The 44,264-nt window shown below is 72.5% G+C and carries 39 protein-coding genes, 1 pseudogene and 1 riboswitch; of the genes and pseudogenes, 27 read left to right on the top strand and 13 right to left on the bottom strand.

Features of this window, described 5'->3' with window-relative positions:
* Positions 1–8 precede the first annotated feature (8 nt).
* Entirely contained in the window at positions 9–2,414 is a 2,406-nt protein-coding gene (locus ACFXPK_RS21300; protein WP_385077609.1) for a Tex family protein, read from the bottom strand.
* Between the two features lie 179 nt (positions 2,415–2,593).
* Here ACFXPK_RS21300 and ACFXPK_RS21295 point away from each other — a divergent pair, with 179 nt between their 5' ends.
* The gene (locus ACFXPK_RS21295) at positions 2,594–3,559 is read left to right on the top strand and encodes a GlxA family transcriptional regulator (RefSeq protein ID WP_385077606.1); all 966 of its coding nucleotides are present in this window, start codon (positions 2,594–2,596) and stop codon (positions 3,557–3,559) included.
* A gap of 226 nt (positions 3,560–3,785) precedes the next feature.
* On the top strand, positions 3,786–4,430 hold the full coding sequence (locus ACFXPK_RS21290; protein ID WP_385007004.1) for a DJ-1/PfpI family protein: 645 nt from the start codon (positions 3,786–3,788) through the stop codon (positions 4,428–4,430).
* Here ACFXPK_RS21290 and ACFXPK_RS21285 read toward each other — a convergent pair.
* Complete coding sequence (locus ACFXPK_RS21285; protein ID WP_385077602.1) at positions 4,408–5,184, bottom strand: enoyl-CoA hydratase/isomerase family protein; 777 nt, start codon at positions 5,182–5,184, stop codon at positions 4,408–4,410. The genes ACFXPK_RS21290 and ACFXPK_RS21285 overlap by 23 nt on opposite strands.
* A gap of 236 nt (positions 5,185–5,420) precedes the next feature.
* Between ACFXPK_RS21285 and ACFXPK_RS21280 the strand changes: the two are divergent.
* Positions 5,421–5,858: pseudogene (locus tag ACFXPK_RS21280) on the top strand (ATP-binding protein); the annotation flags it as partial.
* A gap of 208 nt (positions 5,859–6,066) precedes the next feature.
* On the opposite strand, the gene idi reads toward ACFXPK_RS21280, so the two are convergent.
* The 3 genes from idi to galE form a co-directional block, all read right to left on the bottom strand.
* Positions 6,067–6,660, bottom strand: coding sequence for an isopentenyl-diphosphate Delta-isomerase (idi, locus tag ACFXPK_RS21275; protein WP_385001126.1), 594 nt, complete (start codon positions 6,658–6,660; stop codon positions 6,067–6,069).
* 122 nt (positions 6,661–6,782) lie between these two features.
* Positions 6,783–7,721, bottom strand: coding sequence for a cation diffusion facilitator family transporter (locus ACFXPK_RS21270; RefSeq protein ID WP_385001129.1), 939 nt, complete (start codon positions 7,719–7,721; stop codon positions 6,783–6,785).
* 157 nt (positions 7,722–7,878) lie between these two features.
* Complete coding sequence (gene galE, locus ACFXPK_RS21265) at positions 7,879–8,862, bottom strand: UDP-glucose 4-epimerase GalE (protein WP_385077597.1); 984 nt, start codon at positions 8,860–8,862, stop codon at positions 7,879–7,881.
* A 290-nt stretch (positions 8,863–9,152) separates the two neighbouring features.
* Between galE and ACFXPK_RS21260 the strand changes: the two genes are divergently transcribed.
* From ACFXPK_RS21260 to ACFXPK_RS21175, 18 genes are all read left to right on the top strand, one after another.
* Positions 9,153–11,006, top strand: coding sequence for a DUF5941 domain-containing protein (locus ACFXPK_RS21260; protein ID WP_385077618.1), 1,854 nt, complete (start codon positions 9,153–9,155; stop codon positions 11,004–11,006).
* Complete coding sequence (locus tag ACFXPK_RS21255) at positions 11,003–11,752, top strand: sugar phosphate nucleotidyltransferase (protein ID WP_385001135.1); 750 nt, start codon at positions 11,003–11,005, stop codon at positions 11,750–11,752. The genes ACFXPK_RS21260 and ACFXPK_RS21255 overlap by 4 nt, the downstream gene beginning before the upstream one ends.
* The gene (locus tag ACFXPK_RS21250) at positions 11,740–12,801 is read left to right on the top strand and encodes an iron-containing alcohol dehydrogenase family protein (RefSeq protein WP_384917133.1); all 1,062 of its coding nucleotides are present in this window, start codon (positions 11,740–11,742) and stop codon (positions 12,799–12,801) included. Before ACFXPK_RS21255 ends, ACFXPK_RS21250 begins: the two co-directional genes overlap by 13 nt.
* Positions 12,779–13,564 carry a CDP-alcohol phosphatidyltransferase family protein gene (locus ACFXPK_RS21245; RefSeq protein WP_385001138.1) on the top strand — a complete coding sequence of 262 codons (786 nt, stop codon included), beginning with the start codon at positions 12,779–12,781 and terminating at the stop codon, positions 13,562–13,564. Before ACFXPK_RS21250 ends, ACFXPK_RS21245 begins: the two co-directional genes overlap by 23 nt.
* A gap of 5 nt (positions 13,565–13,569) precedes the next feature.
* A complete protein-coding gene (locus ACFXPK_RS21240) occupies positions 13,570–14,442 on the top strand; it encodes a glycosyltransferase family 2 protein (protein ID WP_385077615.1) in 873 nt (290 codons plus the stop codon).
* 98 nt (positions 14,443–14,540) lie between these two features.
* Positions 14,541–15,470 (top strand): ABC transporter permease, encoded by a 930-nt coding sequence (locus ACFXPK_RS21235; RefSeq protein ID WP_385001141.1) that lies wholly within the window; start codon positions 14,541–14,543, stop codon positions 15,468–15,470.
* Complete coding sequence (locus ACFXPK_RS21230; protein WP_385001144.1) at positions 15,463–16,248, top strand: ABC transporter ATP-binding protein; 786 nt, start codon at positions 15,463–15,465, stop codon at positions 16,246–16,248. The genes ACFXPK_RS21235 and ACFXPK_RS21230 overlap by 8 nt, the downstream gene beginning before the upstream one ends.
* A gap of 396 nt (positions 16,249–16,644) precedes the next feature.
* Positions 16,645–17,565 carry a squalene synthase HpnC gene (gene hpnC / locus ACFXPK_RS21225; protein WP_385001147.1) on the top strand — a complete coding sequence of 307 codons (921 nt, stop codon included), beginning with the start codon at positions 16,645–16,647 and terminating at the stop codon, positions 17,563–17,565.
* Complete coding sequence (hpnD, locus tag ACFXPK_RS21220; protein ID WP_385077589.1) at positions 17,562–18,512, top strand: presqualene diphosphate synthase HpnD; 951 nt, start codon at positions 17,562–17,564, stop codon at positions 18,510–18,512. Before hpnC ends, hpnD begins: the two co-directional genes overlap by 4 nt.
* A 148-nt stretch (positions 18,513–18,660) precedes the next feature.
* On the top strand, positions 18,661–20,046 hold the full coding sequence (hpnE, locus tag ACFXPK_RS21215; protein ID WP_385077586.1) for a hydroxysqualene dehydroxylase HpnE: 1,386 nt from the start codon (positions 18,661–18,663) through the stop codon (positions 20,044–20,046).
* Positions 20,043–21,158, top strand: coding sequence for a polyprenyl synthetase family protein (locus ACFXPK_RS21210; RefSeq protein ID WP_385001156.1), 1,116 nt, complete (start codon positions 20,043–20,045; stop codon positions 21,156–21,158). Before hpnE ends, ACFXPK_RS21210 begins: the two co-directional genes overlap by 4 nt.
* 102 nt (positions 21,159–21,260) lie before the next feature.
* Positions 21,261–23,276 carry a squalene--hopene cyclase gene (shc, locus tag ACFXPK_RS21205; protein ID WP_385077583.1) on the top strand — a complete coding sequence of 672 codons (2,016 nt, stop codon included), beginning with the start codon at positions 21,261–21,263 and terminating at the stop codon, positions 23,274–23,276.
* Positions 23,276–23,932 carry a 1-hydroxy-2-methyl-2-butenyl 4-diphosphate reductase gene (locus ACFXPK_RS21200; protein WP_385001162.1) on the top strand — a complete coding sequence of 219 codons (657 nt, stop codon included), beginning with the start codon at positions 23,276–23,278 and terminating at the stop codon, positions 23,930–23,932. The genes shc and ACFXPK_RS21200 overlap by 1 nt, the downstream gene beginning before the upstream one ends.
* 5 nt (positions 23,933–23,937) lie before the next feature.
* Positions 23,938–24,957: an adenosyl-hopene transferase HpnH gene (gene hpnH, locus ACFXPK_RS21195; RefSeq protein WP_385001165.1), complete on the top strand. Its 1,020-nt coding sequence runs from the start codon at positions 23,938–23,940 to the stop codon at positions 24,955–24,957.
* A gap of 90 nt (positions 24,958–25,047) precedes the next feature.
* Positions 25,048–26,934 carry a 1-deoxy-D-xylulose-5-phosphate synthase gene (dxs, locus tag ACFXPK_RS21190; RefSeq protein WP_385077579.1) on the top strand — a complete coding sequence of 629 codons (1,887 nt, stop codon included), beginning with the start codon at positions 25,048–25,050 and terminating at the stop codon, positions 26,932–26,934.
* Positions 26,931–28,346 carry an aspartate aminotransferase family protein gene (locus tag ACFXPK_RS21185; RefSeq protein WP_385000991.1) on the top strand — a complete coding sequence of 472 codons (1,416 nt, stop codon included), beginning with the start codon at positions 26,931–26,933 and terminating at the stop codon, positions 28,344–28,346. Before dxs ends, ACFXPK_RS21185 begins: the two co-directional genes overlap by 4 nt.
* Positions 28,347–28,405: 59 nt before the next feature.
* Complete coding sequence (locus ACFXPK_RS21180; protein ID WP_385000989.1) at positions 28,406–29,029, top strand: helix-turn-helix domain-containing protein; 624 nt, start codon at positions 28,406–28,408, stop codon at positions 29,027–29,029.
* Between the two features lie 22 nt (positions 29,030–29,051).
* Positions 29,052–29,225, top strand: a complete 174-nt coding sequence (locus tag ACFXPK_RS21175; RefSeq protein WP_385000986.1) for a DUF6126 family protein — start codon at positions 29,052–29,054, stop codon at positions 29,223–29,225.
* A 30-nt stretch (positions 29,226–29,255) separates the two neighbouring features.
* On the opposite strand, the gene ACFXPK_RS21170 is transcribed toward ACFXPK_RS21175, so the two are convergent.
* Entirely contained in the window at positions 29,256–30,068 is an 813-nt protein-coding gene (locus ACFXPK_RS21170; protein WP_385077574.1) for a tyrosine-protein phosphatase, read from the bottom strand.
* 447 nt (positions 30,069–30,515) lie between these two features.
* A riboswitch (cyclic di-AMP (ydaO/yuaA leader) is annotated at positions 30,516–30,681 on the top strand.
* A 4-nt stretch (positions 30,682–30,685) separates the two neighbouring features.
* Here ACFXPK_RS21170 and ACFXPK_RS21165 point away from each other — a divergent pair.
* Both ACFXPK_RS21165 and ACFXPK_RS21160 read left to right on the top strand, forming a co-directional pair.
* On the top strand, positions 30,686–31,669 hold the full coding sequence (locus tag ACFXPK_RS21165) for a peptidoglycan DD-metalloendopeptidase family protein (RefSeq protein ID WP_385077571.1): 984 nt from the start codon (positions 30,686–30,688) through the stop codon (positions 31,667–31,669).
* Positions 31,670–31,850: 181 nt separating this feature from the next.
* Positions 31,851–32,675 carry an SGNH/GDSL hydrolase family protein gene (locus ACFXPK_RS21160; protein WP_385000977.1) on the top strand — a complete coding sequence of 275 codons (825 nt, stop codon included), beginning with the start codon at positions 31,851–31,853 and terminating at the stop codon, positions 32,673–32,675.
* Between the two features lie 37 nt (positions 32,676–32,712).
* On the opposite strand, the gene ACFXPK_RS21155 is transcribed toward ACFXPK_RS21160, so the two are convergent.
* The 5 genes from ACFXPK_RS21155 to ACFXPK_RS21135 all read right to left on the bottom strand — a co-directional run bounded on the left by ACFXPK_RS21155 (position 32,713) and on the right by ACFXPK_RS21135 (position 37,966).
* Positions 32,713–33,558, bottom strand: coding sequence for an STM4011 family radical SAM protein (locus ACFXPK_RS21155; protein WP_385077568.1), 846 nt, complete (start codon positions 33,556–33,558; stop codon positions 32,713–32,715).
* 63 nt (positions 33,559–33,621) lie between these two features.
* Positions 33,622–34,995: an STM4012 family radical SAM protein gene (locus ACFXPK_RS21150; RefSeq protein WP_385077565.1), complete on the bottom strand. Its 1,374-nt coding sequence runs from the start codon at positions 34,993–34,995 to the stop codon at positions 33,622–33,624.
* Positions 34,992–35,804, bottom strand: coding sequence for an STM4013/SEN3800 family hydrolase (locus tag ACFXPK_RS21145; RefSeq protein ID WP_385077563.1), 813 nt, complete (start codon positions 35,802–35,804; stop codon positions 34,992–34,994). The genes ACFXPK_RS21150 and ACFXPK_RS21145 overlap by 4 nt, the downstream gene beginning before the upstream one ends.
* A gap of 44 nt (positions 35,805–35,848) precedes the next feature.
* Positions 35,849–37,012: an STM4014 family protein gene (locus tag ACFXPK_RS21140; protein ID WP_385077560.1), complete on the bottom strand. Its 1,164-nt coding sequence runs from the start codon at positions 37,010–37,012 to the stop codon at positions 35,849–35,851.
* 3 nt (positions 37,013–37,015) lie between these two features.
* A complete protein-coding gene (locus ACFXPK_RS21135) occupies positions 37,016–37,966 on the bottom strand; it encodes an STM4015 family protein (RefSeq protein WP_385077557.1) in 951 nt (316 codons plus the stop codon).
* Positions 37,967–38,162: 196 nt separating this feature from the next.
* Here ACFXPK_RS21135 and ACFXPK_RS21130 point away from each other — a divergent pair, with 196 nt between their 5' ends.
* Together ACFXPK_RS21130 and ACFXPK_RS21125 are read left to right on the top strand one after the other, a co-directional pair.
* Positions 38,163–38,501 (top strand): hypothetical protein, encoded by a 339-nt coding sequence (locus tag ACFXPK_RS21130; RefSeq protein WP_385000965.1) that lies wholly within the window; start codon positions 38,163–38,165, stop codon positions 38,499–38,501.
* Positions 38,502–38,604: 103 nt separating this feature from the next.
* Complete coding sequence (locus tag ACFXPK_RS21125) at positions 38,605–39,618, top strand: DUF6745 domain-containing protein (RefSeq protein WP_385077612.1); 1,014 nt, start codon at positions 38,605–38,607, stop codon at positions 39,616–39,618.
* Positions 39,619–39,642: 24 nt separating this feature from the next.
* Here ACFXPK_RS21125 and ACFXPK_RS21120 read toward each other — a convergent pair whose 3' ends face one another.
* Positions 39,643–40,521 carry a carbohydrate kinase family protein gene (locus tag ACFXPK_RS21120; RefSeq protein WP_385000997.1) on the bottom strand — a complete coding sequence of 293 codons (879 nt, stop codon included), beginning with the start codon at positions 40,519–40,521 and terminating at the stop codon, positions 39,643–39,645.
* 357 nt (positions 40,522–40,878) lie between these two features.
* On the opposite strand from ACFXPK_RS21120, the gene ACFXPK_RS21115 reads away from it, so the two are divergent.
* On the top strand, positions 40,879–42,129 hold the full coding sequence (locus ACFXPK_RS21115) for an MBL fold metallo-hydrolase (protein ID WP_385000962.1): 1,251 nt from the start codon (positions 40,879–40,881) through the stop codon (positions 42,127–42,129).
* Between the two features lie 168 nt (positions 42,130–42,297).
* Here the strand turns inward: ACFXPK_RS21115 and ACFXPK_RS21110 are convergent, their stop codons facing one another.
* Positions 42,298–43,080 (bottom strand): DeoR/GlpR family DNA-binding transcription regulator, encoded by a 783-nt coding sequence (locus tag ACFXPK_RS21110; protein ID WP_385077554.1) that lies wholly within the window; start codon positions 43,078–43,080, stop codon positions 42,298–42,300.
* 176 nt (positions 43,081–43,256) lie between these two features.
* Between ACFXPK_RS21110 and ACFXPK_RS21105 the strand changes: the two genes are divergently transcribed.
* Positions 43,257–44,156, top strand: a complete 900-nt coding sequence (locus ACFXPK_RS21105) for an SIS domain-containing protein (RefSeq protein WP_385000956.1) — start codon at positions 43,257–43,259, stop codon at positions 44,154–44,156.
* Positions 44,157–44,264 lie beyond the last annotated feature (108 nt).

Here is a 44,264-nt window from a genome sequence, read left to right as displayed (position 1 = left end):
GGGTGGTGTCAGCCGCGCCGGCCGCCCCCGCCGCCCTTGGGGTCGGTCAGCCCGGCCCGCCGCAGGGCGTCCGCCATCGCGCTGTTCGCCGGGGGCGGCGCCGCTGCCTGGCGCCCGCCACCGCTCCTGCCCCCACCGCCGCGGCCACCGCGCTCCCCGCGCTCCCCACGGCCGCCCTGCCGCTGCTGCGGGGGCCGCCCGCCGCCGCCCGAGCGGTCCCGCTCCGGCTTCGCGGCGCCCGCCTCGTCGTCCAGCCGCAGCGTCAGGGAGATCCGCTTGCGGGGGATGTCGACGTCCATCACCTTGACCCGGACCACGTCGCCCGGCTTCACCACCTCACGCGGGTCCTTGACGAAGTTCTTCGACATCGCGGACACATGGACCAGCCCGTCCTGATGCACCCCGATGTCCACGAACGCGCCGAACGCCGCGACATTCGTCACCACGCCCTCCAGCACCATCCCCGGAGCCAGATCGCCCAGCTTCTCGACGCCCTCCTTGAACGTGGCCGTCCGGAACGCGGGCCTCGGGTCCCGGCCCGGCTTCTCCAGCTCACGCAGGATGTCCGTCACCGTCGGCAGCCCGAAGGAGTCGTTCACGAAGTCCGCGGGACGCAGCGACCGCAGCACGGAGCCGTTCCCGATCAGGGCGGCGACATCACCGCCGGTCGACTTCACCATGGACCGCACCACGGGGTACGCCTCGGGGTGCACGCTCGACGCGTCCAGCGGGTCGTCGCCGCCGAGGATCCGCAGGAAGCCCGCGCACTGCTCGTACGCCTTCGGACCGAGCCTGGCCACGTCCTTGAGCGCGCGCCGCGACCGGAAGGGGCCGTTCGCGTCGCGGTGGGCGACGATGTTCTCGGCGAGCCCCGCGCCGATGCCCGAGACCCGTGAGAGCAGCGGCGCGGACGCGGTGTTGACGTCCACCCCCACCCCGTTCACACAGTCCTCCACGACCGCGTCGAGCGAGCGGGACAGCTTCACCTCGGACAGGTCGTGCTGGTACTGGCCGACCCCGATCGACTTGGGATCGATCTTCACCAGCTCGGCCAGGGGATCCTGGAGACGGCGCGCGATCGAGACCGCGCCGCGGATCGACACGTCGAGATCCGGCAGCTCCTGCGAGGCGAACGCGGACGCCGAGTACACCGAGGCGCCCGCCTCGGAGACCATCACCTTCGTGAGCTTCAGCTCCGGGTGCCTGGCGCACAGGTCGGCGGCGAGCTTGTCGGTCTCGCGGGACGCCGTGCCGTTGCCGATGGCGATCAGGTCCACCGCGTGCTGTTCCGCCAGCCGTGCCAGCTTCGCCAGGGACTCGTCCCACTTGTTCGCGGGGACATGCGGATAGATCGTGTCGATGGCGACGACCTTGCCCGTCGCGTCGACCACGGCGACCTTCACGCCCGTACGGAACCCGGGGTCGAGGCCGAGCGTGGCGCGCGTCCCGGCCGGCGCGGCCAGCAGCAGGTCGCGGAGGTTCGCCGCGAAGACCCGTACCGCCTCGTCCTCGGCGGCCGTCCGCAGCCGCAGCCGCAGATCGATGCCGAGATGCACCAGCACCCGGGTGCGCCACGCCCACCGGACCGTGTCCCCGAGCCACTTGTCGCCGGGCCTGCCCCGGTCCGCGACCCCGAACCGCCGCGCGATCGCGTTCTCGTAGTGGGTCGGACCCGGCAGCTCCGAGGGCTCCTCGGGCTCCAGGACCAGATCGAGGACGTCCTCCTTCTCGCCGCGGAGCATCGCCAGCACGCGGTGCGAGGGCAGCTCCGTGAAGGACTCGGCGAAGTCGAAGTAGTCCGCGAACTTGGCGCCCGCCTCCTCCTTGCCGTCCCGTACCTTCGCCGCGAGCCGGCCCCGTGTCCACATCCGCTCGCGCAGCTCACCGATGAGATCCGCGTCCTCGGAGAACCGCTCCGTGAGGATGGCGCGGGCGCCCTCCAGCGCGGCGGCCGGGTCCGCGACGCCCTTGTCCGCGTCCACGAACGCGGCGGCGGCGGCGAGCGGTTCCACCGAAGGGTCGCTCAGCAGCCCCTCGGCCAGCGGTTCCAGACCGGCCTCGCGGGCGATCTGCGCCTTCGTCCGCCGCTTGGGCTTGAACGGCAGATAGATGTCCTCCAGGCGAGCCTTGGTGTCGGCGGCCCTGATCCGCGCCTCCAGGGCGTCGTCCAGCTTGCCCTGTTCGCGTACGGACTCCAGGATCGCGGTCCGCCGCTCCTCCAGCTCCCGCAGATAGCGCAGCCGCTCCTCCAGGGTGCGCAGCTGCGCGTCGTCGAGCGATTCGGTGGCCTCCTTGCGGTAGCGCGCGATGAACGGCACCGTCGATCCGCCGTCGAGCAGCTCGACGGCCGCCCTCACCTGCCGCTCGCGTACGCCGATTTCCTCGGCGATCCTGCCTTCGATGGACGTCGTCACGATCACGCTCCGCTGTTCTGTGGTCCGGCGCCTGCATTGTGGCAGGTGGCACCGACATCGGCGGGCAGGACCGGGCAGCGGGTACGGCGCCGGGCACGGGACCGGCCGTGGCCGTCATGGCAGGAAAGGCGGGGTATTCGTCATTGCGGACATCCGCCCCCGGGCGAAGGATGAGAGCCATGACAGAGCGATCCGTCCTGGTCGTCCTCTTCGACCGGGTGCAGAGTCTCGATGTGACGGGCCCCGTGGAGGTCTTCGCCGCGGCGGCCGCGGCCGCCGGCGATCCGGCCGCGTACCGGATCCGTACGGCCACGCTCGACGGCGCGCCGGTGCGCACCACCAGCGGGCTCACCCTCGTCCCCGACACCTCGCTCGCCGCCGCCCCCGACCCGGACACGCTCCTCGTGCCCGGCGGCGCGGGCACCCGCGGCCCCGACCCGCGCCTGGTCGACTGGGTGCGCGAGCGGGGCCCCCGCGCGCGGCGGCTGGTCTCGGTCTGCACCGGCGCCCTGGTGCTCGCCGACGCGGGGCTGCTCGACGGGCGCCGAGCCACCACCCACTGGAGCGCCACCGGCCTCCTCGCCGGGAAACACCCGGCCGTACGGGTCGACCCCGACCCGATCTTCGTACGCGACGGCGCGGTCTCCACCTCGGCGGGGGTCACCTCCGGGATCGATCTGGCCCTCGCCCTCGTGGAGGAGGACCTCGGCCGCGATGTGGCGCTGACCGTCGCCCGCCATCTCGTGGTCTTCCTGCGCCGTCCCGGCAACCAGGCGCAGTTCAGCGCGCAGCTCGCCGCCCAGACCGCGCGGAGCGAGCCGCTGCGGGCGGTGCAGAGCTGGATCAGCGAGCACCCCGGGGACGATCTCTCGGTCGAGGCCCTGGCGGGACGCGCCCGCCTCTCACCGCGCCACTTCGCGCGCGCCTTCCGCTCCGAGACGGGCACGACGCCGGGCCGCTACGTGGAGCGCGTACGGCTCGAACACGCAAGGCGGCTGCTGGAGGAGAGCGCCGACGGGGTCGAGGAGATCTCCCGCTCCTGCGGCTACGGCACCCCGGAGGCCATGCGCCGCGCCTTCGTGAAGGCCCTGGGCACGGCCCCCGCCGAATACCGCCGCCGCTTCCGCCCGGCCTCCCTGTCCTGAACCCCTCTCCTGCCCGAGCCCGAGCCCGAGCCCGAGCCCGAGCCCGAGCCCATGCCCGAGCCCGAGCCCGAGCCCGAGCCCGAGCCCATGCCCGAGCCCATGCCCGAGCCCGAGCCCATGCCCGAGCCCATGCCCGAGCCCGTGGCCCTCTCCCGACCCGCTGTCCCTTCGACCCGCTGTCCGGAACCCCGGTAAGGCCCGTCCCCGACCCGAAAGCCAGGCCCTCATGCAGATCGCCATCCTCCTCTTCGACCGGTTCACCTCGCTGGACGCCGTCGGCCCGTACGAGATCCTGCACCGTGTCCCCGGCGCCGAGACCGTCTTCGTCGCCGAGCACGCCGGACCCGTCCACGACGAGTCGCGGGCGCTCTCGCTCGGCGCGGCGAGAACACTCTCCGAGGTCACCGCCCCGGATGTGCTCGTCGTGCCCGGCGGCCCCGGCCAGAGCGCGCAGATGACGAACGAGCCGCTGCTCGACTGGCTGCGCACGGTGGACGCCGCCACCACCTGGACCACCTCCGTCTGCACCGGCTCCCTGCTCCTCGCCGCCGCCGGGCTGCTCACGGGACGCCGGGCCACCTCCCACTGGCTCGCCCTCGACACGCTGCGCGGGTACGGCGCCGAGCCGGCCGGCGAACGCGTCGTCACCGACGGCAAGTACGTCACGGCGGCCGGTGTCTCCGCGGGGATCGACATGGGGCTCACGCTGGCCGGCTCACTGGTGGACGACCGGTTCGCGCAGTCGGTCCAGTTGATGACGGAGTACGACCCGCAGCCGCCCTACGACGCGGGCTCGCCCGCGAAGGCCCCCGCGGACCTGGTCGAGAAGGCGCGCGGGCGGAGCCGCTTCACCGCCCGGCAGGCCAGGTGAACTCCGGCGCGCGGCGCTCCAGGAAGGCGGCGACGCCCTCCGCGGCGTCGCCGCTGCCGCGTGCCTGCTCCGCCCAGTACGGGGCGCGGCCGGCCTGCCCCGAGGTGAACTCCTTCGCCGCCGCCTGCGTCAGCCGCGAACGCGAGAGCAGGACCCGGGTGAACTCCGCGACGCGCTTGGCCAACTGCCCTGCGGGCAGCACCTCGTCCACGAGCCCGGTGCGCAGCGCCCGCTCGGTGTCGATCAACTCGGCCGAGAACAGCAGGTACTTGGCCGTGGCGGGACCCACCAGCGCGGCCAGCCGCCGGGTGGAGGACTCCGGGTAGACGATCCCGAGCCGCGCCGGGGTCACCCCGAACGTGGCGCCCTCCTCCGCGAATCGCAGATCGCACGCGGCGGCGAGCTGACAGCCGCCGCCCACGCAGTGGCCGCGTACGGCGGCGAGCGTCGGCTTCGGGAACGCCGCCAGCGCCTCCTCGGCCCGTACCGACAGCGCCTGCGGGTCCTCCCCGGCCGGTCCGTGGCCGCCCGGCAGGCCGGCTCCGCGCAGGGAGGAGATGTCGGCGCCCGCGCAGAACGTGTCCCCCGCTCCGGTCAGCACCAGCGCCCCGACGGCCGGGTCGTCCGCCAGCCGGCCCAGCAGCGGGGGCAGTTCCCGCCACATCGGCGCGGTCATCGCGTTGCGTTTGGCGGGGTGGTGGATGACCACGGTCGCGATGCCGTCCTCGACCGTGTGCGCAAGCTGGGGCTTCATGAGCCGGATGCTATCCCCGCGATCACCGGCAGCGCCGCGAGCCGATCTTCGAACGACAGCGAGCGATCAGGAGCGAACAGGTATACGACTTCCTGGCTCTCAAGTGATCGCACTCCGTCAATTGGGGCTGACTTTTGTTCAGCAATCGACTGCGGCCCCTGTCCGTGGCCGAGACTCGTCCCCCGATGAGGCCATACGGAGAGCACACCGGTCGATCCGAAGGTGGGAGCCACGGAATGGAGAGCCGCGGAAGTGTTCCGGTCCGGCCCCGGTCGTACGAGGGGGTCTGGCGCTTCACCGTTCCCGCGCTCGACGTCTCCGTCCCCCGGGCCAGGCGTACCGTGCGCGAACTGCTGGCGCGGCAGCGGGTGCCCGTCAGGGCCGGGGTCGTGGACGGGGTGCTGCTCGTCCTCTCCGAGCTGGTCACCAACGCCGTCCTGCACGCGGCGCTGCTCTCACCCGAGATCGCCGTGGAGGTCGCCGTCGGCGCCGGGTGGATCAGAGTGTCGGTCGAGGACAACCACCCCTACCGGCCCACGGCGCTGGAGACCGACCACGCCAGCACGGGCGGGCGCGGACTGCTGCTGGTGCGGGAGATCACCCGGGAGGCGGGCGGTGGATGCGCCGTCGAGCACACCGCGAGCGGCGGGAAGATCGTCTGGGCGGTGCTCCCCTTCGACCAGGGGCGGCAGGTACCGGCGCACCGGGGTGACCTGGAGATGTCCGCTCCGCCCCACCGGGACGCCCCGGACCAGGGCCGCCCGGCGCACCGGGACGATCCGGACCGCGGCGATCCGGACGGGGACGGCCTGCCGGGCCGGAGCGACCCGCCGGGCCCGAGCGACCCGCAGGGCCGGACGGATCCGGCCGGCCCCGGCGGGGTCACCAGCCCCCGGCGGGCCCCGTGAGCTCCCGGAACGCCGGACGCGCCGCGTCCAGCACGGTCATGAACCAGGCGGAGAACGGCGCCGAGCCGTGCCGCTCCGTCAGCTCCGCAGGGGTGACGAACACGGTCTCCCCGACCTCCTCCGGGTCGGGCCGCGGCGCCTCCTGCGCCAGCCCGACGAAGAGGTGGTTGTACTCGTGCTCGACCAGCCCCGAAGCCGGGTCCGGGTGGTGGTAGACCACCGTGCCGGCCTCCGCGAGCAGGGAGGGCGAGATGCCCAGCTCCTCGTGGGTACGGCGGGCCGCCGCGGCGAAGGGCGCCTCCCCGGGGTACGGATGGCCGCAGCAGGTGTTCGACCAGACGCCGGGGGAGTGGTACTTGCCCAGCGCCCGGCGCTGGATCAGCAGCCGCCCCTGCTCGTCGAAGAGGAAGACCGAGAACGCCCGGTGCAGCCGGCCCGGCGCCTGGTGTGCCGAGAGCTTCTCGGCCGTGCCGATGGTGTTGCCGTCCTCGTCGACCAGCTCCAGCATGATCGTTTCTTGTGCAGCGGTCGACGAGCTGTTCGCCGCGGTGACTGGTGTGGTCGGCATAACCATCCTTCGCTTCGGGCCTCGACGGCCAAGTCTGCCGTACGCAAAAGCCCCGTGTCCGCACTTCGGGGGGTGGGCATGTCCGTTCCATACCGCGCCCCACGGTGTGAGCGCCCGGTGGTTCAGTGGCAGAGTCTGGCCTCGTGCTCGGCGTGGCCCCGGGGTTCGAGCTGGAAGGTGCAGTGCTCGACATCGAAGTGATGGCCGAGACATCCTTGCAGGTCATGGAGCATTCTCTCGTGCCCCACCGCGTCCAGCGCGTCCTGGTCCACGACCACGTGTGCGGAGAGCACCGGCATCCCGGACGTGATCGTCCAGGCATGGAGGTCATGGACGTCCGCCACCCCCGGCAGTGCGAGCATATGTGCGCGTACCTCACTCATGTCCACATCCTTGGGCGCCGCCTCCAGCAGGACGTTCAGCGTCTCCCGCAGCAGCTTCACCGTACGCGGAACGATCATGAGCCCGATGAGCAGCCCCGCGATCGGGTCCGCGAGCTGCCATCCGGTGGCCAGGATGATCCCGGCGGAGACCAGCACGGCGAACGAGCCGAGCGTGTCCGCGAGGACCTCCAGATACGCGCCGCGCACATTCAGGCTCTCGCTCTGCCCGCGCGTCAGCAGGGAGAGCGAGACGAGGTTGGCGGCCATGCCGATCAGCGCGAAGACGATCGTCAGCCCGCCCCGGGTCTCCGGCGGTGTGATGAAACGCTCGACGGCCTCGAAGAGCAGATAGCCGCCCACGCCGAGCAGCAGCAGACAGTTGGCGAGGGCGGCGAGGATCTCCGCCCTCGCGTAACCGAAGGTGCGGCTCTCGTCGGCGGGGCGGGCCGCGAAGTGGATCGCCAGCAGGGCCATGCCGAGCCCCACCGCGTCCGTCGCCATGTGGGCCGCGTCGGCGATCAGGGCGAGGGAGTCCGAGACGACACCGCCGATGATCTCCACCACCATCACGGACAGCGTGATGCCCAGGGCGATCCGCAGCCGGCCGCGGTAGGCGGCGGTCGCGGTGCCCGGCGGCGGCCCTCCGTGGGTGTGCCCGTGGTTGTGCCCTGCCCCCATGAGGACGCCTCCCGGTCGTACGGACGAGTGCTGACGCACGCCAGTCAACTACGGGTGGGGGGTATCGGGCAACACGACGGTGAACACCGTTGTCATATGCTCTGACCTGCGGAAATGATGCCAGGTCAGAGCGGTGCGCCACGGACCGGCGACAGGATCATCCGATCGGGGCCACCGGGTGGCGCAACCGCCACCCCTCCCACGCCGACTCGACCATCGCCCGTACGTCGCGGCTCGCCGTCCAGCCCAGCTCCCGGGTGGCCAGCTCGACCGAGGCGACCGCCCGCGCGGCGTCCCCGGCACGGCGCGGCTCGACCACCGGCTCCGTACGGTCCCCGGTGACCTCCGCCACCAGAGCGGCCAGCTCCCGCACCGAGACGCCCTCGCCGCGGCCGATGTTCACCGTCAGGTCCTGGCCGCCGGGGAGCCCGGCCAGATGGCGGGCGGCGGCGAGATGGGCCTCGGCGAGATCGGCGACATGGATGTAGTCCCGTACACAGGTGCCGTCCGGGGTCGGATAGTCCGCGCCGAAGATCCGCGGCGCCTCGCCCCGGGTGATCCGGTCGAAGAACATCGGGATGATGTTGAACACCCCGGTGTCCGAGAGTTCGGGCAGGGCTGTGCCCGCCACGTTGAAGTACCGCAGACACCCCGTGGAGATTCCGTGTGCCCGGCCGGTGGCCCGGACCAGCCACTCGCCGGCGAGCTTGGTCTCCCCGTACGGGTTGATGGGGACGGCGGGCGTCCGCTCCGTGATCAACCGCACATCGGGCACCCCGTACACGGCCGCGGAGGAGGAGAAGAGGAAGCGGCGCACCTTCGCCTCCACGACCGCGTCCAGCAGCACCGTCAGCCCGTGCAGATTCTCCCGGTAGTACCTCAGCGGCTGCTCGACGGACTGGCCGACCTGCTTCTTCGCCGCGAGATGGACCACACCGGTGACCTCGTGCGCGCCCAGGACCCGGTCGACGGCCTCCCGGTCCAGCAGCGACGCCCGGACCAGCGGGACCTCCGGCGGCAGCCGCTCGGCGAAGCCGCTCGACAGGTCGTCCAACACGACGACCCGTTCCCCCGCCGCCGTCAGGGCGCGCACCACATGGGCCCCGATATATCCCGCTCCGCCTGTGATCAGCCATGTCATGCCGTCACCCTAGTGCGCCCGCCGGTGCCCCCTGCGGCCCCTGCCCCGGCGCTCCCCGGCGGTCGCGGTTTGTGGGGCGGACCCCGGATCGACAATGATGATCTCCCACCTGGGCCGCTCCCGGCCCTGACGCGGGTGTCCGGGACCGCCGCCCTGTACGGAACAGGGCGTAAACGGGCGATGAACTCGCCCTTCTGTTCATCCGATAGCCTCTGCCGACGTGCCGCCACCCGGATCCCGGGGCCTGCCGCCGCGCACCCAGCCCTGTCAGTGTCAAGGAGTGAGTTCGTCTGCCGACCGCCATCCTCACCGGTGCTCCGGTACCCGGATCGCCGCTCGAAGGCGATCTGCGGTCCCTGGGCTTCGACGTACGGACCGCACCCGGCGCCGAGGAGGCCCGGAGCCTGCTGGCCGCGGCCCCCGCGTCGGAGCGCGTCGCACTCGTCGACGCCCGCTTCGTCGGCCATGTCCACGCCCTGCGCCTGGCCCTGACCGATCCCCGCTTCCCCGCCGCCGCGGTGCCCGGGGCGCTCACCGCCCAGCCCGCGGCCCGGGGCGCGCTGCTGAGCGCGCTCACGGCAGCGGACCCCTCCGGCGCGGCCGACGAGCCCCTGGCCGACCGGGCCGCCACCGCGCTCGACGCCGCGGGCACCACCGTCACCCGCCCCGAGCTGGGGTCGCTCGTCGCCGCCGTACCCGCCGACGCGTCCGCCCGCGAACAGGCGGGCAAGGACGTCGCCGCCGTCGACGACGAGGCCGTACGGCTGCGCTCCGCGGTGAAGGCCCGCGACGGCTTCTTCACCACGTTCTGCATCAGCCCCTACTCCCGCTACCTCGCGCGCTGGTGCGCCCGCCGGGGTCTCACCCCCAACCAGGTCACCACCGCCTCGCTGGTCACCGCCCTGATCGCGGCGGCCTGCGCGGCCACCGGCACCCGCGGCGGCTATGTCGCCGCCGGGGCGCTGCTGCTCTTCTCCTTCGTCCTGGACTGCACCGACGGGCAGCTCGCCCGCTACTCGCTCCAGTACTCCACGATGGGCGCCTGGCTCGACGCGACCTTCGACCGGGCCAAGGAGTACGCGTACTACGCGGGCCTCGCCCTCGGCGCGGCCCGGGGCGGCGACGACGTCTGGGCGCTCGCGCTCGGCGCGATGGTCCTCCAGACCTGCCGCCATGTCGTGGACTTCTCGTTCAACGAGGCGAACGTCGACAGTACGGCGGTGAACGGGGGCGGCAAGGCCGTCGTCGGCACCCCCACCGCCGCGCTCTCCAGCAGGCTCGACAGCGTCGGCTGGACCGTCTGGGTACGCCGCATGATCGTGCTGCCGATCGGTGAGCGCTGGGCGATGATCGCCGTGCTGACCGCCCTGACCACGCCCCGGATCGTCTTCTACGCGCTCCTCGTCGGCTGCGGCTTCGCCGCCTGCTACACCACCGCGGGACGCGTCCTGCGCTCGGTGACCCGCAAGGCGGTGCGGACCGACCGGGCCGCCGGCGCCCTCGCGGACCTCGCCGACTCGGGACCGCTCGCCGAACTCGTCGCCCGCGCGCTGCGGCGTCCGGCCCGCGCGCTCCCCGGGGCGCTGCCGTTCCTGATCGCCCTGGCCGGCGGCGTCACGGTCGTCGCCGCCGCGGCCTTCGGTCCGCTGGGGACCACGGGCTCCGGCGCACCGCGCTTCGACGCCGCCGTGCTCCTGGGCGGCGCCCTGGTGTACGTGCTGACCTCGGGGTTCGCCGTCGCCCGCCGGATGGGCGGCGCGCTCGACTGGCTCATACCGCCGGTCTTCCGGGCGGCCGAGTACGGCACCGTCCTGGTCCTCGCCGCCCGCGCCGACCTCCCCGGCGCCCTGCCCGCGGCGTTCGGGCTGGTGGCGGCCGTCGCCTACCATCACTACGACTCGGTGTACCGCATCCGCGGCGGCACCGGCGCCCCGCCCCGAGGGCTCGTCCGGGCGCTCGGCGGCCACGAGGGCCGCACGCTGCTGGTCGCCCTGTGCGCCGTCCTCTCCACCCGCGCCTTCGACTTCCCGCTGGAACTGACGGTGCTCGCCGTCGCCGTGGCGCTGATCGCGCTCGTGGAGTCCATCCGGTTCTGGGTGTCCTCCGGAGCCCCCGCCGTACACGACGAAGGAGAACCCGCATGATCGGCCTCGTACTCGCAGCCGGAGCAGGACGGCGTCTGCGCCCCTACACCGACACGCTGCCCAAGGCCCTCGTGCCGGTCGACCCGGCGGGCGAGGGCACCACCACCGTCCTCGACCTGACCCTGGGCAACTTCGCCGAGGTCGGACTGGACGAGGCCGCGATCGTCGTCGGCTACCGCAAGGAGGCCGTGTACGAGCGCAAGGCCGCCCTGGAGCAGAAGTACGGGCTCAAGATCACCCTCGTCGACAACGACAAGGCCGAGGAGTGGAACAACGCCTACTCCCTCTGGTGCGCCCGGGACATCCTGGCGCGCGGGGTGATCCTCGCCAACGGCGACACCGTCCACCCCGTCTCCGTCGAGAAGACGCTGCTCGCCGCGCGCGGCGAGGGCCGCAGGATCATCCTCGCCCTCGACACGGTCAAGTCCCTCGCGGACGAGGAGATGAAGGTCATCACCGACGGTGACCGGGGCGTACGCCGGATCACCAAGCTGATGGACCCGGCCACCGCCACCGGCGAGTACATCGGGGTCACCCTGATCGAGCCCGAGGCCGCCGCCGATCTCGCGGACGCCCTCAAGGCCACCTTCGAGAAGGACCCCGACCTCTACTACGAGGACGGCTACCAGGAGCTGGTGAACCGCGGCTTCACCCTCGACGTCGCGCCCATCGGGGACATCCCCTGGGTCGAGATCGACAACCACGCCGACCTCGCGAAGGGCCGTGAGATCGCGTGCCAGTACTGACCCGGCTCATCCCGTCGCCGGTCGTCGTGGACATCAGGCCCGGCGCCATGGACGATCTCGCCGGGCTCCTCGCCGACCAGCGGATCTCCAGCTCGGGCAAGCTCTCCATCGCCGTCAGCGGCGGCTCGGGCCAGGCGCTGCGCGAACGGCTCGCGCCGGTGCTGCCCGACGCCGACTGGTACGCGGTGGCCGACGGCACGATCGACTCGGCGGTCCGGCTCGCCGACGACATCAAGGGCAAGCGGTACGACGCCGTGGTGGGCCTCGGCGGCGGCAAGATCATCGACGTGGCGAAGTACGCGGCGGCCCGGGTCGGGCTGCCCATGGTGGCCGTCGCCACCAACCTCTCGCACGACGGCATCTGCTCGCCGGTCTCCATCCTCGACAACGACAACGGCCGCGGCTCGTACGGCGTCCCGACGCCCATCGCCATGGTCGTCGACCTCGACGTCATCCGGGACGCGCCGGTCCGCTTCGTCCGCTCCGGCATCGGGGACGCGGTCTCCAACATCTCGGCCATCGCGGACTGGGAGCTGTCCCACCGGGTCAACGGCGAGCCGGTCGACGGACTGGCCGCCGCCATGGCCCGTACCGCGGGCGAAGCCGTGCTGCGCCACCCCGGCGGGGTCGGCGACGACGAGTTCCTCACCGTGCTCGCCGAGGCGCTGGTCCTCTCCGGCATCGCCATGTCGATCAGCGGGGACACCCGCCCCTCGTCCGGCGCCTGCCACGAGATCAGCCACGCCTTCGACCTCCTCTACCCGGGGCGCTCCGCGCTCCACGGCGAACAGGTCGGCTTCGGTGCCGCCTTCGCCATGCGGCTGCGCGGCGCCGAGGAGGAGTCACTGCTGTTCACCGAGGTGCTGCGGCGCCACGGCCTGCCCGTGCTGCCCGAGGAGATCGGCTTCACCGTCGACGAGTTCGTACGGGCCGTCGCCTACGCGCCGCAGACCCGGCCGGGCCGTTTCACCATCCTTGAGCACCTCGACCTGTCCACCGACCAGATCAGGGACGCGTACGCCGACTATGCCTCGACCCTCAGTAGCTGAACTCCGCCCGGTCGTCCACCCGGAAGGAGTGAAGGACCGGCGCAGTGGTGAGCACTGGGCGGGACGTCTGTACATGCGGGAAATCTCGCTGCACATCGACCCGTACCTGGTGAACACCCGGATCACGCCCAACCAGCTCACCTACCTCATGGTGGTCGTGGGGATCATCGGCGGCGCCGCGCTGCTGCTGCCCGGACTGCCCGGGGCGATCCTCGCGGTCGTCCTCTTCCAGATCTACCTGCTGCTCGACTGCGTCGACGGCGAGGTGGCCCGCTGGCGCGGACAGACCTCCATCACCGGCGTCTACCTCGACCGGATCGGCCACTATCTCTGCGAGGCCGCGCTGCTGGTCGGCTTCGGGGTGCGCGGCGCCGACGTGTTCCACCAGAACGGCGCCTCCACCAACTGGCTGTGGGCCTTCCTCGGCACGCTCGCCGCGCTCGGCGCGATCCTGATCAAGGCCGAGACCGACCTGGTGGACGTGGCCAGGCAGCGCAGCGGACTGCCCGCCGTCAAGGACGAGGCGTCCGTGCCGCGCTCCTCCGGGCTCGCACTGGCCCGCCGCGCCGCCGCCATGCTCAAGTTCCACCGGCTCGTCGGCGGTATCGAGGCCAGCCTCTTCATCCTCGTGGTGGCGATCCTCGACCAGATCAACGGCGATCTGTTCTTCAGCCGGCTCGGCATCGCCGTCCTCGCCGGGATCGCCCTGCTCCAGACCCTGCTCCACCTGGTCTCCATCCTGGCGTCCAGCAGGCTGAGGTGACCGACGTGCGGCTCGGCGCGGTGATCATCACGATGGGTGACCGCCCCGGCGACCTGCGTGCGCTGCTCGACTCCGTCGTCCGTCAGGACGGCGACCCCGTCGAGATCGTCGTGGTCGGGAACGGTGCCCCGGTGGGCGCCGTTCCGCCCGGCGTACGGACCGTGGAGGTGCCGGAGAACCTGGGCATCCCCGGCGGCCGCAACATCGGCATCGAGGCGTTCGGCCCGGCCGGCTCCGACGTGGACGTCCTGCTCTTCCTGGACGACGACGGACTGCTGCCCAGGACCGACACGGCCACGCTGATCCGCGACGCCTTCGCCGCCGACCCCGTCCTCGGGATCGTGAGCTTCCGGATCACCGACCCGGAGACCGGGCTCACCCAGCGCAGACACGTGCCCCGGCTGCGCGCCTCCGACCCGCTGCGCTCCTCCCGCGTGACGACCTTCCTGGGCGGCGCCAGCGCCGTACGGACGAAGGTCCTCGCGGAGGTCGGCCCGCTGCCCGAGGACTTCTTCTACGCCCATGAGGAGACCGATCTCGCCTGGCGGGCCCTGGACGCCGGGTGGATGATCGACTACCGCTCCGACATGGTGCTGAACCACCCGACGATGCCGCCGTCCCGGCACGCCGTCTACCACCGCATGGTGGCCCGGAACCGGGTCTGGCTGGCCCGCCGTAACCTCCCCGCCCCCGTTGTCCCCCTCTATCTCGGCGTATGGCTGCTGCTCACCCTGGTACGACGTCCGTCCCGGCCCGCTCTCGCGGCGTGGTTCGGCGGGTTCCGGGAAGGCTGGGCGACGCCGTGCGGTCCGCGGCGTCCCATGAAGTGGCGTACGGTATGGCGGCTGACCCGGCTGGGCCGACCGCCTGTCATCTGACAAGCTCAGTTCTGAGAGCATCGGGTCAATCCCCGGGGCCTGGCCGCCCGCGCCTGTGCCCGACCGGCTGCGCATCTTGAACACGAAAGTTTCAACTTGTGAGTGACACAACCCATGAGGGTGCGATCGCTGTGAGCGCCCCCCCGTCGCCCGACGACGGTCTGTCTGCGGCGGAGCTCGCCGCCAAGTACGGCCTGTCGGTGAGCGGTGCCCGGCCAGGGCTGCGCGACTACGTCCGGCAGCTCTGGGGCCGTCGGCACTTCATCCTGGCGTTCTCCCAGGCGAAGCTCACGGCCCAGTACAGCCAGGCGAAGCTCGGGCAGCTCTGGCAGGTGGCGACCCCGCTGCTGAACGCGGCCGTCTACTACCTGATCTTCGGGCTGATCCTCCAGACCAAGCGGGGCATCCCGCAGGAGGTCTTCGTCCCGTTCCTGGTCACCGGCGTCTTCGTCTTCACCTTCACCCAGAGCTCGGTGATGGCCGGGGTCCGCGCCATCTCCGGGAATCTGGGGCTCGTCCGGGCCCTGCACTTCCCCCGGGCGTCGCTGCCGGTCTCCTTCTCCCTCCAGCAGCTCCAGCAACTCCTCTTCTCCATGGTCGTGCTGGTCACCGTGGCGGTCATCTTCGGGAGTTACCCGAGCCTGAGCTGGCTGCTGGTGCTGCCCGCCCTGGCGCTCCAGTTCCTCTTCAACACCGGTCTGGCGCTGATCATGGCGCGCCTGGGCAGCAAGACACCCGACCTGGCCCAGCTCATGCCCTTCGTGATGCGTACGTGGATGTACGCGTCGGGCGTGATGTTCTCCATCCCGATCATGCTCCAGGGCAAGCCGGGGTGGATCGCCGACGTGCTCCAGTACAACCCGGCCGCGATCTACATGGATCTGGTCCGGTTCGCGCTGATCGACGGCTACGGCTCGGAGAATCTGCCCGCGCACGTCTGGCTCGTCGCACTGGCCTGGTCCGTGCTGCTGGGCGCCGTCGGTTTCGTGTATTTCTGGAAGGCTGAGGAGCGGTACGGCCGTGGCTGAGGACAACAACCAAGGACGCATCCCCACGGTCATCGCCGACGACGTGCACATCGTGTACCGCGTCAACGGCGGCAGCGGTGGCAAGGGCAGCGCGACCGCGGCGCTGAGCCGCATACTCCGCCGCGACAAGGGGGAGTCGCGGGGCGTCCGCAAGGTCCACGCCGTCCGGGGCGTCACCTTCACCGCGTACCGCGGCGAGGCGATCGGCCTGATCGGCACCAACGGTTCCGGCAAGTCGACCCTGCTGCGCGCCATCGCGGGGCTGCTGCCCGCCGAGAGCGGCAAGGTCTACACCGACGGCCAGCCGTCCCTGCTCGGCGTCAACGCCGCGCTGATGAACGATCTGACCGGTGAACGCAACGTCATCCTGGGCGGTCTGGCCATGGGGATGTCGCGTGAGCAGATCCGTGAGCGCTACCAGTCGATCGTCGACTTCTCCGGCATCAACGAGAAGGGCGACTTCATCACGCTCCCGATGCGTACGTACTCCTCGGGCATGGCCGCCCGGCTGCGGTTCTCCATCGCCGCCGCCAAGGACCATGACGTACTGATGATCGACGAGGCCCTGGCCACCGGGGACCGCAAGTTCCAGATCCGCTCCGAGCAGCGGATCCGTGAGCTGCGCAAGGAGGCCGGCACGGTCTTCCTCGTCAGTCACAGCAACAAGTCGATCAGGGACACCTGCGACCGGGTGCTGTGGCTGGAGAAGGGCGAGCTGCTGATGGACGGCCCGACCGACGAGGTCATCAAGGCGTACGAGAAGGAGACCGGCAAGTAGGCCCGGCCGCCCGAGAGGTACGGCAACGCCCCCGCCACAGCGATCGGACGGGGGCGTTGTCATGGCACGAACCGATCACCCTGGGTCAAAGATCGGTCAAGTCCGGTGAGTCAGGGGAAGGTTGGCGGGTATGGCCACGTTGTTGTCATACGACCAACACCCCGGCGTGTTCCTCCGGGTTGTACAACGTAAGCTGGGCCGGGCCGATTCGCGGCAAGTGGGGCGATACCCCTGGGCGACCCGGCTGTCAGCGGGCCTCGGGTACTGGGAGGCACGGGCGGCGTGTCCGAAATGGGATGTATTGGGTCGGCAGTGTAGAACGGGAGATGTGACGGCAATGACGGAAAATCTCCAGCTCCGCGAGGATTCCGCCGTCCGCGTAACGGGTAGCGCACGGTGACGGGCGTCCCGGACGCGCGCCCCGACCACGCCTCGCGCGCCACGCTCGGCAAGGCCGCGGACGAGAACTTCCCCGTGGCCCCCTTCTTCCTTCCGCGCGCCTGGCGCGACGACCTGATGGCCGTGTACGGATACGCCCGCCTCGTCGACGACATCGGTGACGGCGACCTCGCCCCCGGCGGCGCCGACGCCCGCCACCTGGGCGTCGCCCCCGCGCTCGCCGACGACAGGACCGCCGTGCTCGACGCCTTCGAGACCGACCTGCGGCGGGTCTTCGACCCCGACGGCCCCGCGCCCGGCCACCCGCTGCTGCGCGCCCTGATCCCGACCGTACGGCGCCGCTCCCTGCCTCCCGAGCCGTTCCTCGGACTGATCGGGGCCAACCGCCAGGACCAGGTGGTGCGGCGGTACGAGACCTACGACGACCTGCTCGCCTACTGCGAACTCTCCGCCAACCCGGTCGGCCGCCTCGTCCTCGGGATCACCGGCACCGCGACCCCCGAGCGGCTGCGCCGCTCCGACGCCGTCTGCACGGCGCTCCAGATCGTCGAACACCTCCAGGACGTGACCGAGGACCTCGGCCGCGACCGGATCTACCTCCCCGCCGAGGACATGAAACGTTTCCGTGTCACCGAGGCGGACCTGGCCGCTCCCACCGCGAACGCCTCCGTACGTTCCCTGGTCGCCCACGAGGCCGAACGCGCCCGCCTGCTGCTGGACGAAGGCACCGCCCTGGTGGGCAGCGTCCACGGCAGGCTCCGTCTCCTCCTCGCCGGATTTGTGGCGGGCGGGCGCGCCGCCCTCGCTTCGATCGCGGCGGCCGGGCACGATGTGCTCCCCGGGCCGCCCAAACCCACCACGCCGCGTCTGCTGCGCGAAGTGGGAGCTGTCTTGCGAAGTGCGCACAGAGAGGGGTGAGCCGGAACGTGGAGGGACAGACGCCCATGTCCGCGCCGGTACTGGCGGCCTACAGCTACTGCGAGGCCGTCACCGGTCAGCAGGCCCGTAATTTCGCCTACGGCATCAGGCTGCTGCCGACCGACAAGCGGCAGGCCATGTCCGCGCTGTACGCCTTCTCCCGGAGGGTGGACGACATCGGGGACGGCACGCTCGCGCCGGAGGCCAAGCAGACCCGGCTCGAAGAGACCCGGGCGCTGCTGGACCGGGTGAGGGCCGGCGAGGTGGACGACGACGACACCGACCCCGTGGCGGTCGCCGTCGCGGACACGGCACGCCGCTTCCCGGTGCCCCTCGACGGGCTCGACGAGCTGATCGACGGCGTCCTCATGGACGTCAGGGGCGACACCTACGAGACCTGGGACGACCTCAAGGTCTACTGCCGGTGCGTCGCGGGCGCCATCGGCCGGGTCTCCCTCGGTGTCTTCGGCACCGCGCCCGGCGCCCCCGGGGCCGAGCGCGCCGCAGAGTACGCCGACACGCTGGGGCTCGCCCTCCAGCTCACCAACATCCTCCGGGACGTCCGCGAGGACGCGGGCAACGGCCGGACGTACCTGCCCGCCGACGACCTCGCCAAGTTCGGCTGCTCCGCCGGGTTCCGCAGCGCCACCCCGGCGCCGGACGCCGACTTCGCCGGACTGGTCCACTTCGAGGTCCGCCGCGCCCGCGCGCTCTTCGCCGAGGGCTACCGGCTGCTGCCCATGCTCGACCGGCGCAGCGGCGCCTGTGTCGCCGCCATGGCCGGCATCTACCGCCGGCTGCTCGACCGTATCGAGCGCGACCCCGGGGCCGTGCTCCGCGGCCGGGTCTCGCTCCCCGGCCACGAGAAGGCGTACGTCGCCGTGCGCGGCCTCTCCGGTCTCGACGCCAGGACCATCTCCCGGCAGGCCGTCAGGAGGCGCGGCTGATGCGGGAGCCGAGACCGGTCGCCCCCGCCCCTTCGTACGGATGTCCGTACGAAGGATGCTCAACCTCGAACGGACATGACGCGTCCCTGACTGCGGAGGGCTCGGCGGGACCGAACCGCCCGACGGGTCCGGCGACAAGGGGGAACGCATGACGACGGCCGACGGAGGCCGGGTCCGCCGTGCCGTGGTGGTCGGCGGCGGACTCGCCGGGATGACCGCGGCCCTCCACCTCGCCGACGCGGGGGTGGCCGTGACCCTCCTCGAAGGCAGGCCGCGCCTCGGCGGACTCGCCTTCTCCTTCCGCCGCGGCGACCTCACCGTCGACAACGGCCAGCACGTCTACCTGCGCTGCTGCACCGCGTACCGCTGGTTCCTCGACCGGGTGGACGGCGCCGCGCTCGCCCCCCTCCAGGACCGGCTCGACGTGCCCGTCCTCGACGTCGGCCGTGAGCGGCCCCGGCTCGGCCGGATCCGCCGCACCGCCCTGCCCGTACCGCTGCACCTCGCGCCCGGCCTCGCCGCGTACCCGCACCTCTCGCTCGCCGAGCGTGCCTCCGTCGCCCGCGCCGCCTTCGCGCTCCAGCGGCTCGACCTCACGGACCCGGCGCTGGACGGCACCGACTTCGCCACCTGGCTCCACCGCCACGGACAGTCGGCCCGTACCGTCGAAGCCCTCTGGGACCTCGTCGGGGTGGCCACCCTCAACGCGACCGCGCCGAACGCCTCCCTGGCGCTCGCCGCGATGGTCTTCAAGACCGGGCTGCTCTCCGAACCCGGCGCCGCCGACATCGGCTGGTCCCACGTCCCGCTCGGCGACGTGCACGACACCCTCGCCCGCAAGGCGCTGGACGCCGCCGGCGTACGGACCGGGACGCGCGCCCGGGTCGGCGGGGTCTCCCGCGCCGACGGCGGCGGCTGGCACGTCGACCTGGACGGCGAACGGCTCGACGCGGACGCCGTCGTCCTCGCCGTACCCCAGCGCGAGGCCCACGCCCTGCTGCCCGAGGGCGCGCTCGACGCCCCCGACCGGCTGCTGGACATCGCCACCGCGCCCATCCTCAACCTCCACGTCGTGTACGGCCGCCGGGTACTGCGCCGCCCGTTCTTCGCCGCGCTGGGCTCGCCCGTCCAGTGGGTCTTCGACCGCACGCACGCCTCGGGACTGACGGACGGCCAGTACCTGGCGGTCTCCCAGTCCGCCGCCCAGGACGAGATCGACACCCCGGTCGCGGAGCTGCGGGCGCGCTACCTCCCCGAGCTGGAACGCCTCCTGCCCGCCGCGCGCGGCGCGGAGGTACGGGACTTCTTCGTCACCCGGGAGCGGACGGCCACGTTCGCCCCCACCCCCGGCGTGGAACGGCTCCGCCCGGCGGTCCGCACCCGAGCCCCCGGCCTCTTCCTGGCCGGCGCATGGACCGCCACCGGCTGGCCCGCGACGATGGAAGGCGCGGTGCGGAGCGGTCTCGACGCCGCGGGCGCCGCTCTCCCCGCACTCGGTCACCGCCATCACCACCCCTTGCAGGAGGCGGCATGAGCCCGAGTACTGCACCGACGAGTACTGGAACAAGAGGAGAGACCGTGCCGACCGTGCCCCCGGCCCACCCGGTTGTCGACACCGCGGACGTCCACGCGCTGCTGGAGCGGGGGCGGACCCTGTCCACCCCCGTCCTGCGCGCCGCCGTCGACCGGCTGGCCGCCCCCATGGACACCGTCGCCGCCTACCACTTCGGCTGGATCGACGCCGAGGGCCGCCCCGCCGACGGCGACGGCGGCAAGGCCGTCCGCCCCGCGCTCGCCCTGCTCTCCGCGGAAGCGGCGGGCGCCGCCCCCGAGAAGGGCGTGCCCGGCGCCGTCGCCGTGGAACTCGTCCACAACTTCTCGCTGCTGCACGACGACCTGATGGACGGCGACGAGCAGCGCCGCCACCGCGACACGGTGTGGAAGGTGCACGGCCCCGCGCAGGCCATCCTCGTCGGGGACGCGCTGTTCGCGCTGGCCAACGAGGTGCTGCTGGAGCTGGGCACCGTCGAGGCGGGCCGCGCCACCCGCCGGCTGACCACCGCCACCCGCAAGCTGATCGACGGCCAGGCCCAGGACATCTCCTACGAGCACCGCGAGCGGGTCACCGTCGAGGAGTGCCTGGAGATGGAGGGCAACAAGACCGGCGCGCTGCTCGCCTGCGCCGTCTCCGTCGGCGCGGTCCTCGGCGGCGCCGACGACCGCACGGCCGACACCCTGGAGTCGTACGGACACCACCTCGGTCTCGCCTTCCAGGCCGTCGACGACCTGCTGGGCATCTGGGGCGACCCGGAGGCCACCGGCAAGCAGACCTGGAGCGACCTGCGCCAGCGCAAGAAGTCCCTGCCGGTCGTCGCCGCGCTCGCCGCGGAAGGACCGGCCTCCCGGCGGCTGGGCGAACTGCTCGCCGCCGACGCCAAGAGCACCGACTTCGAGCACTTCTCCGAGGAGGAGTTCGCGACCAGGGCGGCGCTCATCGAGGAGGCGGGGGGCCGCGAGTGGACCTCCCAGGAGGCCCGCAGGCAGCAGGCCATCGCCATCGAGGCCCTGAACCACGTGGACATGCCGGAAAAGATCCGCGCGCAGCTCGTCGCACTCGCGGACTTCGTCGTCGTACGAAAGAGATGATCACCATTCCCATATGACCGCAGTCGCCGTCCCGCGCCACCGGCAACGGACGACGGAGACCCCAGGCACAGCAGAAGAACACCACTGCACGAAGGGGAAGCCATGACAGCGACGACCGACGGAAGCACCGGGGCCCTGGGACCCCGCGCAGCCTCGGCCAGCGGACCGACCGACACCACCACTCTCCCCGCCGCGGGCGGTGACCTCCGGGTCGCCGCCGAGCGGGCCACCGCACGATCCGTCGAGCACCTGCTCGGCCGGCAGGACGCCCAGGGGTGGTGGAAAGGGGATCTGGCCACCAACGTGACGATGGACGCCGAGGATCTGCTGCTCCGTCAGTTCCTGGGCGTGCAGGACCCCCGTACCACCGAGGCGGCGGCCCTCTTCATCCGCGGCGAACAGAGCGCCGACGGCACCTGGGCCACCTTCCACGAAGGCCCTCCCGAACTCTCCGCCACCATCGAGGCCTATGTCGCCCTGCGACTGGCCGGGGACCGGCCCGACGACCCGCACATGGCGCGCGCCTCCCAGTGGGTACGGGACAACGGCGGGATCGCCGCGAGCCGGGTCTTCACCCGGATCTGGCTGGCCCTCTTCGGCTGGTGGAAGTGGGACGACCTCCCCGAACTGCCCCCCGAACTGATCTTCCTGCCCAAGTGGTTCCCGCTCAACATCTACGACTTCGGCTGCTGGGCGCGGCAGACCATCGTGCCCCTCACCATCGTCTCCGCGAAGCGGCCCGTACGGCCCGCCCCCTTCGCCCTCGACGAACTCCACGCCGACGCGGCCCGCCCCCGCCCCCACCGGCCGCTCGCCCCCGTGACGAGCTGGGACGGCGCCTTCCAGCGGCTCGACAGAGCCCTGCACGCCTACCACCGCTTCGCCCCGCGCCTGCTGCGCCGCACCGCGATGAACGCCGCCGCGCGCTGGATCATCGAACGGCAGGAGAACGACGGCTGCTGGGGCGGGATCCAGCCGCCCGCCGTCTACTCGGTCATCGCCCTGCACCTGCTCGGCTACGACCTCGACCACCCCGTCATGCGCGCCGGACTCGAATCGCTCGACCGGTTCGCCGTCCGGCGCGAGGACGGCGCCCGGATGATCGAGGCGTGCCAGTCCCCGGTCTGGGACACCTGCCTCGCCACCATCGCCCTCGCCGACGCCGGACTCAGCCCGGACCACCCGGCCCTGGTCAAGGCCGCCGACTGGATGCTCGGCGAACAGATCGTCCGCCCCGGCGACTGGTCGGTACGCAGACCCGGACTCGTCCCCGGCGGCTGGGCGTTCGAGTTCCACAACGACAACTACCCCGACATCGACGACACCGCAGAGGTCATCCTCGCGCTGCGCCGCGTCGGCCACCCCGACCCCGACCGGCTCGACGCGGCCGTCGACCGCGGCACCCGGTGGAACCTCGGCATGCAGTCGCGCAACGGGGCCTGGGGCGCCTTCGACGCCGACAACACCAGCCCGTTCCCCAACCGGCTGCCCTTCTGCGACTTCGGCGAGGTCATCGACCCGCCCTCCGCCGACGTGACCGCCCACGTCGTCGAGATGCTCGCCTACGAAGGCAAGTCCCACCACCCCGCCACCCGGCGCGGCGTCGAGTGGCTGCTCGCCGAACAGGAGACCACCGGCGCCTGGTTCGGCCGCTGGGGCGTCAACTACGTCTACGGCACCGGAGCGGTGGTGCCCGCCCTCACCGCCGCCGGACTGCCGCCCTCGCACCCCGCGATCCGGCGCGCCGTCGCCTGGCTCGAATCCGTCCAGAACGAGGACGGCGGCTGGGGCGAGGACCTGCGCTCCTACCGTGAGGAGGAGTGGATCGGGCACGGCGCCACCACCGCCTCCCAGACCGCCTGGGCGCTCCTCGCGCTCCTCGCGGCGGGGGAACACGGCGGCCAGTCCGTCGAACGGGGCATCGCCTCGCTCGCGGCGACCCAGCGCGAGGACGGTTCCTGGGACGAGCCGTACTTCACGGGCACCGGCTTCCCGTGGGACTTCTCCATCAACTACCACCTCTACCGGCAGGTCTTCCCGCTGACGGCGCTCGGCCGCTACCTCCACGGGGAGCCGAAGGCCCTCACCACCCGCTCCGGCGTCCGACAGGGCGTCTGATGGAGCGGCCCCCGGGGCCGTCCGCCGGTCCCGGCACACCACTGCTGATCGCCTGCGCGCTCTCCATCGAGCGCGTCGCCCTGCGCGGTTCGGGGAGGGGCGCCGCGGCGGGCCCCGTCACCGTGCTCCGTACGGGCATGGGCCCCAGAAACGCCGAGCGGGCCGTGGCACGCGCGCTCGGCGGGCCCCGGCACGGGGACGCGGCCGTCATCGCCGCCGGATTCTGCGCCGGACTCACCCCGGGGATGAACCCGGGCGACCTGATCGTCGCCGACCAGACCCGCGACCGGTACGGCGCCACCCCCTGCACGGACACCGGCCTCCTCGTGGCGGCCCTGGCCAGGGCCGTACCGGGGCGCACGGTCCACACCGGCCCGCTGACCGGCTCCGACCACGTCGTCCGCGGTCAGGAACGCTCCGCGCTGCGCGCCACGGGGGCGCTCGCGGTCGACATGGAATCCGCCGCCACGCTGCGATGCGCCCTGGCCGCCGGGCCACGCCCGGTTGCGGCCGTCCGGGTGGTCGTGGACGCTCCGGAGCATGAGCTCGTCCGTATCGGCACAGTGCGCGGTGGAATATCAGCCTTCCGTGTTCTTCGTGCCGTCCTCCCAGCTTTCTATGAATGGCACCGTTCTTTGCTGCTCCCCAGGAGGTGAGCTAGATGGCCATGCCACTCCGTCAGACCATCAGGGTCGGGACGTACCTCTTCGAACAGAAGCTCCGTCGGCGTGAGAAGTTTCCGCTCATCGTCGAGCTGGAACCCCTCTTCGCCTGCAATCTGGCGTGCGAGGGCTGCGGCAAGATCCAGCATCCCGCCGGAGTGCTGAAACAGCGCATGCCCGTGGCGCAGGCCGTCGGGGCGGTGCTGGAGTCCGGGGCGCCCATGGTCTCCATCGCCGGCGGCGAACCGCTGATGCACCCCCAGATGGACGAGATCGTCCGGCAGCTCGTGGCCCGCAGGAAGTACGTCTTCCTCTGCACCAACGCCATGCTGCTGCGGAAGAAGATCGAGAAATTCACCCCCTCGCCCTACTTCGCCTTCGCCGTGCACATCGACGGGCTGCGCGAGCGGCACGACGAGTCCGTCGCCAAGGAAGGCGTGTTCGACGAGGCCGTCGCCGCGATCAAGGAGGCCAAGCGGCGCGGATTCCGGGTGACCACCAACTCCACCTTCTTCAACACCGACACCCCGCAGACCGTCATCGAGGTGCTCAACTACCTCAACGACGACCTGAAGGTGGACGAGATGATGATCTCGCCCGCCTACGCCTACGAGAAGGCCCCCGACCAGGAACACTTCCTGGGTGTCGAACAGACCCGGGAGCTCTTCAAGAAGTCCTTCGCGGGCGGCAACCGGGCGCGCTGGCGCCTCAACCACTCGCCGCTCTTCCTGGACTTCCTCGAAGGCAAGGCCGACTTCCCCTGCACCGCGTGGGCCATCCCCAACTACTCCCTCTTCGGCTGGCAGCGCCCCTGCTACCTGATGAGCGACGGCTACGTCCCGACGTACCGTCAGCTCATCGAGGAGACCGACTGGACCAAGTACGGCCGCGGCAAGGACCCGCGCTGCGCCAACTGCATGGCGCACTGCGGCTACGAGCCGACCGCCGTCCTCGCCACCATGGGCTCCCTCAAGGAGTCCCTGCGCGCGGCCCGCGAAACGGTCGTCCCGACGCGGTGACGGTCCGACCACGGACGAGCCGGCGGCGGGCGCCCTCGGGTGCTTCCGCCGCCAGAGCGTGAGCGACACGAATCCGAGAGGGGGCCGAGCATGTCCGTCCTGGAACACATCCGGGGGCCGCACGATCTCAAGGCGCTGACGGCGAGCGAACTCGACGAACTGACCGGGGAGATCAGGGCGTTCCTGATCGAGGCGGTGGCGAGGACTGGGGGCCATCTCGGGCCCAACCTCGGGGTGGTGGAGCTGACCGTCGCCCTCCACCGGGCCTTCGACTCGCCCGCCGACCGCATCCTGTGGGACACCGGTCATCAGGCGTACGTCCACAAACTCCTCACCGGCAGGAAGGACTTCTCCAAACTGCGCGGCAAGGGCGGCCTCTCCGGCTACCCCTCCCGCGAGGAGTCCGAGCACGACATCATCGAGAACTCCCACGCCTCCACCGTGCTCGGCTGGGCCGACGGCCTCGCCAAGGCCCGGGACGTGCTCGGCGGCGAGGACCATGTCGTCGCGGTGATCGGGGACGGCGCCCTCACCGGCGGCATGGCCTGGGAGGCGCTGAACAACATCGCCGCCGCCAAGGACCGCCCGCTGATCGTCGTCGTCAACGACAACGAACGCTCGTACGGGCCGACGATCGGCGGCCTCGCCGACCACCTCGCCACGCTCCGCACCACCGACGGCTACGAGAGGTTCCTCGCCTGGGGCAAGGAGGTGCTGCACCACACCCCCGTCGTGGGCCGCCCCCTGTACGGGTCGCTGCACGGGGCGAAGAAGGGGTTCAAGGACGCCTTCGCCCCCCAGGGGATGTTCGAGGACCTCGGCCTCAAGTACGTCGGGCCGATCGACGGCCATGACATCGCCGCCCTGGAGTCCGCCCTCCACCGGGCCAAACGCTTCCACGGTCCCGTACTGGTGCACTGCCTCACCGAGAAGGGCCGCGGCTACGCCCCCGCGCTCCAGGACGACGCGGACCGCTTCCACACCGTCGGCGTGATGGACCCGCTGACCTGCGAGCCGCTGGCGCCCGCCGGGGCCCCCACCTGGACCTCGGTGTTCCGCGACGAGATCGCCGAGATCGGGGAGGAGCGCCCCGACGTCGTGGCGATCACGGCGGCCATGCTGCACCCCGTGGGGCTGACGAAGTTCGCCGAGCGGTTCCCCGACCGGATCTGGGACGTGGGGATCGCCGAACAGCACGCGGCGGTCTCCGCCGCCGGACTCGCCACCGGCGGCCTCCACCCCGTCGTCGCCGTCTACGCGACCTTCCTCAACCGCGCCTTCGACCAGCTCCTGATGGATGTTGCCCTGCACCGCTGCGGGGTGACCTTCGTCCTGGACCGCGCCGGGGTCACCGGGGTGGACGGACCCTCCCACAACGGCATGTGGGACATGTCCATGCTCCAGTGCGTCCCCGGACTGCGGATCGCCGCGCCGCGCGACGCCGGACAACTGCGCGCCCAGCTCCGCGAGGCCGTGGCCGTGGACGACGCGCCGACCGTGGTGCGCTTCCCGAAGGAGGCGGTGGGACCGGAGATCCCCGCCGTCGGGCGCGTCGGCGGCATGGATGTGCTGCGCGGGGCGCCGGACGGCGCCGACGACGTGCTCCTCGTCGCGGTCGGCGCGCTCGCCCCGGTCTGCCTGGACGCCGCCGGGCTCCTCGCGGAGCGCGGCATCGGCTGCACCGTGGTCGACCCGCGCTGGGTCAAACCCGTCGACGAACAGCTCGCACCGCTGGCCGAACGGCACCGGCTGGTCGCGGTCGTGGAGGACAACTGCCGCAGCGGCGGCGTGGGTTCCGCCATTGGCCAGGCGCTCCGGGACGCGGGCGTCGACGTACCGCTGCGTACCTTCGGCATCCCCGAACAGTTCCTGGCGCACGCCAAACGCGGCGAGGTGCTGGCCGACATCGGGCTCACCCCGGTGGAGATCGCCGGACGGATCACCACCGCGCTGACCGGGAAGGAGAGCCCGCGATGAAGGAAACCCCCGAGCCCGCGCCGGCGCCGTCCAAGGGGTTCGACCTCGCGCGGCTGCTCGCGGAGCGCGGCGCCGAGCGCTACGAGCTGCACACCAGACACCTCAACCACCAGCTCCCTCGCATGCTGCACACCATCGGCTTCGACCGGGTCTACGAACGGGCCGAGGGCGCCTACTTCTGGGACGCGGAGGGCAACGACTACCTGGACATGCTCGCGGGCTTCGGGGTGATGGGCCTCGGCCGGCACCACCCCGTCGTACGCAAGGCGCTCCACGACGTCCTCGACGCCTCCCTCGCCGACCTCACCCGCTTCGACTGCCAGCCGCTGCCCGGCCTCCTCGCCGAGAAGCTGCTCGCCCACAGCCCGCACCTGGACCGGGTGTTCTTCGGCAACAGCGGTACGGAAGCCGTCGAGACGGCCCTGAAGTTCGCCCGGTACGCCACCGGCCGCCCCAGGATCCTCTACTGCGGCCACGCCTTCCATGGGCTGACCACCGGCTCGCTCTCCGTCAACGGCGAGGACGGCTTCCGCGACGGCTTCGCGCCGCTGCTGCCCGACACCGCGATCGCGCTCGGCGACCTCGACGCGCTGGAGCGGGAGCTGGCCCGCGGCGATGTGGCCGGACTCATCGTGGAGCCGATCCAGGGCAAGGGCGTCCACGCCGCGCCCCCCGGCTTCCTGCGCGCCGCCCAGGAGCTGCTCCACCGCCACAAGGCGCTGCTCATCGCCGACGAGGTGCAGACCGGCCTCGGCAGGACCGGCGACTTCTACGCGTACCAGCACGAGGAGGGCGTGGAGCCGGACCTCGTCTGCGTCGCGAAGGCCCTCTCCGGCGGTTACGTGCCCGTCGGCGCGACCCTCGGCAAGGACTGGATCTTCCGGCGCGTCTACTCCTCGATGGACCGGGTCCTGGTCCACTCCGCGAGCTTCGGCTCCAACGCCCAGGCCATGGCGGCGGGGCTGGCCGTGCTGTCGGTGCTGGAGGACGAGCAGGTCGTCGCGGGCGCGCGGGCCACCGGCGAGCTGCTCAGATCCCGGCTGGCCGCCCTCGTGGACCGCTACGAGCTGCTGCACGAGGTACGCGGCCGGGGGCTGATGATCGGCATCGAGTTCGGCCGGCCCGACTCGATGCGGCTGCGCGGGCGCTGGGCGATGCTCCAGGCCGCGCGCAAGGGGCTCTTCGCCCAGATGGTCGTCGTACCGCTGCTCCAGAAGCACCGGATCCTCACCCAGGTCTCCGGCGACCATCTCGAAGTGATCAAACTGATTCCGCCCCTGACCATCGGGGAGCGCGAGGTGGACCGCTTCGTGACGGCCTTCACGGCCGTGATGGACGACGCACACGCCGGGGGCGGACTGATGTGGGACTTCGGGAGGACACTGGTGAAGCAGGCCGTCGCCAACCGATAGCCTTTTGCCTCCGGGGCAAGAAATTTGCCCCGGAGGAAAGTTCCTGGCGCAATGGACGTATGAGCACACCCTCCGCCGGAGAGGCGGCCGACGCGCTGTCCGACCAGCTTCCCGACGTCGCGCCGCGCCTGCGTGAACTGCGCCGGGGCCGCCGGCTCACCCTGGAGGCCGCCGCCCGGCGGGCGGGGCTCTCACCCGCCCATCTCTCCCGGCTGGAGACGGGGCGCAGACAGCCCTCCCTGCCCATGCTGCTGGGTCTGGCCCGGATCTACGGAACGACCGTCTCCGAACTGCTCGGCGAGGCCCCTCCGGAGCGCGAGCCGATCGTCCGGGCCGGCCGCGCCGAACCCGTCGAGGCCGACGGCTGGACCTACCACCAGGCGGGCGGCTCCGGCCGCGCCATGCAGCCGCTGCGGCTCCAGGTCCCGTACGGGGCGCAGGGTGACCTGGTCCGCGTCCACCCCGGTGAGGAGTGGCTCTACGTCCTCGACGGCCGGCTCCGGCTGAGCCTGGGCGACACCCTGCATCTGCTCGGCCCCGGGGACAGCGCGCACTTCGACTCGCTCACCCCGCACCGCATCGCCGCGGCCGGCCCCGAGGGGACCGAGCTGCTCTTCGTCCACACCCTGCTCCAGAGCCCCGCCGCCGATCTGTGCCTCGGTGGCCCGGCCCCCCGTGTCTGACCCGCTGAGAGAGGTCCCCACCATGTCGGAGACAGAGCAGCCGGCGCCGCGCGAAGGCGCGCCGGAACATGTGATGAACGAGGAGAAGAAGTTCCCGCGCGGACTGGTGATCCGGCTCTTCGCCTATCTGGTCGCCGGCCATGTCTTCGCGGCCTTCCTCTATCTCCTCTTCGAGCTCGGCGCCCAGGGGCAGTGACGGCCCGGCCGTGCCGGAGCGCCCGCGGCGTCAGCCCTCGTCGAGGAGGCGGGCGCGCAGCCGTTCGCGGGTCCCGGGTGTGAGGCCCAGGCCGTCGGAGAGATAGCGGTCGGTGGAGCCCCAGGTCCCCTCGATGGTCTCGAAGGCGGCGGCGAGATAGTCGGCGCGGGCGTCGAAGAGCGGGCTGATCAGCGCCGACGCCTCCTCCGGCAGCGCGGCGGGCGTGCGGTCGGCGCGGCGGAAGAGGTAACGGCGGTGCGGGTCGTTCGACTTGAGGTAGTCCGCCTCGATCGCCTCCGGCTCCACCCCGACCGCGAGCAGCACCACGGCCACCGAGAGGCCGGCGCGGTCCTTGCCCGCCGCGCAGTGCAGCAGCGCGGGGAGACTGTCCTCCGCGAGGGCGTGCAGCAGACGGCCGTGCTCCGCCGTGCGCTCCGTGACGATCGCGCCGTACGAGCGGATCATCCGGGCCGCGGCCCTGCCCTCCCCGAGCAGCTCGCGGAGCTGTTCGAGGTCGCCGTGGCGGACCAGCCGCCAGAACTCGGCGCCGTCGGCCGGGTCGGAGAGCGGGATGTTCACGTGACGTACGCCCGGCAGCGCCACGTCCGTGCCGTCCAGCCTCAGATCGGCGGAGTTGCGGAAGTCGAAGATCGTGTGGAGTCCGAGGCCGGTGAGGAAGGCGGTGTCCTCGACGCCGGCGTGGGCGAGATGCCCGCTGCGGTAGAGCGCGCCGTACCGCACCCGCCGTCCGTCCCCGGTCGGAAGGCCGCCGACATCACGGAAGTTGCGTACTCCGGACAGCTCGGGCTCGGTGGACGGGACCTGCGGCGACTGCTGCGTCACGCCTGCTCCTCCGGATCTGCCGTCGGCGCCGATCGCCGGCGGAGTCGGCTCCCGACCCTACCGACGTCACGGCATCCCCTGGCGCGCGGGGCGGTTCGGCGGAACGGCCGGGGGACGTCCACGCACGGACCGGTCATGCGGGGAGGAAACGCCCAAACACACCTCTGTCCGGATTGACTGATTCCGCATAACCTGCCCCGGTCGCGGGGGAGATGGGGCGCGTCTCGTGAGCAGGATCATATCCGTGACGTTCCGTGGTGACGGCGCGAAAGGGAAAGGCCCGCTCGAAAGGGAATTGGAGGCGGAACTCCACGCAGGGTGACGGGCGATCTTCCCCCGGAAGGACCCGGGCGCCGCCGACGGAAAAGGGTGGCTTGTTCCGGCCGTCCCACTCGCCTACGTTCACCCTCAATCCGAGCGGAACGCCGAATCCTGCCGCCGCCTCGGGGACACCATCCACCCATTCACGCGTGGCAGGAGCGGGGGACCCAGGTAGTACGCCGTTCCGGTGCTCCGGCATCAGGACGGCTCGGGGTGAAGTCGCGCACCACGCGCGGCCGGGCAGCTCCAGCCCGAACCCGACAGCTCACCTCGTAGGCGCCGGAGAGGAATTCGCCATGCCCGCGAAGGGTAAGCACCGCCGCCCGAAGACCAACCCGCTCTCGCGCGGATTCATCGCCGCAGGAACGGGCGGCGCCGCCATCGCACTGCCGCTCATCGGCGCCACCGGCGCGCACGCCGCGCAGCAGGCCGCGCCCGCCGCCGCTCCGCAGGCCGCGCCGGCCACCGCGCACACCGCGCAGAACCTGCCCGCCGCCGCCCCGCAGAGAGGCGCCGCGACGCAGGTCACCCGCTCCGAGGGCACGAGCGTGCGCACCTACGCGGTGGTCGCCGGTGACTACCTCTCCAAGATCGCCGACGAGCAGAACGTACGCGGCGGCTGGCAGCGGCTGTACGAGGACAACCGCCAGGCCGTCGGCGCCGACCCCGGGCTGATCCACCCCGGCCTGAAGCTCACCATCGGCGGCAGGAACGCGACCGCCCGTTCCGAGGCGCCCGCCGCCTCGAAGCAGTCGAGGACCGAGTCGAAGCCCAAGGCGTCCACGTCGTCGAAGGCGCCCTCGTCCGGCACCTCCTCCTCCGCGGCCAAGAAGGCGGCGCCCGCCGCCGAATCGGCCGCGCGGACCAGCGCCTCCGGCTTCACCCTGCCGGTCGACGGCGTCGGCGTCGGTACGGCGTACCGCGCCGCGGGCGGAAGCTGGTCCAGCGGCTACCACACCGGTGTGGACTTCGTGGCCTCCACCGGCACCACCGTGAAGGCGGTCGGCGCGGGCACCGTCGTGACCGCGGGCAGCGGCGGCTCGTACGGCAACCAGATCGTCATCCGGCACGACAACGGCATGTACTCCCAGTACGCCCACCTCTCCTCCCTCTCCGTCTCGGCCGGCCAGAGCGTCTCCACGGGGCAGCAGATCGGGCTCTCCGGGGCCACCGGCAATGTGACCGGGCCGCACCTGCACTTCGAGATCCGCACGGGACCGGAGTACGGCTCGGACGTCGACCCGCTGGCCTTCCTCCGCCAGAACGGCGTCTCCATCTGACCCGTCCGACGCACACCGAGGCACCCGCATTTCCCGTACGGCCCGGCACCGATAAGTGCCGGGCCGTACGGGATTTCGCTATTCCCACTTGAAAGAAAATTGACCGATGGTCTTTCTCACCCCACGTCAACCCCTGCCTACGGTCGCGTAGGTCACATGGCCGGGTGGAAAATACCCTGCTGTGGCAGACGATTCGAGAGCAAGAAGAGACAAGATATTCGGGTCGTACGCGGCGATCGGTGACAGCTTCACGGAGGGTGTGGGAGATCCAGGACCCGACGGGCTGTTCGTCGGCTGGGCGGACCGGCTCGCGGTCCTCCTCGCCGACCAGCTACCGCTCTCCGGTGCGACGGCCGACCCCGTCCACGGCGACTTCCGCTACGCCAACCTGGCCGTACGCGGCCGGCTCCTCGACCAGATCGTCGCGGAACAGATCCCCCGGGCCAAGAAACTCGCCCCGGACCTGGTGACCTTCTGCGCGGGCGGCAACGACATCATCCGCCCCGGCACCGACCCCGACGACGTCGCCGAGCGCTTCGAGCGGGCCGTCGCCGATCTCACCGGCGCCGTCGGCACGGTCATGCTGGCCACCGGCTTCGACACCCGCCGCGTGCCCGTCCTGCGCCATCTGCGCGGCAAGATCGCCACGTTCAACGAACACACACGGGCCATCGCCGACCGCTACGGCTGCCCCGTCCTCGACCTCTGGTCCTTGAGGACCGTCCAGGACCGGCGGGCCTGGGACGGCGACCGGCTGCATCTGTCGCCCGAGGGCCACACCCGGGTCGCGCTGCGCGCCGGACAGGTGCTCGGCGTCGACGTCCCCGCCGACCCGGACCAGCCGTGGCCGCCGCTGCCGCCGCGCGGCACGTTCGAAGTACGGCGCGACGACATCCACTGGGCCCGCGAGTATCTGGTGCCCTGGATCGGACGGAGGCTGCGCGGCGCCTCCTCCGGCGACCACATCGAGGCGAAGCGGCCGGACCTGCTGCCCCTGGAGCACTGACACGGCCCGGGTCCCGGGCGGCGGGGGCGTCGTGACCTCACGCCCCCGCCGGGATCCGCTCCAGCACCCCGCCCGCGAAGACGTCGTACAGCGGCAGCGTCTCCAGATGGACATAGCCGATATGGCAGTCGCACACCGCCAGCGGACAGGCCCGCGGCGCGAGCGCGCGCCGGTACGAGCCGTCGTAGAGATTGCCCAGCTCGGCGCGGACGAAGTGGCAGCGCCGTACCGTGCCCTCACCGTCCACCGAGATCACCGACTCGCCCGTGCGGCACGGCAGTCCGGCCGAGCGGTGCGGATGGCGGCTGTACGGGAAGAGCGGATCCAGCTCCGTCCACCGCGCGGCCTCCTCGTCCGTGTACGTGTGTCCCTCGGCCGCGTTGATCCACAGGTAGACGTGCGGGGGCAGCTCGGCGCGCAGCCGGCGTGCGTGCTCCAGATGCTCGTCCAGTCCGACGACCCCCACGCTGTACCGGATCCCGCGCGCCGCCAGCTCATGGGCCTTGGTCAGGAAACGTTCGTACGGCGTCTGCCCCGGGTGGTACGTGCACCACAGGGCGAGCTTCGCGGGATCGGCGTCCGCCAGCCCGTCGGTACGGAAGCTGAGATTCGTCTGGACGGCCACCCGGCGGATGTGCGGCAGCAGCGAGAGTTCGGTGAGCGCCCGCCGGTACCAGGAGCGGACCATCCCCTCGCCCCAGGGCGTGAACAGCACGGAGAGCCGGTCGTCCGTGGCGGCGGCCGCCCACGCGGTGAACCGCTCCAGGGCCGCCCGGTCGGCACGCAGCCGCTCCGGGCTGTCCCGCCGCTTGGCGAACGGGCAGTACGGGCAGTCGTAGTCGCAGGAGGCGAGCGGCCCGCGGTAGAGGATCGTCAGGTCCATGGGGCTCCCTTCGGGGCGTTCGGAACGCTTCGGCGGCGGCCCGCGCCGGGCCGCCTCGGCGGTCTACTTCGAGGCGTACGCGGCCATCGCGGCCCGTACGGCGGGCGAGAACAGCGCCGGGCCCAGTGCGTCGGAGTGCGCGAGCCCTTCGGGGGAGAGCCGCAGCAGCCCGGGGCCCGCACCGCTGTCCAGCCAGCCGAGGGCGGCGAACCGGTCCAGCTCCGTCCCGAAGTCCTCGGCGGGATCGGCGCCGAAGCGCGCGCGGTACTCCGCCACCGCCATGCCCCGGGCCTGGAGCAGCGACTGGAGCAGATGGCGGCGGCGCGCCTCGTCCCCGTCGACCCGGCGGCCCACCTCGGCACGGGAGAAGTCCTCCGTCCGCGTGTAGGCGTCGATGATCGCCCGTATCGCGCGCATGTCGACGGCGTAGTCGAAGGAGTAGTGCAGGCGCGAGGTGTACGAACGGGCCCCGCAGCCCAGCCCGATCATGCCGTCGGTCTGGCACGCGTAGTCGTCGGCGCCCTGGGGAGGCGCGTCCCGGCGGCGGAACATCCGCATCGACACCTGCTCGTACCCCTCGGCGAGGAGATGGTCCCGGCCCTGCCGGTAGAGCCCCAGCCGCTGCCGGTCCCACCGGGCGTCACTGCCCGCGCCGAGCTTGCCGAGGCCGGTGAGCGGTCTCACGTACAGGGGGTAGAGATACAGCTCCTCGGGGCGCCAGGCGAGCGCCGCGTCCAGCGAGCGGCGCCAGGTCGCCGGGGTCTGGCCGTCGATGCCGTAGATGAGATCGATGTTGAGGACCGGGATGCGGGCGTCCCTGATCCGGCCGAGCGCGGCCTCCACCTCCGCACGGCGCTGCGGGCGCACCGCGGCCCGCGCCTCCGCGTCCACGAAGCTCTGCACCCCGATGCTCAGCCGGGTGGCGCCCCGCTCGGCGAGGACGGCCAGCCGGTCGGCGGTCGCGGTCGCGGGGGAGGTCTCCACGGAGAGCGGGACGGCGCGCAGATCGGCGCCCATCCGCTTCTCGGCCAGGTCGCAGAGACGCTCCAGCTCGCCCGCGTCCAGATAGGTGGGCGTACCGCCGCCGAAGGCCGCGGCGGCGAACCGCACCGGTCCCTCCGTGCCCGCGCCCCCGTCCGCGTCCAGCGCCTCGCGCACCGCCGTCGCCTGCCGGTCCAGCGCGTCCAGGTAGCGCGTCGTCAGCTCCCCGGGCGCGCCGATCCGGGTGAAGAGATTGCAGAAACCGCAGCGGACCTCGCAGAACGGGATGTGCAGATAGAGGGAGAGCGCGTCCTTGCGCTCACCGGTCCACTCCTCGGCCAGCGCGGGCCGGTCGTCGAGGGGGCGGTAGGCCGTCTTGTGCGGATAGGCGTAGACGTAACTCTCGTACGGACGCGGTGGGGTCGCCAGGGGCGTGGGCGACGGCGAGGTGGTCATGGGGCGCTCCCGTGCTCAAGGAAGAAGTGGGCGTACGGCACCGTCCAGACGGACGGGTGGCCCAGCCGGTGGCCGCTCCAGCCGTCGTCGCCGTAGGCGGTGCCGTGGTCGGAGCAGACGATCGCGAAACACCGGCGGCGGCGGCTCGCGGCGGCGAAGAGCCGGCCGATGTGCCGGTCGACGTATTCGAGCGCGGCGGCGTGCGTGGCCCGGGTGTCGCCCGCCTCTTCGGTGGCGCCCGGCCGGTGGAACCAGTTGGGCTGGTGCAGCGCCGACACATTGACGAAGAGGAAGAGCCTGCGCTCCGGGTCGAGCCCGGCGACGACCTGCTCGGCGCGGGCGATCTGCGCCTCGAAGGAGACCGGGGACGCCACACCGAACTCCGGCTCCCAGTGGCTCTCCTGGAACATGCCGGGCAGGACGGAGCCGAGCGCGCCCCGCCGGTTGAAGAAGCCGACCCCGCCGACGCAGACCGTGCGGTATCCGGCCGCGGCGAGCCCCGAGACCAGGTCCGGTGTGTCGTAGACGAACGTCCCGGCGGCCGTCGACTCGCTGCCGCCGAAGCGCGCGGCGAACAGCCGGGGGTGCGGGCCCTGGGCGGCGGGGGTCGGCAGGAAACCGGCGAAGATCGCCTGGTGCGAAGCGTAGGTGAAGCTGCCGGGGGCGTGCCGCTCCTCCCAGCGGCCGGCCGGCAGATGGCGGGCGAGGTGCGGGATACGGCCCGCCGCGGCCAGTTCGCGCGCCACGTCGAAGCGGAGCGTGTCGAGGGTGACGAGCAGCAGGTCGTCGCGCCCGACCACCTCGTTCATGTCGGGCGGGGGGACGGTCCCGGGCGTTCCGGGGCGTGGGGCCGTCATCCGGGCTCTCCGCAGGGGTGGAGCGCCGCCGTGCGGCCGGCCCGGCGGGGCAGGGCCGCGAGCTGCGCCGCGTAGGTGTCCAGGCCCGCGGCCTCGCGCTCGGGCAGTCCGCCGAGGCCGGGCAGCAGGTCGCCGAAGGCGTTCACCTCGGCGACCGCGTACCGCAGCCAGCCCGGCTCGGGCATCAGGTCCACCCCCACGCAGTGGGTCGCGGGGAAGCAGGCCGCCGCCGCCTCGCACTGTTCGAGAAGGGTGGAGAAGCTGCCGCCCGCCGCGTCGACCGTCGACCGGACCGCGTCGAGGTCGCCCCGCGTTCCGCCGAGGTGGAGGTTGGTCATGGGCGAGGCGCTGGTACGGACGACCGCGTGCGTGGCGCGGCCCGCGACCACCACCACGCGCAGATCGGCCGCGCGGCCCCGCTGCGTCCCCTTGGGCAGCCACCGCTCGATGTGCAGCCCGTCCGGCGCGAGGGTGTCGATGATCGCGGCCACCTCGCGCTCGGCCGTGTAGCGCCGCACCCGCAGGGAGTTGAAGAGGCGGCCCGCGCCGTCCAGCTCCACGGAGGTGATCGCGCTCACCCGGCCCGGGCCCGCGATCCCCACGGCGAGCACCCCGGAGGCCGAGGACCCGTGGGCGATCTTGACGAACGCCCGGCGCAGCCCGGCCTCCGCCATCCGGGCCCGTACGTCGTCCCAGCCCGACACGGCGGGCGCCGCCGCGCCCGAGGTGGGCGACAGGGGGACCCGTACGCCGGCCTCGTCCAGCACCCGGTGGGTGAGGCGCTTGTCGAAGAGGACCGCCAGCTCTTCCGGGTCGTCGAGCAGCGTGGCCCCGCCGGACATGGCCGCCCTGCCCAGGTCACGGGCGGCCGCCGTGAACCGCTCGTACCAGCGGCCGGTGCCCTCGACCCGGGTCGGGTCGTCCGTGCCGCGCAGCAGCCGGTCCACCTCGGCGTCCTCGCCGGGGGAGTCGATCCGTACGGTCTCCCCGGCGCCGAACACGGCCCGGCCGCCCAGCACGTCGAGCCAGCCGACCTCCCGGGCCGGTGGCAGCCCGGCGGCCAGGACCGCGTTTTGGAACAGGGAGAGGCGGCGGTTTCCTGGGATGCCCACCACGGTCAGTCGTGGCGCCGGGTCCCGGTCGCCGGTGAGGGAAGTCATCGGTTACTCCGCCACCGCCACGTAGCGGTGCTCCGTGTCGTCCCACTGCTCCGCCTCCTCGACCTCGGAGAGGTCGACCTCCACCCCGGCGGCGCCGAGGGTCGCCAGAAGCCGCTCGCGCACCGGTTCGCTCACGAAGTGGTGGTGCAGGTCGAGCTTCTTGAGGTGGGTGAGCGGCTGGCCGGCGAGGAGGGCCTCCGCGCCGTCGTCGCCGAGGGTGCCCATGGAGAGGTCGAGACTCTCCAGACGGGCCACGACGGGCGCCCCGGCCAGCGCGACCGCGATCTCGTCCTGGATGACGCTGTTGCGCAGCGCCAGATGGCGCAGCCGGGGGAGCCGGGAGCCGGTCAGCACGGGCGCCAGGTCGGCGACGGTCGTGTCCGCCCCGTATCCGTCGGAGCCGAGCCACAGGTCCAGGGACTCCAGCGCGGGCAGATCGCTCGCGCCGATGCCCCGCACCACGTCGGCGCCGAGGCCGCCCGTCTCGATCCTGAGCGAGCGCAGCCGCTCGTGCCGTACGGCGGGGAACTCCAGGCCGTTGCCGCCCCGCGATCCGAACTCCTCCAGCTCGGGGAAGGCGTCCAGGAGCGGGGTGAGCCGTCCCTGGTTGATCCAGGAGATCTCGCAGTCCATGAACGTCATGTCACCGATGAACAGCGCCCGCAGCGCGGGCAGTCGGTCGCGCGCCGCGACCAGCGCCGCCACGACCGGCTCGGGGTCCGAGTCGTACGCGTCGCTCCACGAACCGACGATCAGCGCCCGGACGCCGGTGGTGTCCACGGTCGCCGTGAAGCGGGCGAACACCTCCTCCCACGCCTCCTCCGCCTCGTACGCGTCGACCGACAGCCGCCAGGCCACGGAGGCGGGGTCCGGCAGCCCCTCGGTCCCGTCGGCGTCGGGGAAGCCGAACACGGGCAGGCCGTACAGCTCCTGCATGTGGTGGTTGATGGTCATGACGAACGCTCCAGACACCGGCGGGCAGTGATCGGCTGATGTGGAGAAGTTCTACCAAGCGCCACTGACAACTCCGGCCGGTGGGGCGGCACCGGGCGACGGGCGGGCCGGGGGCGCCGGGGCCGCGTTGTCAGACCCGGCCCTTAGCGTCGTCATCAGGTCGGCGCACCGGGCGCCGCCGGTCGAGGGGAGAGCCATGTTCCGGCAGGGAGACGTACTCGTCGTGCCCGTCGCGGAGGAGTCCGTGCCGCCGTGTCTGAGGGACGCCGGGCGGGTGTCCGGTGAGCCGAGGGACGCGCGCGGCCGGCTGGTCCTGGCGCTCGGCGAGGTCACCGGCCACGCCCACGCGGTGCCGGGTCCCGGGCGGCTGATCAGGGAGTCGGGCGATCCGGCGGGGCCCGTGTTCCTGCACCTCCCGGACGGCGGACGGGTGGTGCACGAGGAACACGCGGTGATCCCGCTGCCCAAGGGGTGGTTCCGGGTGGTGCGCCAGCGCGAGTACGTGCCGGGCGCGGTGCGCCTCGTCGCCGACTGAGCGGGCGCGGCCGGCCGAGGGGCCGGCAGGGCGATGGTGACGGCCGATGATCGACGACGAGCGGGGAACGGTGGCGGGGATGACGGCGAGCGGGGCGATGACGATGAGTGACATGAACACCTGGCGGGCTGTCGCGGCGGCGACGGGCGCGGCGGACCGGCCCGCCGCCGAACAGGGGGTACGGCTGGCCTACCGCACGGCGGGCCTCGCGGAGCCGGAGCGGATCGTCTGGGCCGGATCGCCCCTGGCGGGCGCGCGGGCCGCGCTGCTGCTCACCGGGGCCGGGCGGTCCGTACGCGACGAGGTGCGTACGTACCCCTGGGCGGAGGAGCGGCGCAGGGTGCACGACACGCTGGGCCCGGACGGCTGGGCCCGGCACTGGAACGCCACCGGGGCCCGCCTCTGGGACACCACACGGGCCCTCGCCGACCGGATACGCGCCGGGGTCCTGGACGCGGCCGAGGAGGGCGGGGAGAGCGGAAGCGCCGACGGCCCCACGATCCGCTCGCTGCTGCTCGACGCCGTGCTCGGCCAGCACGACGCGGCCTGGCTCGCCGCGTTCGACGGCCACGGCGAGCGGCTGGCGGGCCTCGCGGAGGTGGCGCGGAACGCGGGCTGGTGGTGGCCGTACGCACACGCGGTGGTGATCTGCGAGCGCCCCGTCGTCCTCCACCGCGACGAGGCGGGGCGGCTGGACCGGGGCGACGGACCGGCGATCGCCTACCCGGACGGCTTCGCCCTGCACGCCTGGCGCGGGATGCCGGTCCCCGCCGCGTTCCTCGGAGAGCTGCCCTCGCTGACCCCCGGCCGGATCCGCGCGGAGCCCAACGCGGAGCTGCGCCGGGTGATGCTGGAGTACTACGGCTTCGAGCGCTATCTGAGCGAGTCGGACGCGCGCCCCGTCCACCGGGACGAGACGGGTGTCCTGTGGCGGATCGCGCTGACCGGTGACGAGGACGTCGCGATGGTCGAGGTGGTCAACTCCACGCCGGAGCCGGACGGCACCCACCGCACCTACTGGCTGCGGGTGCCGCCCACCGTCCGCTCGGCGAGGGAGGGTGTGGCCTGGACGTTCGGGCTGGAGGCGGAGGCGTACGCCCCGATCCGCCAGACCTGAGCCGGGCGGATCGGCGCCGGGAGGTCACACCCGGGCCGCGAGCAGGTCGTCCCGGCCGATCAGGGCCTCGCTGCCCTCGGCCGTACAGGCGTGGGCACCGGCGACCGCGCCCAGCGCCGCGCTCCGTTCGAGATCCAGGCCCGCGAGGCGCCCGTACAGGAATCCGCAGACGTACGCGTCGCCCGCGCCGTTGGAGTCCACCACCGGCGCGGGCGGGACGGTCGCGGGCACCGGGCGCGGGGTGCGTCCGCCGTCACGGGTCATCAGGTACGAGCCGCCCGCGCCGGCCGTCGCGACCACCGCCTCGGCCCGCCCCTCGCGCAGGATCTCCCGCATCAGCGAGGCGATCCGCTCACCCGCCCCGGCCGCGCTGAGGAAGACCAGATCGGAGCGGAAGGCGAACTCCCGGTGGTAGTCGTCGAGTCCGTCCCAGTCGTGCAGATCGGTCGAGACCGGGACCCCGAGCGCTTCGACGTCGTCGAAGAGATGGCGGGTGAAGTCGGTGATCGAGAGGTGGACGTGACGGGCGCGCCGCAGATGCGGCAGATAGAACTCGCGGGGCATCCGCAGGCCTTCGGGGTCCCTGGCGTCGTGGAAGGACATCCTGCGGCCCGTCTTGTCCACGAGGTTGACCGCACGCCGGGTGCCCTCCGGGGAGATGAGCGTCTCGAAGTCCACATCGCCGGCGGTGAGCCGGTCCCTCACCTGCGCGCCCGTCCAGTCGTCCCCTATGTAGTCGAGGAACTTGACGTTCAGCCCCAAGTTCCGGCAGCCCAGAGCCACATTGCCACCGGTGTGCCCGGGCCATTCACGGATCGGCCCCACCGGGACGGAATCGGCGAGCGGCACCGGCAGCGAATCGACCCGGACGACGGTATCCACCCCGCTGCCCCCGACGACCAGTACATCGTGGCGGAACTGGTCGCTCTGATCGGTCTGCGGCTGCGTCACAGTCTCCCTTTCACGGTCCGGACGGTCCGACCGTCCCCCAGTATGGCCGTACCGCACGCCCCGGCGCAGGGGCCGCCCCCGCCGCCCCGGCCTCCGCCGCCCCGCGCCCCCCTCCACCGTCCGCAGGCGCTCGGCGCTCACCCGGAGATCACAGGAATCGGAGGCATGAGCGGGAATCCCCGGGGCAGTGACGAACGTTGGACGGGCGTACGCGGCAGGGGGTGGGAGTGATCAATTGCGATCATTTCGCCCCGCACCGATGAACGGTCCCGGCCATAATGGGACAACACCGAACCTCCAGGAGGTGCTGTGACAGGCGCTGGTTCCCCCCTTTCGTTGCGCTCCCGGCTGCGCTCGCTGCGACCCGCGGCCTTCGGGGCCGACTCGGCGGGGGAGAGGCTGGAGCGGATCCACCGCTCGCCGAACTTCGCCGACGGGGTGTTCCAGAACCCCGTGGGGGCCAGGACCAGACCGTCCGGGGCCTCGGGCATCGAGTTCGCGAAGATCTACTTCCAGAAGGAGGCACGGGCCCGGCGCTCCCCGATCGGCACCATCCCCGTGCACCCCACGACCCTCGCCGACCTCGCCGCGCCCCCGGCCTCCGGCCTGCGGCTCACCTGGATGGGGCATTCCAGCGTCCTCGCCGAGATCGACGGCCGGCGGGTCCTCTTCGACCCGGTGTGGGGTGAGCGCTGCTCGCCCTTCTCCTTCGCGGGCCCGAAGCGGCTGCACCCCGTCCCCGTACCGCTCGCCGCGCTCGGTCCTGTGGACGTCGTCGTGATCTCCCACGACCACTACGACCATCTCGACCTGCCCACGATCCGTGCCCTCGCCTCCACCGACACCCTCTTCGCCGTGCCGCTCGGCGTCGGGGCCCACCTGGAGAGCTGGGGCGTGCCCGCGTCCCGGCTGCGCGAACTGGACTGGAACGAGTCCACCGAGGTCGCCGGCGTCCGCCTCACCGCCACCCCCGCCCGCCACTTCTGCGGACGCGGTCTGCGCAACCAGCAGCACACCCTCTGGGCGTCCTGGGTCGTGGCCGGGCCCGAGCACCGGATCTACCACAGCGGCGACACCGGCTACTTCCCGGGCTTCACGGAGATCGGCGCCGAGCACGGGCCCTTCGACGCCACGATGATCCAGATCGGCGCGTACAGCGAGTACTGGCCCGACATCCACATGACCCCGGCCGAGGGGATGCGCGCCCATCTCGACCTCCAGGGCGGCCGGCCCTCCGGCGTGATGATGCCGATCCACTGGGGGACGTTCAATCTGGCCCCGCATCCGTGGGCCGAGCCGGGCGAGGGCACCGTCGAGGCCGCCGCCGGGGCGGGCGCCGGGCTCGCCCTGCCGCGCCCCGGTCAGCCCTTCGAGCCCACGGGGGACGCGGTCCCCGACGCCCCGTGGTGGCGCTCGGTGGCCGCCCCGCCGGCCGGCGGCTGGCCGGAATACGCGGCGACGGCCCCCGACGCGCTGGTCGCCCCGGCCGGGACGGCCGCGGCCGGGAAGCCCGTCACGGGGAAGACGGAGGAGACGGCCGAGAGCGCGTCACCCGCGTAGCACCGGCCGGGTCCGGTCCCACGGCCCGGGGGCGTACGGACGGCCATGACGGCCGCGTACGACCCCGGGCCGCCGTGTGCCGTACCGGAGGACGTGGCGCCGTACCGGGGGAGCCGGGGCTCCGTACCCCGCGGCCCCTTACCGGGGAGCCGTGGCCCCTTGCCACCGTCAGACCAGGACGACCGGAACCCCGCGTTCCTCGAAGCGGGCGGCCCGCCGTGCCGCGCCCGTGTCGGTGATGAGCGTCCCGATGTCCTCCACCGGACAGATCCGGGCGAACGCGCGGGTGCCCAGCTTCGAGCTGTCCGCCACCACCACCAGCGTCCGCGCCCGCTCGGCGAGCAGCGCGTTGACGCTCGCCTCGTGCTCGCTGTGGGCGCCCGCGCCCTCCTCCGCGTCCACGGCGTCCACCCCGAGGAACGCGAGGTCGAGGCTGACCGCGCCGAGGATGTGCCGGGCCAGCGGGCCGACCAGTTCGTACGACTGGTGCATCGCGACCCCGCCCGTCGTCACGACCTTGATGTGCGGCCGTACCGCCAGTTCATGGGCGATGTTCAGCGCGTTCGTGACGAGCGTGACCGCCGGCTCCTCGGCCGAGCCCCTGAGGTCGCCACGGGTGGCGATGGCGCGGGCCACCTCCGTCGTCGTCGTACCGCCGTTCAGTCCGACGACCATCCCCGGCTCGACCAGCGCCGCGGCCGCCCGCGCGATCCGCTCCTTCTCCGAGGCATGCCGCACCGTCCTGTAGCGCAGGGGCAGTTCGTACGCGACGGAGTGGGCCACCGCCCCGCCCCGGGTGCGGGTCAGCAACTGCTGCTCGGCGAGGTGGTCGAGATCGCGGCGTACGGTCGCGACGGACACCCCCAGTTCGGCGGCGACGGCCTCGACCTCCACCTGGTGCCGCTCGGTCAGCAGCTCCAGGAGGGCCGTGTGCCGTTCGTGGCGATTCACCGGATCCACCGCGTCCTTTCCCGACGTCGACCGGCCGGGCCCTGCCTGCTCCCGCGCCGCCCCTGAGCGTACCGTGCAAGGTGATGCTTGTTTCTGATCGGAACGCTGCTCTAGCATGCAGAAAAAATCACCCTGCGGAACATCGTCGGTCACCCGACCGGGAGCGGAGAGCACAGATGGCTCAGGCGACACATGTGGAGACCGAACTCGCCGACCAGCCCGCCTGCTGGCGGCGGGCCGCCGCGCTGGCCGGGGACCAGGCGGTGGGGGAGGCGCTGCCCGCGCCGGGGGAGCGGGTCGCCGTCGTCGGCTGCGGCACCTCGTTCTTCATGGCCCGCGCCTACGCCGCGCTCCGGGAGGGCGCGGGCCAGGGGGAGACCGACGCCTTCGCCGCCTCGGAGTTCCCCTCGGGCCGCCGCTACGACCGGATCGTGGCGCTGACCCGCTCCGGTACCACCACCGAGGTGCTCGCCCTTCTCGCGGGCGTCCGCGGTACGACCCGTACGACCGCGATCACCGCGGACCCGGCCACGCCGATCCGTGACGCCGCCGACCATCTGGTCGTCCTGGACTTCGCCGACGAACGGTCCGTCGTCCAGACCCGTTTCGCCACCACGGCGCTCACGCTGCTCCGGGCCCGCCTCGGGCTGCACAGCGACGCCGTGGCCGTGGACGGGGAGACCGCCCTCGCGCAGCCGCTGCCCGACGGCCTCACGGAGTGCACCCAGTTCACCTTCCTCGGCCGGGGCTGGTCGGTCGGGCTCGCCGAGGAGGGCGCCCTCAAGATGCGGGAGGCCGCGCTCTCCTGGACCGAGGCCTACCCGGCGATGGAGTACCGGCACGGCCCGATCAGCATCACCACCGGGGGCACGGCGACCTGGATGCTGGGGGAGGCCCCCGACGGTCTGGCCGAGCAGGTCGCGGCGACCGGCGGCCTGTGGGTGGCGGGGCAACTCGACCCGCTGGCCGAACTGGTACGGGTCCAGCGGCTCGCCCTCGCGCTCGCGGCGCGGCGCGGACTCGACCCGGACAGCCCCCGCCATCTCACCCGCTCGGTGATCCTCCCCGCCTCCTAGGCGAGCGGAACCGTCCGGCCCCCGGGCCCCCCCCCCGCCCCCGCCGGGCGCCGCCCCCCCCGGGGGGGGCCGGGCCCCCCCCCCCGGAAGGACAGGGCCGCGGCGGAG

The organism is Streptomyces sp. NPDC059142, assembly GCF_042755665.1.
Taxonomy (GTDB): domain Bacteria; phylum Actinomycetota; class Actinomycetes; order Streptomycetales; family Streptomycetaceae; genus Streptomyces.
The sequence above is the reverse complement of the archived record's forward strand: the minus strand, read 5'-3'. Positions and strand labels throughout refer to the sequence as shown.

What these genes read in the sequence shown, in the direction of transcription:
- ACFXPK_RS21295 (WP_385077606.1), top strand. Translation starts at nt 2,594, where the DNA reads ATGACAGAGCGATCCGTCCTGGTCGTCCTCTTCGACCGGGTGCAGAGT.
- ACFXPK_RS21290 (WP_385007004.1), top strand. Translation starts at nt 3,786, where the DNA reads ATGCAGATCGCCATCCTCCTCTTCGACCGGTTCACCTCGCTGGACGCC.
- ACFXPK_RS21285 (WP_385077602.1), bottom strand. Translation starts at nt 5,184, where the DNA reads ATGAAGCCCCAGCTTGCGCACACGGTCGAGGACGGCATCGCGACCGTG.
- idi (WP_385001126.1), bottom strand. Translation starts at nt 6,660, where the DNA reads ATGCCGACCACACCAGTCACCGCGGCGAACAGCTCGTCGACCGCTGCA.
- ACFXPK_RS21270 (WP_385001129.1), bottom strand. Translation starts at nt 7,721, where the DNA reads ATGGGGGCAGGGCACAACCACGGGCACACCCACGGAGGGCCGCCGCCG.
- galE (WP_385077597.1), bottom strand. Translation starts at nt 8,862, where the DNA reads ATGACATGGCTGATCACAGGCGGAGCGGGATATATCGGGGCCCATGTG.
- ACFXPK_RS21255 (WP_385001135.1), top strand. Translation starts at nt 11,003, where the DNA reads ATGATCGGCCTCGTACTCGCAGCCGGAGCAGGACGGCGTCTGCGCCCC.
- ACFXPK_RS21245 (WP_385001138.1), top strand. Translation starts at nt 12,779, where the DNA reads ATGCCTCGACCCTCAGTAGCTGAACTCCGCCCGGTCGTCCACCCGGAA.
- hpnE (WP_385077586.1), top strand. Translation starts at nt 18,661, where the DNA reads ATGACGACGGCCGACGGAGGCCGGGTCCGCCGTGCCGTGGTGGTCGGC.
- ACFXPK_RS21210 (WP_385001156.1), top strand. Translation starts at nt 20,043, where the DNA reads ATGAGCCCGAGTACTGCACCGACGAGTACTGGAACAAGAGGAGAGACC.
- shc (WP_385077583.1), top strand. Translation starts at nt 21,261, where the DNA reads ATGACAGCGACGACCGACGGAAGCACCGGGGCCCTGGGACCCCGCGCA.
- ACFXPK_RS21200 (WP_385001162.1), top strand. Translation starts at nt 23,276, where the DNA reads ATGGAGCGGCCCCCGGGGCCGTCCGCCGGTCCCGGCACACCACTGCTG.
- hpnH (WP_385001165.1), top strand. Translation starts at nt 23,938, where the DNA reads ATGGCCATGCCACTCCGTCAGACCATCAGGGTCGGGACGTACCTCTTC.
- dxs (WP_385077579.1), top strand. Translation starts at nt 25,048, where the DNA reads ATGTCCGTCCTGGAACACATCCGGGGGCCGCACGATCTCAAGGCGCTG.
- ACFXPK_RS21185 (WP_385000991.1), top strand. Translation starts at nt 26,931, where the DNA reads ATGAAGGAAACCCCCGAGCCCGCGCCGGCGCCGTCCAAGGGGTTCGAC.
- ACFXPK_RS21180 (WP_385000989.1), top strand. Translation starts at nt 28,406, where the DNA reads ATGAGCACACCCTCCGCCGGAGAGGCGGCCGACGCGCTGTCCGACCAG.
- ACFXPK_RS21175 (WP_385000986.1), top strand. Translation starts at nt 29,052, where the DNA reads ATGTCGGAGACAGAGCAGCCGGCGCCGCGCGAAGGCGCGCCGGAACAT.
- ACFXPK_RS21165 (WP_385077571.1), top strand. Translation starts at nt 30,686, where the DNA reads ATGCCCGCGAAGGGTAAGCACCGCCGCCCGAAGACCAACCCGCTCTCG.
- ACFXPK_RS21155 (WP_385077568.1), bottom strand. Translation starts at nt 33,558, where the DNA reads ATGGACCTGACGATCCTCTACCGCGGGCCGCTCGCCTCCTGCGACTAC.
- ACFXPK_RS21150 (WP_385077565.1), bottom strand. Translation starts at nt 34,995, where the DNA reads ATGACCACCTCGCCGTCGCCCACGCCCCTGGCGACCCCACCGCGTCCG.
- ACFXPK_RS21145 (WP_385077563.1), bottom strand. Translation starts at nt 35,804, where the DNA reads ATGAACGAGGTGGTCGGGCGCGACGACCTGCTGCTCGTCACCCTCGAC.
- ACFXPK_RS21140 (WP_385077560.1), bottom strand. Translation starts at nt 37,012, where the DNA reads ATGACTTCCCTCACCGGCGACCGGGACCCGGCGCCACGACTGACCGTG.
- ACFXPK_RS21135 (WP_385077557.1), bottom strand. Translation starts at nt 37,966, where the DNA reads ATGACCATCAACCACCACATGCAGGAGCTGTACGGCCTGCCCGTGTTC.
- ACFXPK_RS21130 (WP_385000965.1), top strand. Translation starts at nt 38,163, where the DNA reads ATGTTCCGGCAGGGAGACGTACTCGTCGTGCCCGTCGCGGAGGAGTCC.
- ACFXPK_RS21125 (WP_385077612.1), top strand. Translation starts at nt 38,605, where the DNA reads ATGAGTGACATGAACACCTGGCGGGCTGTCGCGGCGGCGACGGGCGCG.
- ACFXPK_RS21105 (WP_385000956.1), top strand. Translation starts at nt 43,257, where the DNA reads ATGGCTCAGGCGACACATGTGGAGACCGAACTCGCCGACCAGCCCGCC.